Annotated in this window: 46 protein-coding genes and 1 pseudogene (2 of these 47 only partly in view); 22 read left to right on the top strand and 25 right to left on the bottom strand. The window is 69.3% G+C overall.

Annotation, left to right across the window (positions count from 1 at the left end; translation table 11 throughout):
• The 7 genes from ACSQ2F_RS21280 to recA all read right to left on the bottom strand — a co-directional run.
• Positions 1–710 carry the 5' portion of a Stp1/IreP family PP2C-type Ser/Thr phosphatase gene (locus tag ACSQ2F_RS21280; RefSeq protein ID WP_436026907.1) on the bottom strand. Its footprint begins 73 nt before the window's first position, so 710 of the gene's 783 nt are visible here — the first part of the coding sequence; its start codon is at positions 708–710; the stop codon falls past the left edge of the window.
• Between the two features lie 63 nt (positions 711–773).
• Entirely contained in the window at positions 774–2,045 is a 1,272-nt protein-coding gene (locus ACSQ2F_RS21275) for a serine/threonine-protein kinase (protein WP_436026234.1), read from the bottom strand.
• Between the two features lie 69 nt (positions 2,046–2,114).
• Positions 2,115–2,849 carry a TerC family protein gene (locus ACSQ2F_RS21270; protein ID WP_436026233.1) on the bottom strand — a complete coding sequence of 245 codons (735 nt, stop codon included), beginning with the start codon at positions 2,847–2,849 and terminating at the stop codon, positions 2,115–2,117.
• Positions 2,850–3,041: 192 nt separating this feature from the next.
• Positions 3,042–3,935 carry a succinate--CoA ligase subunit alpha gene (gene sucD, locus ACSQ2F_RS21265; RefSeq protein WP_436026232.1) on the bottom strand — a complete coding sequence of 298 codons (894 nt, stop codon included), beginning with the start codon at positions 3,933–3,935 and terminating at the stop codon, positions 3,042–3,044.
• 25 nt (positions 3,936–3,960) lie between these two features.
• Entirely contained in the window at positions 3,961–5,121 is a 1,161-nt protein-coding gene (gene sucC, locus ACSQ2F_RS21260) for an ADP-forming succinate--CoA ligase subunit beta (RefSeq protein ID WP_436026231.1), read from the bottom strand.
• Between the two features lie 317 nt (positions 5,122–5,438).
• On the bottom strand, positions 5,439–6,008 hold the full coding sequence (locus tag ACSQ2F_RS21255) for a regulatory protein RecX (RefSeq protein ID WP_436026230.1): 570 nt from the start codon (positions 6,006–6,008) through the stop codon (positions 5,439–5,441).
• A 144-nt stretch (positions 6,009–6,152) separates the two neighbouring features.
• Positions 6,153–7,262 carry a recombinase RecA gene (gene recA / locus ACSQ2F_RS21250; RefSeq protein WP_436026229.1) on the bottom strand — a complete coding sequence of 370 codons (1,110 nt, stop codon included), beginning with the start codon at positions 7,260–7,262 and terminating at the stop codon, positions 6,153–6,155.
• Positions 7,263–7,540: 278 nt separating this feature from the next.
• On the opposite strand from recA, the gene ACSQ2F_RS21245 reads away from it, so the two are divergent.
• From ACSQ2F_RS21245 to ACSQ2F_RS21230, 4 genes are all read left to right on the top strand, one after another.
• Complete coding sequence (locus tag ACSQ2F_RS21245) at positions 7,541–8,212, top strand: response regulator (RefSeq protein WP_436026228.1); 672 nt, start codon at positions 7,541–7,543, stop codon at positions 8,210–8,212.
• Between the two features lie 109 nt (positions 8,213–8,321).
• Positions 8,322–9,821 carry a sensor histidine kinase gene (locus tag ACSQ2F_RS21240; RefSeq protein WP_436026906.1) on the top strand — a complete coding sequence of 500 codons (1,500 nt, stop codon included), beginning with the start codon at positions 8,322–8,324 and terminating at the stop codon, positions 9,819–9,821.
• 88 nt (positions 9,822–9,909) lie between these two features.
• Positions 9,910–10,992, top strand: coding sequence for a patatin-like phospholipase family protein (locus ACSQ2F_RS21235; RefSeq protein WP_436026227.1), 1,083 nt, complete (start codon positions 9,910–9,912; stop codon positions 10,990–10,992).
• Positions 10,989–11,306 carry an NIPSNAP family protein gene (locus tag ACSQ2F_RS21230; protein ID WP_436026226.1) on the top strand — a complete coding sequence of 106 codons (318 nt, stop codon included), beginning with the start codon at positions 10,989–10,991 and terminating at the stop codon, positions 11,304–11,306. The genes ACSQ2F_RS21235 and ACSQ2F_RS21230 overlap by 4 nt, the downstream gene beginning before the upstream one ends.
• Positions 11,307–11,395: 89 nt before the next feature.
• On the opposite strand, the gene rodA is transcribed toward ACSQ2F_RS21230, so the two are convergent.
• The 5 genes from rodA to ACSQ2F_RS21205 form a co-directional block, all read right to left on the bottom strand.
• The gene (gene rodA / locus ACSQ2F_RS21225; protein WP_436026225.1) at positions 11,396–12,553 is read right to left on the bottom strand and encodes a rod shape-determining protein RodA; all 1,158 of its coding nucleotides are present in this window, start codon (positions 12,551–12,553) and stop codon (positions 11,396–11,398) included.
• Positions 12,550–14,745 (bottom strand): penicillin-binding protein 2, encoded by a 2,196-nt coding sequence (gene mrdA, locus ACSQ2F_RS21220; protein WP_436026224.1) that lies wholly within the window; start codon positions 14,743–14,745, stop codon positions 12,550–12,552. The genes rodA and mrdA overlap by 4 nt, the downstream gene beginning before the upstream one ends.
• Before the next feature lie 310 nt (positions 14,746–15,055).
• Entirely contained in the window at positions 15,056–15,574 is a 519-nt protein-coding gene (mreD, locus tag ACSQ2F_RS21215; RefSeq protein ID WP_436026223.1) for a rod shape-determining protein MreD, read from the bottom strand.
• On the bottom strand, positions 15,571–16,491 hold the full coding sequence (gene mreC / locus ACSQ2F_RS21210) for a rod shape-determining protein MreC (protein WP_436026222.1): 921 nt from the start codon (positions 16,489–16,491) through the stop codon (positions 15,571–15,573). Before mreC ends, mreD begins: the two co-directional genes overlap by 4 nt.
• Before the next feature lie 82 nt (positions 16,492–16,573).
• Complete coding sequence (locus ACSQ2F_RS21205) at positions 16,574–17,617, bottom strand: rod shape-determining protein (RefSeq protein WP_056663273.1); 1,044 nt, start codon at positions 17,615–17,617, stop codon at positions 16,574–16,576.
• 305 nt (positions 17,618–17,922) lie between these two features.
• Here ACSQ2F_RS21205 and gatC point away from each other — a divergent pair, with 305 nt between their 5' ends.
• Genes gatC through gatB form a run of 3 tightly spaced genes read left to right on the top strand, consistent with a single transcriptional unit; the run spans position 17,923 to position 21,165 of the window.
• A complete protein-coding gene (gene gatC / locus ACSQ2F_RS21200) occupies positions 17,923–18,222 on the top strand; it encodes an Asp-tRNA(Asn)/Glu-tRNA(Gln) amidotransferase subunit GatC (RefSeq protein WP_436026221.1) in 300 nt (99 codons plus the stop codon).
• The gene (gatA, locus tag ACSQ2F_RS21195) at positions 18,219–19,706 is read left to right on the top strand and encodes an Asp-tRNA(Asn)/Glu-tRNA(Gln) amidotransferase subunit GatA (protein ID WP_436026220.1); all 1,488 of its coding nucleotides are present in this window, start codon (positions 18,219–18,221) and stop codon (positions 19,704–19,706) included. Before gatC ends, gatA begins: the two co-directional genes overlap by 4 nt.
• A gap of 7 nt (positions 19,707–19,713) precedes the next feature.
• Positions 19,714–21,165, top strand: coding sequence for an Asp-tRNA(Asn)/Glu-tRNA(Gln) amidotransferase subunit GatB (gene gatB / locus ACSQ2F_RS21190; protein ID WP_436026219.1), 1,452 nt, complete (start codon positions 19,714–19,716; stop codon positions 21,163–21,165).
• A gap of 98 nt (positions 21,166–21,263) precedes the next feature.
• Here gatB and ACSQ2F_RS21185 read toward each other — a convergent pair whose 3' ends face one another.
• Complete coding sequence (locus ACSQ2F_RS21185; protein WP_436026218.1) at positions 21,264–21,962, bottom strand: DUF4124 domain-containing protein; 699 nt, start codon at positions 21,960–21,962, stop codon at positions 21,264–21,266.
• Entirely contained in the window at positions 21,962–22,639 is a 678-nt protein-coding gene (pyrE, locus tag ACSQ2F_RS21180; RefSeq protein WP_436026217.1) for an orotate phosphoribosyltransferase, read from the bottom strand. The genes ACSQ2F_RS21185 and pyrE overlap by 1 nt, the downstream gene beginning before the upstream one ends.
• A gap of 11 nt (positions 22,640–22,650) precedes the next feature.
• Between pyrE and ACSQ2F_RS21175 the strand changes: the two genes are divergently transcribed.
• The 5 genes from ACSQ2F_RS21175 to gdhA all read left to right on the top strand — a co-directional run bounded on the left by ACSQ2F_RS21175 (position 22,651) and on the right by gdhA (position 30,610).
• The gene (locus ACSQ2F_RS21175; protein WP_436026216.1) at positions 22,651–23,436 is read left to right on the top strand and encodes an exodeoxyribonuclease III; all 786 of its coding nucleotides are present in this window, start codon (positions 22,651–22,653) and stop codon (positions 23,434–23,436) included.
• A 102-nt stretch (positions 23,437–23,538) separates the two neighbouring features.
• The gene (locus ACSQ2F_RS21170; RefSeq protein WP_436026215.1) at positions 23,539–27,765 is read left to right on the top strand and encodes a PAS domain S-box protein; all 4,227 of its coding nucleotides are present in this window, start codon (positions 23,539–23,541) and stop codon (positions 27,763–27,765) included.
• Between the two features lie 146 nt (positions 27,766–27,911).
• Positions 27,912–28,490, top strand: coding sequence for a DUF937 domain-containing protein (locus ACSQ2F_RS21165; RefSeq protein ID WP_436026214.1), 579 nt, complete (start codon positions 27,912–27,914; stop codon positions 28,488–28,490).
• A gap of 155 nt (positions 28,491–28,645) precedes the next feature.
• A complete protein-coding gene (locus tag ACSQ2F_RS21160; protein ID WP_436026213.1) occupies positions 28,646–29,080 on the top strand; it encodes a DUF3597 domain-containing protein in 435 nt (144 codons plus the stop codon).
• A 186-nt stretch (positions 29,081–29,266) separates the two neighbouring features.
• A complete protein-coding gene (gene gdhA, locus ACSQ2F_RS21155) occupies positions 29,267–30,610 on the top strand; it encodes an NADP-specific glutamate dehydrogenase (RefSeq protein ID WP_436026212.1) in 1,344 nt (447 codons plus the stop codon).
• A gap of 18 nt (positions 30,611–30,628) precedes the next feature.
• Here gdhA and ACSQ2F_RS21150 read toward each other — a convergent pair whose 3' ends face one another.
• Positions 30,629–32,419, bottom strand: coding sequence for an ABC transporter ATP-binding protein/permease (locus ACSQ2F_RS21150; RefSeq protein WP_436026211.1), 1,791 nt, complete (start codon positions 32,417–32,419; stop codon positions 30,629–30,631).
• A 250-nt stretch (positions 32,420–32,669) separates the two neighbouring features.
• Between ACSQ2F_RS21150 and ACSQ2F_RS21145 the strand changes: the two genes are divergently transcribed.
• On the top strand, positions 32,670–33,314 hold the full coding sequence (locus ACSQ2F_RS21145) for a hypothetical protein (protein WP_436026210.1): 645 nt from the start codon (positions 32,670–32,672) through the stop codon (positions 33,312–33,314).
• Between the two features lie 91 nt (positions 33,315–33,405).
• Positions 33,406–34,371 carry a ribosome biogenesis GTPase YlqF gene (gene ylqF, locus ACSQ2F_RS21140; RefSeq protein ID WP_436026209.1) on the top strand — a complete coding sequence of 322 codons (966 nt, stop codon included), beginning with the start codon at positions 33,406–33,408 and terminating at the stop codon, positions 34,369–34,371.
• A 65-nt stretch (positions 34,372–34,436) separates the two neighbouring features.
• On the opposite strand, the gene ACSQ2F_RS21135 is transcribed toward ylqF, so the two are convergent.
• The 7 genes from ACSQ2F_RS21135 to hmpA all read right to left on the bottom strand — a co-directional run bounded on the left by ACSQ2F_RS21135 (position 34,437) and on the right by hmpA (position 45,371).
• Positions 34,437–36,875, bottom strand: coding sequence for a BTAD domain-containing putative transcriptional regulator (locus ACSQ2F_RS21135; protein ID WP_436026208.1), 2,439 nt, complete (start codon positions 36,873–36,875; stop codon positions 34,437–34,439).
• 2 nt (positions 36,876–36,877) lie between these two features.
• Complete coding sequence (locus ACSQ2F_RS21130; protein ID WP_436026207.1) at positions 36,878–38,782, bottom strand: DUF1631 family protein; 1,905 nt, start codon at positions 38,780–38,782, stop codon at positions 36,878–36,880.
• A gap of 16 nt (positions 38,783–38,798) precedes the next feature.
• On the bottom strand, positions 38,799–39,080 hold the full coding sequence (locus ACSQ2F_RS21125; RefSeq protein ID WP_436026206.1) for a hypothetical protein: 282 nt from the start codon (positions 39,078–39,080) through the stop codon (positions 38,799–38,801).
• A 128-nt stretch (positions 39,081–39,208) separates the two neighbouring features.
• Positions 39,209–41,506 (bottom strand): ATP-binding protein, encoded by a 2,298-nt coding sequence (locus tag ACSQ2F_RS21120; protein WP_436026205.1) that lies wholly within the window; start codon positions 41,504–41,506, stop codon positions 39,209–39,211.
• Entirely contained in the window at positions 41,503–42,030 is a 528-nt protein-coding gene (locus ACSQ2F_RS21115) for a YfiR family protein (protein ID WP_436026204.1), read from the bottom strand. The genes ACSQ2F_RS21120 and ACSQ2F_RS21115 overlap by 4 nt, the downstream gene beginning before the upstream one ends.
• A gap of 11 nt (positions 42,031–42,041) precedes the next feature.
• The gene (locus tag ACSQ2F_RS21110) at positions 42,042–44,024 is read right to left on the bottom strand and encodes a TonB-dependent receptor plug domain-containing protein (RefSeq protein WP_436026203.1); all 1,983 of its coding nucleotides are present in this window, start codon (positions 44,022–44,024) and stop codon (positions 42,042–42,044) included.
• Between the two features lie 165 nt (positions 44,025–44,189).
• A complete protein-coding gene (gene hmpA / locus ACSQ2F_RS21105; protein WP_436026202.1) occupies positions 44,190–45,371 on the bottom strand; it encodes an NO-inducible flavohemoprotein in 1,182 nt (393 codons plus the stop codon).
• Between the two features lie 99 nt (positions 45,372–45,470).
• Here hmpA and norR point away from each other — a divergent pair, with 99 nt between their 5' ends.
• On the top strand, positions 45,471–47,051 hold the full coding sequence (gene norR / locus ACSQ2F_RS21100; RefSeq protein WP_436026201.1) for a nitric oxide reductase transcriptional regulator NorR: 1,581 nt from the start codon (positions 45,471–45,473) through the stop codon (positions 47,049–47,051).
• Between the two features lie 109 nt (positions 47,052–47,160).
• Complete coding sequence (locus tag ACSQ2F_RS21095; RefSeq protein ID WP_436026200.1) at positions 47,161–47,598, top strand: excinuclease ATPase subunit; 438 nt, start codon at positions 47,161–47,163, stop codon at positions 47,596–47,598.
• Here ACSQ2F_RS21095 and ACSQ2F_RS21090 read toward each other — a convergent pair.
• Both ACSQ2F_RS21090 and ACSQ2F_RS21085 read right to left on the bottom strand, forming a co-directional pair.
• Entirely contained in the window at positions 47,577–47,975 is a 399-nt protein-coding gene (locus ACSQ2F_RS21090) for a hypothetical protein (RefSeq protein WP_436026199.1), read from the bottom strand. The genes ACSQ2F_RS21095 and ACSQ2F_RS21090 overlap by 22 nt on opposite strands.
• 108 nt (positions 47,976–48,083) lie before the next feature.
• Entirely contained in the window at positions 48,084–49,856 is a 1,773-nt protein-coding gene (locus ACSQ2F_RS21085; RefSeq protein WP_436026198.1) for a methyl-accepting chemotaxis protein, read from the bottom strand.
• A 545-nt stretch (positions 49,857–50,401) separates the two neighbouring features.
• Between ACSQ2F_RS21085 and ACSQ2F_RS21080 the strand changes: the two genes are divergently transcribed.
• Entirely contained in the window at positions 50,402–51,172 is a 771-nt protein-coding gene (locus tag ACSQ2F_RS21080) for an HAD-IIB family hydrolase (RefSeq protein WP_436026197.1), read from the top strand.
• A gap of 126 nt (positions 51,173–51,298) precedes the next feature.
• Here the strand turns inward: ACSQ2F_RS21080 and rtcR are convergent, their stop codons facing one another.
• The gene (rtcR, locus tag ACSQ2F_RS21075) at positions 51,299–52,909 is read right to left on the bottom strand and encodes an RNA repair transcriptional activator RtcR (RefSeq protein WP_436026196.1); all 1,611 of its coding nucleotides are present in this window, start codon (positions 52,907–52,909) and stop codon (positions 51,299–51,301) included.
• Between the two features lie 207 nt (positions 52,910–53,116).
• Between rtcR and ACSQ2F_RS21070 the strand changes: the two genes are divergently transcribed.
• From ACSQ2F_RS21070 to ACSQ2F_RS21050, 5 genes and pseudogenes are all read left to right on the top strand, one after another.
• Positions 53,117–54,340 (top strand): RtcB family protein, encoded by a 1,224-nt coding sequence (locus ACSQ2F_RS21070; RefSeq protein WP_436026195.1) that lies wholly within the window; start codon positions 53,117–53,119, stop codon positions 54,338–54,340.
• Between the two features lie 74 nt (positions 54,341–54,414).
• Positions 54,415–55,455, top strand: a complete 1,041-nt coding sequence (rtcA, locus tag ACSQ2F_RS21065) for an RNA 3'-terminal phosphate cyclase (protein WP_436026194.1) — start codon at positions 54,415–54,417, stop codon at positions 55,453–55,455.
• Between the two features lie 172 nt (positions 55,456–55,627).
• On the top strand, positions 55,628–55,837 hold the full coding sequence (locus ACSQ2F_RS21060) for a DUF3079 domain-containing protein (protein ID WP_436026193.1): 210 nt from the start codon (positions 55,628–55,630) through the stop codon (positions 55,835–55,837).
• A 162-nt stretch (positions 55,838–55,999) separates the two neighbouring features.
• Positions 56,000–56,389 carry a VOC family protein gene (locus ACSQ2F_RS21055; protein WP_436026192.1) on the top strand — a complete coding sequence of 130 codons (390 nt, stop codon included), beginning with the start codon at positions 56,000–56,002 and terminating at the stop codon, positions 56,387–56,389.
• A gap of 15 nt (positions 56,390–56,404) precedes the next feature.
• Positions 56,405–57,671 (top strand): annotated as a pseudogene (locus ACSQ2F_RS21050) (hemagglutinin repeat-containing protein) (its annotated part continues 1,547 nt past the right edge of the window); the annotation flags it as partial.

Here is a 57,671-nt window from a genome sequence, read left to right as displayed (position 1 = left end):
TTATCCTTTCCGCCTGCGTCGTTGGCGGCGTCGATGAGCGCGACGCCAGCGGCTTCAGGGGATTCGTGGGCTTGCAGCACCTGGGCGATGCTGTCGTCATCCAGCATGTCGGACAGGCCGTCCGAGCACAGCAGGTACATGTCGCCCGGCATCACATCGTGCAGGTGGGTTTCCAGCAGCACGGTGTCTTCCACGCCCACGGCGCGGGTGACCAGGTTCTTGTTCGCCGAGAACGCCGCCTGCTCCGGCGTGATGAGGCCGGCGTCGATCTGCTCCTGCAGCAGCGAATGGTCATGGGTGATCTGCGCCAGCCGCCCCGCCCGGAACCGGTAGCCCCGGGAGTCGCCGACGTGCCCCATCAGCAGGCGGCCTTCGCGAAAGGCGCCGACCACCAGCGTGGTGCCCATGCCGGCGTACTGCGGGTTGGAGTTGGCGGCGTTGAAGATGGCGCGGTTGGCGTTGTCGACGCAAATGTCCATGGCCCGGCGCACATCGGCATCCGACGCCGTGTCGGCCGCTTCTTCCAGCCAGCGGCCCAGTTCGGTCTTGATGAACGAGGTGACCATGCCGCTGGCGACTTCGCCGGCGTTGTAGCCACCCATGCCGTCGGCCAGCACGACGAGCCCGGAAGGCTCATGGATGGCGACGGAATCCTCGTTGTTGTTGCGAGCGCGGCCGGTGTCGGTGGCACTGAAGAATTCGAGCGTCATCGAGTTGGCGGGCGCAGGGAGGTTCATCGGACCTGAGGTACGAAAGGAGAGGGAATTGTGCCCTCAATCGGTACGGTTTATTTTCTGGGTCGCGTCGAACCCGCTGGAATTGGGGGGTAAACCGTCACCGGGGACGGTGTCGGGGCCGATTTCGCGGTCGTCGAGGGGCACATCGTCCAGCGCCGCCAGCAGGTCGGACGCCATCTGCCGGCCGTCCGCATAGCGCGCCTCCGGGCGCTTCTCCAGCGCCAGGGCCGCCACGCGGGCGAGGGACCCCGGGATCTCGGGCCGCCAGTTGCGCACATCGGGCGGCGTCTCGTTGGCGATCTCGTACATGAGCATCGCCATCGTCTCGGCCCGGTGCGGGAGGTGGCCGGAGAGGAGCTGGTAGAGCATCACGCCAAGCGAGTACAGGTCGCTGCGGCCGTCCACGCGGCGGCCGGCCATCTGCTCGGGCGACATGAAGGACGGCGTGCCGAGCACGAGGCCGGTACGGGTGCGGCTGGAGTCGGCGATGCGGGCGATGCCGAAGTCGGTCACCTTCACCAGGTCGGACGCCAGGTCCACCATCACGTTGGCCGGCTTGATGTCCCGGTGCACCACGCCCTGGCTGTGCGCATAGGCCAGCGCCTCCGCCACGCGGGCGACGATGCGCACCACGACGGCGATCGGCAGCAGCTTCTGGGTGTGGCGCTGGAGGTCCTCTCCCTTCAGGTACTCCATGGCGATGTAGGCCAGGTCCTGGTCCTCGCCCGCGTCGAAGATGGTGACGATGTCGGGGTGCTGCAGGCGGCCGGCCGTTTCGGCTTCGCGGAAGAAGCGCTGGCGCGCCTCGGTGAGTTCGTCGCCATGGAACTCCTTGCTGAGGGCCATGGTCTTGATCGCCACCTGGCGGCCGATCTTGGGATCGGTGCCGAGGTAGACCGCGCCCATCGCCCCGCGGCCGATCTCGCGCTCGACCTTGTAGCGGCCGAGCGTCTTGCGCTCCAGCACCGGAGGCGCCGGCACGGTGGCCGGGCCGCCTGAAGGCGGGAGCCCGGCCGGACGCGTGGACCGGGCCACGGACGGTGGCTTCGGCCGCATGGCCAGCACGCCGAACAGCCAGCCTGCGTGGCCGACCCCGAGGGCTGCGGCGCCGATGGCCCAGGCTGCGGCACCCGGTGCCAGGCCCAGGCTGGCCACGAACAGCAACAGCAGGGTCGCTACCGCCGAGCAGAAGAGCCCCGTGATGGGCGTCACCCGCGGCAACACCCACCGCAGGTAGGCGAGCGCCAGCGCCACGAGGCCGCATGACAGCGCAATGGCGAGCCCGTGACCCACCCAGAAGGAACTCATGCGTCAACGACTCCCCGTTCGACCCCAGAGGGCCGGAATGCCAAACGGGGAGCGGCCGTCACCCGCAACTCAGGCCGGCTCTCCGGACCCGGATTTCTGCCGGGCCACCAGGATCTTGCCCAAGACGAGCACCAGCAGGGCTCCGGCGATACCCGCGCCGTACTTGATGTAGTCGGTGACGACGACCTTCGGAATGGACGGCATGGTTGCCGGATCGACCAGGGCCGGGTCCGTGACGATCATGCTGCCGGCGATCCAGCCGAGGAGCATCGCGCCCAGCGTGATGATGACCGGGAAGCGGTCCATCAGCTTGATGACCAGCTGGCTGCCCCAGACGATGATCGGGATGCTGACGATCAGGCCGAAGATGACGAGCGGCATCGTGTGGTCGCCGCCTGCGGTTTCGGCCGCGCCCGCGATGGCGATGACGTTGTCGACGCTCATGACCAGGTCGGCCACGATGACGGTCTTCACGGCGCCCCAGAGCTTGTCGCTGCCTTCGATCTTGGCGTGCTCGTCCTCATGCTCGGGCACGAGCAGCTTGACGCCGATCCACACCAGCAGCAGTGCGCCGACGATCTTGAGGAACGGAATGGCCAGCAGCTGCAGCGCGAAGAAGATCAGGATGACGCGCAGGATGATGGCGCCGGCCGTCCCCCACAGGATGCCCTTGGTGCGTTGCGCCGGCGGCAGCTTGCGACAGGCCAGCGCGATGACGACGGCGTTGTCGCCGCCGAGCAGGATGTCGATCATGATGATCTGGCCCACCGCGAACCAGAATTCGGGGGTCATGAACTGCTCCATGCAGGTTCCTTCGTAGGTTGGTGCCCGGTGCGACCGGGAAAGCAGGAAGTTTAGGGGCCGTGAACGCCCCGCTGCTGCGGGGTACTACGCACGCGGCCCCGGTGCAGGCGGGTCCGGCGACACCAGAGCGAACAAGGCCGCCCGTGGGCGGCCTTGCGTCGGTCAGGCATGCGCCCGTCCGCTAAGGGCGGATCAGAGCAGGCCCTTGAGCAGCTTGCCCATCTCCGACGGGTTGCGGGTGATGGTGAAACCGCACTCCTCCATCACGGCCAGCTTGGCATCGGCCGTGTCGGCGCCGCCCGAGATCAGCGCGCCGGCGTGGCCCATGCGCTTGCCCGGAGGGGCGGTGACACCCGCGATGAAACCGACGATCGGCTTCTTCATGTTGGCCTTGGCCCAACGTGCAGCTTCAGCTTCATCGGGGCCGCCGATCTCGCCGATCATGATGACGGCGTCGGTGTCCGGGTCGTCGTTGAACAGCTGCATCACATCGATGTGCTTCAGGCCGTTGATCGGGTCGCCGCCGATGCCGACCGCGCTCGATTGACCGAGACCGATCTCGGTCAGCTGGGCGACGGCTTCGTACGTCAGCGTGCCCGAGCGGCTCACGACGCCGATGCGGCCCTTGCGGTGGATGTGGCCGGGCATGATGCCGATCTTGATTTCGTCGGGCGTGATCAGGCCGGGGCAGTTCGGGCCCAGCAGCAGGGTCTTCTTGCCGCCTGCGGCTTCCTTGGCCTTCATGCGGTTGCGCACTTCGAGCATGTCGCGGACCGGGATGCCTTCGGTGATGCAGATGGCCAGGTCGAGGTCGGCCTCGACGGCTTCCCAGATGGCAGCGGCGGCACCGGCCGGCGGCACGTAGATGACGCTGACGGTGGCGCCCGTGTTCTTGGCGGCGTCCTTGACGGTCGCGAAGATGGGGATGCCTTCGAAGTCCTCACCGGCCTTCTTCGGGTTCACGCCGGCGACGAAGGCGGCCTTGCCGTTCGCGTAGTCACGGCACATGCGGGTGTGGAACTGGCCCGTCTTGCCCGTGATGCCTTGCGTGATGACCTTGGTGTCTTTGTTGATCAGGATGCTCATGATGTTTCCTTGGTGCTCTGTCGGCTTACTTCAGGGCAGCCATGACTTTTTGCGCGGCTTCGGCCATCGAGTCGGCGCTGATGATGGGCAGACCCGACTCGGCGAGCATCTTCTTGCCGAGGTCTTCGTTCGTGCCCTTCATGCGCACGACGAGCGGCACGTTCAGGTTCACGGCCTTGCAGGCGGCGATCACGCCCTCGGCAATGGTGTCGCAGCGCATGATGCCGCCGAAGATGTTGACCAGGATGGCCTTGACCTTCGGGTTGCCCAGCATGATCTTGAAGGCTTCGGTGACCTTTTCGGCCGTGGCGCCACCGCCCACGTCGAGGAAGTTGGCCGGCTCGCCGCCGAAGAGCTTGATGGTGTCCATCGTGGCCATGGCCAGGCCCGCGCCGTTCACCAGGCAGCCGATGTTGCCGTCGAGCTGGATGTAGGCGAGGTCGAACTTGCTGGCTTCGATTTCGGCCGGATCTTCTTCGTCGAGGTCGCGGTAGGCGACGATCTCGGGGTGGCGGAAGAGCGCGTTGCTGTCGAAGTTGAACTTCGCGTCGAGCGCCTTGATGTTGCCGTTGCCTTCCAGGATGAGCGGGTTGATCTCGGCCAGCGACGAGTCGGTGTCCATGTAGACCTGGTACAGCTTCTTGAAGACGTCGATGGCCTGGGCCTGCGAGGCCTCGGGCACGCCGATGCCGCGGGCGAGCTCCAGCCCTTGTGCGTCTGTCAGGCCGGTCGACGGCTCGACGAAGACCTTGATGATCTTCTCGGGCGTGTTGTGGGCCACTTCCTCGATGTCCATGCCGCCTTCGCTGCTGGCCATCATGGCGACCTTCTGCGTGGCGCGGTCGGTGACCGCGGCAACGTAGTATTCCTTCTTGATGTCGGCGCCTTCTTCGATCAGGAGGCGGCGCACCTTCTGGCCTTCAGGGCCGGTCTGGTGCGTCTTGAGCTGCATGCCGAGGATCTCGCTCGACAGCTGCTTGACCTCGTCGATCGAGCGCGCGAGCTTCACGCCGCCGCCCTTGCCGCGGCCACCCGCGTGGATCTGGGCCTTCACCACCCACACCGGGCCGCCCAGCTTCTGGGCGGCGTCCAGGGCTTCCTGCACGCTGAACGCGGGATAGCCCCGCGGCACGGGCACGCCGGCTTGGCGCAGGATTTCCTTGCCTTGGTATTCATGGATTTTCATCGCTGACTCTCTTGCTCGGGTTCGGGAAAACGGGTGGGGATGATCGCGAGGCCCCGGGCGCCTTCAGGCAGGACTCTCTGCACGCCGGTCCAGCGGCCGCGTGCGCTCTCCCGCGAGGGGTTGGCAGCGACGTGTTGCACGCATGGGACGGCATCGAAAGACAGGACCATCGGGATGGCTTCGAAGGTGAGGCCTGCCATCTGGCGAAAGCAAGCGGAACCACGGGGAAAAGCCGGAGGAATATAGCATCTTGCACTGCACCAAAAGGACGCACGGACTACGTAGAACCCACGTCGCAACGAGGTCTATCGTCGTTCTCAGGTGTCGTCGTCCCCTTGGACGACCTGCCGGATGACCGAGGGAGAGAACCCGCGCCCGGCAAGAAACCGCATCTGACGGGCCCGGCCGGCAGCATCAGGGGCCGGCTCGCCGAATTTGCGACGCCACACCTCGCGGGCCCGATCAAGCTCCGACGCCTTCAGCGCGTCCCCCTCTTGCCGCGACAGGCTCAAGCCATGCTGGGCCAACTCCTGGCGGATGCGCAGGTTGCCATAGCGGGAAGCGCGCGCGTGCACCCGGCTTTCGATGAAGCGGGTCGTGTCGAGGTAGTGCCGGGATTCGAGCCAGTCCAGGGCCGCCTCGACCGCCGCTTCGGGAGGCACCCGCGCCACCGGGCCGTTGTCGGGCGGCGGCGACCCGACGCCTCGAGCCACCGGGGCGGGCTCGGCAGCCGCTTCTGAGTCTGTGTCGTGCCCTGCCGGGGAGGGCGACTCGGGGCTGGCGGCAATGTCCGCAAGCTTCGCCCGGGCTTCATCTTCCCGCGCGTGCCGCAACAGCTTGCGGCGCAGCTCAGTGCGACTGTGCTCGCGCTGGGCCAGCAGCTGCACGCCGCGCGCCTTGAGGGAGGGGCGAGCCTTCATGAACCGCGGTCCGATGCGGCGCCCGCCACGCCGTAGGCTCGGCGCGTGCGCGACCGGCTTCCGGCCGCTGCGGCATTGGCGTTGGCAGCGGCCGCAGCACGGCGCCGGACCTTACTCCTCGGCATCCTTTGCCGGCGCCTTGGCCTTCTTGGCGGGCTTGGCCGCATCGGCCCCGGCGGCCGCAGCTTCGGCCACGGGCAGAAGCGGAATGCCCAGGGCGTCGCGGACCTTGTTCTCGATCTCGACCGCCAATTCCGGGTTCTCTTTCAGGAACTCGCGGGCGTTGTCCTTGCCCTGGCCGATCTTCTCGCCGTTGTAGGCATACCAGGAGCCGGACTTCTCGAGCACCTTGGCTTCGACGCCCATGTCGATCACTTCGCCTTCGCGGCTGATGCCCTGGCCGTAGAGGATGTCGAACTCGGCGGTCTTGAAGGGCGGTGACACCTTGTTCTTGACCACCTTCACCTTGGTCTCGTTGCCGATGACCTCCTCACCCTTCTTGATGGAGCCGATGCGGCGGATGTCCAGGCGCACCGAGGCGTAGAACTTGAGCGCATTGCCGCCGGTGGTGGTTTCGGGCGAGCCGAACATCACGCCGATCTTCATCCGGATCTGGTTGATGAAGATGACCATGGTGTTGGTCTTCTTGATGGTGCCGGTGAGCTTGCGCAGGGCCTGGCTCATCAGGCGGGCTTGCAGGCCGGGCAGGGCATCACCCATTTCGCCTTCGATTTCGGCCTTGGGGGTGAGGGCCGCCACCGAGTCGACCACGACCAGGTCGACGGAGGCCGAGCGCACCAGCGCGTCGACGATCTCGAGCGCCTGCTCGCCGGTGTCGGGCTGGCTGATGAGGAGCTCTTGCAGGTTCACGCCGAGCTTCTGGGCGTACTGCACGTCGAGGGCGTGCTCGGCATCGATGAAGGCGCAGGTGCCGCCCAGCTTCTGCATTTCGGCGATGACCTGCAGGGTGAGCGTGGTCTTGCCGCTGGACTCGGGGCCGTAGATCTCGACCACCCGGCCGCGGGGCAGGCCGCCGACACCCAGCGCGGCATCGAGGCCGAGCGAGCCGGTGGACACGACCTCGATGTCGTCAATGACCTCACCCTCGCCGAGGCGCATGATGGTGCCCTTGCCGAACTGCTTCTCGATCTGGGCGAGCGCAGCCTGCAGGGCCTTGGCCTTTTCGGTGTTGAGGGTGGCGGGCTTGACGGGGGCATCCATGAGCAGTCTCCAGAAGATTGACACGGATTATCTACAAGACTGGTTATTTGTACAGTCTTTTCAACAGGGGGTAAAGGGGATCACCCCAGGGGTAGCCCCGAAGGCAGGTGGGCGTCGACGTGCGAAACTGCCCCGACGACCTCGGGACAGGATGCCGCTGCCCGCATCCGGCCCGTCCCGCCGGGAGGGCTGGCCTGCCGCACATGCCACCGAAGACGGCGACACCGAGTGCAGCGACACCGACTACAGCGACACCGATCGATTGGGGACCCCACGCCATGCGCATTCTGATTGCCGAGGACGACCAGGTGCTGGCCGATGGCCTGCTGCGCTCCTTGCGCAACGGCGGCTATGCGGTCGACCACGTCGCCAGCGGCAGCGAGGCGGATGCCGCCCTCGCCTCCCACGAGTTCGACCTCGTCATCCTCGACCTCGGCCTGCCGCGCCTGCACGGCCTCGAAGTGCTGCGCAAGCTGCGCGCCCGCGGCGCCAGCGTGCCGGTACTGATCCTGACGGCCGGCGACAGCGTCGAGCAACGGGTGAAGGGACTGGACCTGGGTGCCGACGACTACATGGCCAAGCCGTTCTCGCTGCAGGAACTGGAAGCCCGTGTGCGCGCCCTCACCCGCCGAGGCCTCGGTACCGCGTCCAACGTGCTCAAGCACGGCCCCCTCAGTTTCGACACCACCGGCCGCGTCGCCTACTTCAACGACCAGATGATCGACCTCTCGGCGCGCGAGCTCAGCCTGCTCGAGGTGCTGCTGCAGCGCGCCGGCCGGCTGGTCAGCAAGGACCAGCTCGTCGAGCGCCTGTGCGAGTGGGGCGAGGAAGTGAGCAACAACGCGATCGAGGTCTACATCCACCGGCTGCGCAAGAAGATCGAGCACGGCCCGGTGCGCATCGCCACCGTGCGGGGGCTGGGCTACTGCCTGGAAAAGATTGCGGCTTGACCTCTTTCGCCTGCGGCGGCTGAAGCCGCGCAGTGCGGTCGCCCCCGTGGCCGGGCAGCCCGGATTCCCGAGAGAGCAGCGGTCGCTGTTCGGCGAGATCCTCGACTGGATGCTGGCGCCACTGTTGCTGCTGTGGCCGATGAGCGTGGTGCTGACCTGGCTCGTGGCGCAAGGCATCGCCAACAAGCCCTTCGACCGCGAACTGGGCGACAAGGCGCGGCTGCTGTCCCAGCACCTCACCGTGCAGACCTGGGCCGACGGCGAGCCGCACCTGGTGTTCTCGCTGCCGGCCGACGCGACCGAGCTGCTGCATGCGGACGAGTCCGATACGCTCTTCTACCAGGTGGTCGGGCCGCATGGGGAGTTCCTCGGCGGCGACCGCATGCTGCCGGCCCCTCCGGAGTCGCAGGAGTCGCCGGCGCCGGGGGTGCTGTACTTCCGCGACGAGGAGATGAACGGCGAGCCGGTGCGGGTCGCGTTCGTGCGGGTGCGGGTGCCGCAGCCCGGCACCGGCACGGCCACCGCCCCGCTCGTGCAGGTGGCCGAAACCCTGGGCAAGCGTTCGCGCCTGGCCACCGAAATCATCAAGGGCGTGATGCTGCCGCAGTTCGTCATCCTGCCGGTGGCCGTGCTGCTGGTGTGGCTGGCGCTCGCGCGCGGCATCGCGCCGCTCAACGAACTGCAGCAGCGGATCCGCCGGCGGGAAAGCCACGACCTCAGCCCGATCGACGAACGCGAGGCACCCGAGGAGGTGTCGCCCCTCGTGCGGGCCATCAACGACCTGCTGGCCCGGCTGGACCGCAGCATCAGCGCGCAGAAGCACTTCCTCGCCGATGCCGCCCACCAGCTGAAGACACCGCTTGCCGGCCTGCGCACGCAGGCCGAGCTGGCTCAGCGGGAGATCGATGCCGGCCAGGTCGATCCGCAGGCCTTGAAGAAGTCGCTGCAGCAGATCGCACGCTCGAGCCAGCGCGCCGCCCACATGGTGAACCAACTGCTCGCCATGGCGCGTGCCGAGAACGCGGAGCAGGCGACGCAACACCCGGCCGTGAACATGGCTCGCTTGGCCACCGAGGCCGTGCGCGACCTCGTGCCGCGCGCCCTGGACAAGCGCATTGACCTCGGCTACGAGGGGCCCGAGACCGACCGCGCCGGTCCACGCCGCAGCCGCGGCCCGCTGGTGCGCGGCCAACCCGTGCTGCTGCGCGAGTTGATCCGAAACCTGGTCGACAACGCCCTCAACTACACACCCGCAGGAGGCACCGTCACCGTGCGGGTGGTCGACGATCCCTTCGGCCAGGTCGTGGTGCTGCAGGTCGAGGATTCCGGACCCGGCATCCCGGTGGCGGAGCGTGAGAAGGTGTTCCAGCCCTTCTACCGGGCCCTCGGAACGAACGTCGACGGCTCCGGCCTCGGTCTTGCCATCGTGGCCGAGATCGCCGCTCAGCATCAGGCCACCATCGCGCTCGAGGACGCTAACCTGCGCTCCCGCAGCCCGGCCTCCGACGGCACGGCCCCTTTCGGGCCCGGGGCGCGCTTCACCGTGCGCTTCCCGGCCGCGCCGCCGGCGGCCTCGCCCCCGGAGCCGCCCGGGCCGCTCACGGCCTGATGACCGCGGGTCGGCCCATGCAGGCGCCGACCGTGCCGCGACCCGATGCCGCCACAGGCCCTAGACTGGTCGGGCCGACTCGATTCCCATGGCCACCGCAACCCCACCCTCCCCTGCTGCCGACCCCGGCCGCGAACGCACCCTGGATCTCGCCTTGCAAGGCGGCGGCTCGCACGGCGCCTACACCTGGGGCGTGCTGGACCGGTTGCTGGAAGACGAGGGCCTGCACCTGCAGGGCATCTCGGGCACCAGCGCCGGCGCCCTCAACGCCGGGGTGCTCGCCACCGGCTATCACCGGGGCGGCCGGCCCGGCGCGCGGGAGGCCTTGCGAGACTTCTGGATGGACATCAGCCACTCGGGTTCGGCGTTCTCCCCGTTCTCGGCCAGCCAGATCCACTCCATGACCGACGCCCTGAGCCTCGACCTGCTCCCCGGCTACCAGTGGGCCAGCGCCTTCTTCCGTTCGTTCAGCCCGTACGAGTTCAATCCGCTCAACCTGCACCCGCTGCGTGATGTGCTGCGCCGCCACGTCGATGAAGCCGCCATGCGGGACTGCGCCCTGCACCTCTTCATCACGGCGACGAGCGTCAGCACCGGCCAGCCCCACGTGTTCACCGGCGACGACCTGAGCGTGGACGCGCTGCTCGCGTCGGCCTGCCTGCCGTTCCTGTTCCAGGCGATCCGCATCGGCGACGACGCCTACTGGGATGGCGGCTACACCGGCAACCCCGCCCTCTTCCCGCTGATCTACCAGACGGAGCCGCTCGACATCCTGCTCGTGCGCATCAACCCGCTCGTGCGCGAAGGCGTGCCGCGCCGGAGCGAGGACATCATGGACCGCATCAGCGAGATCTCGTTCAACGCGACCCTGGTGGCCGAGATGCGGGCCATCGCGTTCGTCTCCCGGCTGGTCCGCGAAGGCCGGCTCTCGCCCGGCCGCTACAAGGACCTGCGCCTGCACATGGTGTCCGACGACGATGGTCTGCGCGCGTTCGGCGCGAACTCGAAGCTCAACACCGAACGCAAGTTCATCGAACAGCTGTTCGCGCTGGGCCGCGCCTCGGCCGACCAGTGGCTCACCGACCACCGCGACGACATCGGCGTACGCGGCACGCTCGACATCGAATCCGAATTTCTCAAACCGCTCAAGCCGCCGACCACACGCTCATGATCACCTGCTACCTCCGCTACGTCATCGACCCCGACAAGCTTGCCGAGTTCGAGCACTACGGCCGGCTCTGGATTCCGCTCGTCGAGCGGTTCGGCGGCACGCACCACGGCTACTTCCTGCCCTCGGAGGGCGCGAACAACATCGCGCTGGCCCTGTTCTCGTTTCCCTCGCTGGCGGCCTACGAGGTGTACCGCCAGCAGTCCTTCCAGGACGCCGAATGCCAGGCGGCGTTCCGGTATGCGAAGGAGACCCGCTGCATCGTGAGCTACGAACGCAGCTTCTTCAGGCCGGTCTTGACCGCAGGCGACGCCTGATTTAGCGGCAAGAGAGAGCGAGCGTGCCCGCAACTTCACCGCCGTGGCCCGCGCCGTCGATGAAGCGTCTGCTTGCCTTTCGGCGCCCCTCAGCTCGCCATGAACCGGCGTGACTTCGAGATGGACATGAGCATGCCCAGGCTCAGGCCGAGCGTGACCATGGCCGTGCCGCCGTAGCTGATGAAGGGCAGTGGCACGCCGACCACCGGCAGGATGCCGCTCACCATGCCCATGTTCACGAAGCAGTAGACGAAGAAGCTCAGCGTGATGGCGCCGGCCAGCAGTCGCGAGAAGAGCGTCGGCGCGTCCGCGGCGATCATCAGGCCGCGGAAGATGAGGAACAGGAAGCCGAGCATGAGCGCGATGCAGCCGAGGAGGCCGAACTCCTCGGAGAAGGCGGCGAAGATGAAGTCGGTGGTGCGCTCGGGGATGAACTCGAGGTGGGTCTGCGTGCCCATCATGAAGCCCTTGCCCTGGATGCCGCCCGAGCCGATGGCGATCATGCCCTGGATGATGTGGAAGCCCTTGCCGAGCGGGTCCAGGCTCGGGTCGAGCAGGGTGCAGACCCGGTCTTTCTGGTAGTCGCGCAGATACGGCAGCCACGAGACGCCGGGTTGGCACAGGTCGTCACCCATGATGACGAGCGCGATGATGCCCGCGGCCCCAATCGCCACCACCGGCAGGATGAGCCGCCACGACAGGCCGGCGAAGAAGATGACGAACAACCCGGCCGACAGCACGAGGATGGACGTGCCCAGGTCCGGCTGCTTGGCGATGAGCAGCACCGGCACGAGCAGGATGCCAACCGCGGCAATGAAATCCAGTGGGCGCAGCTGCCCTTCCCGGCGCTGGAACCACCAGGCGAGCATCAGCGGCGTGGCGATCTTGAGCATCTCGCTGGGCTGGATCACGACCCCGACGTTCAACCAGCGTGTCGCCCCCTTCTTCGTGATGCCGAAGAGCGCCACCGCCACCAGCAGCGCCACGCCGACCAGGTACAGCGGCACGGCGAGCGCCATCAGTCGCTGCGGCGGGACCTGCGCCACCACGAACAGGATGCCGAGCGCGATCAGCATGTTGCGGCCGTGGTCGACAAAGCGGGTGCCGTGGTCGAAGCCGGCGGAGTACATGGTGGTCAGCCCTGCGGCGGCCAGCAGCACGATGGCCAGGAAGAGCGGCCCGTCGAAGCCGGTGAACACCGGTTTGAGACGGGACCACACCGAGGGCTTGTCGTAGATGGCCATCATGGCGCGGCACTTCCCGAGGCAGAAGGGGTGACCGCGGCCGCTGGGCGACTTGCCGCTGCGGGGGCGGGGGCAGGCGCCGATGCGGCGCGCCGCGGCACGGCGGCCGCGCGCACAGCCGCTGTCGATGCCGCGGAAGCGGCCAGCGGCGCCGAGGCTGCGGCGGAAGCACTGGCGGCGGCGGCCGGGGCGCCGGTGACGAGGGCTTCGGCGGCCACCACCGGCCCGGTCACGGCCACCGAGGGCGCGTTGCCCGGCAACGGCACGCTGGCGGCCTCGCGCGGCGCGCCGATGGGCGCGGCGGACTTGCCCTCGCGCGTCAGCGCAATGTCCTCCACGCTGGGATAGCGGCCCAGCAAGGCGTAGTCGATGACACGCCGGGCGATCGGCGCCGCCGCCGCTGCGCCAAAGCCGGCGTTCTCCACGATGACCGCCAGGGCGATGCTGGGCTCGTCCAGGGGCGCGAATGCGACGTAGAGCGAGTGGTCGCGGCGGTGCTCCTCCAGCTTGGAGGCGTTGTACTTCTCGTTCTGGCGCACACCGACGGCCTGGGCCGTACCGGTCTTGCCGCCGCTCTGGTAGCCGGCGCCCATGAAGACGCGGGTCGAGGTGCCTTCCTGGGTCACCCCGTGCATGGCCTTCATCACCAGCTGGACGTGCTCCGGCTTGAGCGACAGGGGGTCGAGTGCGTCGCGGCTGATGTCACGGCGTTCACGGGTGACGACGTCCTCGATCTGACGGACGAGCCGCGGCTTGTAGCGCTGCCCGCCGGAGACCAGGGTCGACATGGCGCTCGAGACCTGCAGCATGGTGAAGTTGTTGTAGCCCTGGCCGATGCCGAGCGAGATCGTCTCGCCCGCGTACCACTTCTGCATTTCGGGCTTCTTGTAGGCCCGGCGCTTCCAGGCGGTGGACGGCAACAGGCCGGTCACCTCGCCTTCGAGGTCGATGCCCGTCTTGCGGCCGAACCCGAAGGGCTCGAGCTGTTCGTGGATGAGGTCCACGCCCATGTCGTTGGCGAGGGCGTAGTAGTACACGTTGCTCGACTTGATGATGGAGCGCGCCATGTCGACCTGCCCCAGCCCGCCGTCGCCGTGGCTGCGGAAGGTGTGGTTCCCGAACTGGAACGTGCCACCGTCGTAGGTGACCTGGTTGGGCGTGCGCTTGCCGCTGGCCAGCGCCGCCATGGCCATGAAGGGCTTGAAGGTCGAGCCCGGCGGGTAGGTGCCGCGCAGCGCCCGGTTGAGCAGGGGCTTGTCGATGGACTCGTTGAGCTCGCGCCAGGAGTCGGCATCGATGCCGTCGACGAAGAGGTTGGGGTCGAAGGTCGGCTTGCTGACGAAGGCCAGCACCTCGCCGGAGCGGGGGTCCATCGCGACCAGCGCGCCGCGTCGGTCGCCGAAGAGTTCCTCCACCAGCGCCTGCAGCCGGATGTCGATCGACAGCACCACCTTGTTGCCCGGTGTGGCCGGGTGGCTGTTCAGCCGGCGCACCGCCCGGCCCCCCGCGCTGGTCTCGATCTCGTCGTAGCCGGTGATGCCGTGCAGCTCCGACTCGTAGCTCTGTTCGATGCCCAGCTTGCCGATGTACTCGGTGCCGCGGTAGTTCTCGAGTTGCTCTTCGGGCCAATCCTCCATCGCCACCTTCTCGGCCTGGTTGATGCGGCCGATGTAGCCGATCAGATGGGAGCCGACCTGGCCGAGCGGGTAGTTGCGGAACAGGCGTGCCTTGATGTCCACGCCCGGGAACCGGAACCGCTGGGCGGTGAAGCGGGCGACCTCCTCGTCGGTGAGCCGCGTGCGCAGCGGCAAGGACTCGAAGCTCTTGCTTTCCTCAAGCAGCCGCTTGAACCGCTTGCGGTCGCGTGGCGTCACGTCGACGAGCGGCGTCAGCGCATCGATGGTGGCGTCGAGGTCATCCACTTTCGAGGGGGTGATCTCGAGGGTGTAGGCCGAATAGTTGTTGGCCAGCACCACGCCGTTGCGGTCGACGATCAGGCCGCGGTTCGGCACCGCCGGGACCACGGCGATGCGGTTGTTCTCCGCCCGCGTGGACAACTCGTCGTGGCGCACCACCTGCAGCACGACCAGCCGGGCGACGAGGATGCCGAAGGCCAGGAGGACGAAGGCGGCTGCCGCCAGCAGGCGGGTGCGGAAGCGGCCGAGCTCCTGTTTGAGGTCCTTTAGCTCGGTCACTTTTGGCCCCCACGTCGCTCTCGCTCCTGCCCCCCGAGGGGGCGCCTCGCATTGGCCCGGGAGACCCGGGCTGCGCGAGTGGCTTGAGGGGCGCTTCGCTTCGCTGGCGGGCTCGGTGCCACCGCCTGCACGTCAAGGACAGCGCTGGTGTCGGCCGTCGGAACCCAGGTTGCGCGAGTGAGCCGCGGAGTGCTTTGCTTCGTGGGCGCTTCCTGACGCGCACTTCGAGCGCGGCTCGGTCGGGACGCCACGCGCGCCTTGGCGCGGGCGCGGGCGGGCGGCGCGGGGGACAGCAGGGGCATCGCGGGGCTCACAGGGGGCGGTTCTTGTCGGTGTCGGGCGGGCGGCGTTGGGGCGCGAGGAGCAACAAGGACACCACGGGCCACAGCAGGCTTTCGAACACCGGGGCGAGCAGCAGTTCCCAGCCGGGGAACATGCCGCCTACCAACATTCTCACGGCCAGTGAGACTGCGTGCGCCGCGAGGAACAAGGGCAGGATGTGCAGGGCCTGGGTGAGCAGGTCGAACCACAGCAGGCGGCGGTGGATCATGATGGCGAAGAAGCTGAGCAGCGTGTAAGCCAGGGCGTGCTGCCCGAGCACCGCGCCGGCGTGCACGTCGATCATGAGGCCGAAGATGAAGGCCACGCCCAGGCCGACACGGCGCGGCTGGTGCACGCTCCAGAACACCAGCACCAGCGCCAGCACGTCGGGCTGCGCAGGCAGGCGGCCCAGTGGCACGAGGTTGATGGCGAACGCCACCAGCAAGGAGAACCACATGAAGAGCGGGTTGACCGGCAGTAGCAGCTGGTCGGCGCCACGGGGCATCATTTGCGGCCCCCTTTCCGGGCTGACGCGGGGGCCGACGGCGGCTCGGCCGCGGGCTTGGGCGGCATCTGGGTGCCCACGGGTTCCAGCACCAGCACATGGCGCACGCTGTCGGGCTGCGCCAGCGGCGCGAGCGCGATGCGGGCAAAGCCCGAATCGGTCCGCCGGTCCACGCTGACCACCTTGGCGACGGGAACACCGGCCGGGTAGATGCCGTCGACGCCGGAGGTGGCGAGTTCATCGCCCACCTGAACGTCGGCGTTGTTGGCCATGAAGCGGAGTTCGAGGCCGGCCCCGCCCGGGTTGCCGAAGGCGGCGCTGCGGGCCTGGGTGCGGTTGTTGAGCACGGGAATGGCGGCTTCCTTGTCGGTGAGGAGGGTCACCTCGGCGCTGTAGGGGTAGACGCGGGTGACCTGTCCCAGCACCCCGGCCTCGTTGATCACCGGCGAGGCGACGGCCACCCCGTGGCGGGTGCCACGGTCGATGATCACCTTGCGCGAGTACGGGTCGGGTGCGTCGTACAGGATCTCCGCCGCCTGCGAACGCACCTTGAGCGCCGGACGCAGGTCGAGCAGCGAGCGCAGACGCAGGTTTTCCTGCATCAGCTGCTCCACGCGGGTCGACCGCGCCGCCTGGGCGGACAGCAGCTGGCGCGCCTTCGCCTCGGCCTCCTGCGCGCTTTCGAGGCCCTGCAGGTACTGGGCACCCGACTGCCAGGCGTCCACCGGCGCGCGCAGCACGCGCTCCACCGGATGCAAGACGGTGGCCATCACCGCGCGCAACGGCTGCGTCAGCTTGAAGCGCGTGTCGGCGACCATGAGGAACAGCGCCAGCGCGGAGAAGAACATGAGGCGCGTGAGCGCCGACGGCCCTTGCCGGAAGAAGGGCGGCGGCGTCCGGTCGAGCATCCCTAGAGCCATGGGTGAACCCGTGTCGGCAGTTGGTTGGAGGCCGCGGGCGCGGGTGCCTTCGCAGGCACCGGCGAGCCCGGCGACCCGACGCTCATTCGGACGTGAAGATCGAGCCCAGGCGCTCCATGCGCTCCAGGGCCATGCCGCAACCGCGCACCACGCAGGTCAGCGGGTCCTCGGCCACGAGCACGGGGAGGCCGGTTTCCTCGGCCAGCAGGCGGTCGAGGTCGCGCAGCAGCGCGCCGCCGCCGGTGAGCATCATGCCGCGCTCGGCGATGTCGGCGCCCAGCTCGGGCGGGGTCTGTTCCAGCGCGTTCTTCACGGCCGAGACCATCTGGTTCAGCGGGTCGGTCAGCGCTTCCAGGATTTCGTTGCTGCTGATGGTGAAGCTGCGCGGCACGCCCTCGGACAGGTTGCGGCCCTTGACTTCCATCTCCTTGACCTCGGAGCCCGGGAAGGCGCTACCGATGTTCTTCTTGATGGCCTCGGCGGTGGGCTCGCCGATCAGCATGCCGTAGTTGCGGCGGATGTAGTTGATGATGGACTCGTCGAACTTGTCGCCGCCCACCCGGATGCTGCCCTTGTAGACCATGCCGCCCAACGAGATGACGCCCACCTCGGTGGTGCCGCCGCCGATGTCGACCACCATCGAGCCGCTCGCCTCGGAGACCGGCAGGCCGGCGCCGATGGCCGCGGCCATGGGTTCCTCGATCAGGTAGACCTCGGACGCGCCCGCGCCGAGCGCCGATTCACGGATGGCGCGGCGTTCGACCTGGGTCGAGCCGCAGGGCACGCAGATGATGATGCGCGGGCTCGGGCGCAGCATCTTCGAGTCATGGACCATCTTGATGAACTGCTTGAGCATCTGCTCGGTGACGGTGAAGTCGGCGATCACGCCGTCCTTCATCGGACGGATGGCCTCGATGTTGCCCGGGACCTTGCCCAGCATGGCCTTGGCCTCGGCGCCGACCGCCTGGATGGTTTTCTTGCCGTTGGGCCCGCCCTCGTGGCGGATGGCCACCACGGAGGGTTCGTCAAGGACGATGCCCTTGCCCCGCACGTAGATGAGCGTGTTGGCGGTGCCGAGGTCGATGGCCAGGTCGGTGGAGAAGTAGCGGCGCAGGGATGCGAACATGGGTATTGGGTGTTGGGTCGCTGGTGCCGGTGCGGCGGGGGATCGGCGCGAGCCCTGAGCCCGTTGACCGCGATGCACGAAAAGCTGGCGACGTGGTTCCGTTGAGTGGCAAAAGCCCGCGCCGGCGAATCGGTCGCCCGCGTGAGCGCAAAAGCGGTTTCAAGACCGGCCGGATACGGCGGCGCCTCGGACGGGTGACACCCGAAGCAGTCGCTGGCCAGGCGAGGCCTTGTGGATAACCGGGGATAATACTGCATCACCCCTGGTTTTCGCCCCCGCGGAGACCCCTTCCAGAGCGCAAATTCATGGCATTGACCCCCGACGACGTCGGCCGCATCGCCAACCTGGCCCGCCTCGAACTCGAGCCCGCCGAGCAGGCCGCGATGCTGCAGCAACTCAACGGCTTCTTCTCCATCGTCGAGCGCATGAGCGCCATCGACACCCGCGGCGTCGAGCCGCTCTACACCCCGCTGTCCGCCGTGCAGGACGTGGCCTTGCGCCTGCGCGAGGATGCGGTGTCCGAGAGCGACCAGCGGGCGCTCAACCAGCGCAGCGCCCCGGCCGTCGAGGACGGCCTGTTCCTGGTTCCGAAGGTCATCGAATGAAGGATCTGCACACCCTGGGCGTGGCCGAACTCGGCCGCGCGCTCGATGCCGGACAGGTCTCGAGCACCGAAGTGACGAAACATCTGCTCGCACGCGTTGCGAGCCACGAACACCTGGGCGCCTTCCTCTGCACCGACACCGACCTGGCGCTCGAGCAGGCGGCCGCGGCCGATGCACGCATCGCCGCCGGCGAACGCAGCCCGCTGCTGGGGGTGCCCCTCGCCCACAAGGACATCTTCGTCACCGAAGGCCTGCCCACCACCGCCGGCTCCCGGATGCTGGCCGGCTACCGCAGTCCCTTCGACGCCACCGTCGTGCGCCAGCTTGGCGACGCCGGCATGGTGACGCTCGGCAAGCTCAACTGCGACGAGTTCGCCATGGGGTCGGGCAACGAGAACTCGGCCTTCGCCCCGGTGAAGAACCCCTGGGACACGAGCCGTGTGCCAGGCGGCTCCTCGGGCGGTTCGGCGGCCGCGGTGGCCGCCCGCCTGGTGCCGGCCGCGACGGGCACCGACACCGGCGGCTCCATCCGCCAGCCGGCCAGCTTCACGGGCATCACCGGCATCAAGCCGACCTACGGACGGGTGTCACGCTACGGCATGATCGCCTTCGCCTCGAGCCTCGACCAGGCCGGCCCCATGGCCCGCAGCGCCGAGGACTGCGCCCTGCTGCTCGACGCCATGAGCGGCTTCGACCCCCGCGATTCGACCAGCGCCGAACAAGCTCGCCCGGCCTTCGCCAAGGCACTGGCCGCGCCCCGGGACGGCGCGACCGCGGGCCAGCCCCTCAAGGGGCTGCGCATCGGTCTGCCGGCGGAGTTCTTCCCCGCGGCGCTCGCGGCCGATGTGAACGGCGCCGTGCGTGCGGCCCTGGCCGAGCTCGAGAAACTGGGCGCCACGCTCGTCGACGTGAGCCTGCCCCGCACCGAGCTGTCGATCCCGGTGTACTACATCATCGCGCCGGCGGAGGCCTCGTCGAACCTGAGCCGCTTCGACGGCGTGCGCTACGGCCACCGGGCGCGGCAGTACACCGACCTGATCGACATGTACAAGAAGACCCGCGCCGAGGGCTTCGGTGACGAGGTGAAGCGCCGGATCATGATCGGCACGTACGTGCTGAGCCACGGCTACTACGACGCCTACTACCTGCAGGCACAGAAGCTCCGCCGCATGATCGCCGACGACTTCCAGGCCTGCTTCCAGCAGTGCGACCTGATCGCAGGGCCCGTGGCGCCGACGGTCGCCTGGAAGCTGGGCGAGAAGAGCGCCGACCCGGTGGCCACCTACCTGGCCGACATCTTCACCCTTCCGGCCAGCCTCGCCGGCCTGCCCGGCATGAGCCTGCCGGCAGGGCAAGGCGAATCCGGCATGCCCGTGGGGCTGCAGCTGATCGGCAACTACTTCCAGGAAGGGGCACTGCTGCATGCGGCCCATGCCTTCCAGCAGGCCACCGACTGGCACGCCCGCACCCCGACCGGCTACTGAACGCACCATGTCCAGCACCCCATCGAAACTCATCCGCGGCTACGAGGTCGTGATCGGCATCGAGACACATGCCCAGCTGTCGACGTGCAGCAAGATCTTCAGCGGCTCCAGCACGCAGTTCGGTGCCGCGCCCAACACCCAGGCTTCCGCCGTCGACCTGGCTCTGCCCGGCACGTTGCCCGTGATGAACCGCGGTGCCGTCGAGCGGGCCATCCGCTTCGGCCTCGCCGTCGGCGCCAAGATCGCGCCGCTGTCGATCTTCGCCCGCAAGAACTACTTCTACCCCGACCTGCCCAAGGGCTACCAGATCAGCCAGTACGAGATCCCGGTCGTCCAGGGCGGCTCGGTCGAGTTCTTCGTGGGCGACGTGAAGCACAAGGTCAACCTGACCCGCGCCCACCTCGAGGAAGACGCCGGCAAGTCGCTGCATGAGGACTACGCAGGCCAGACCGGCATCGACCTGAACCGCGCCGGCACGCCGCTCCTCGAGATCGTCACCGAGCCGGACATGCGTTCCAGCGCCGAGGCGGTGGAATACGCGCGCACGCTGCATGAGCTCGTGACCTGGATCGACATCTGCGATGGCAACATGCAGGAAGGCTCCTTCCGCTGCGACGCCAACGTGTCGGTGCGCCGCCCAGGCGCCGATTTCGGCACCCGCCGCGAAATCAAGAACCTGAACAGCTTCAAGTTCATGCAGCAGGCGATCGACTACGAGATCAACTGGCAGATCGACCTCCTGGAAGACGGTGGCGAAGTGAAGCAGGCGACCGTGCTCTTCAACCCGGACACCGGCGAGACGCGCGCCATGCGCACGAAGGAAGACGCGGCCGACTACCGCTACTTCCCCGACCCGGATCTGCCGCCGCTCGTGATCGCCGAGTCGTGGGTGCAGCAGGTGCGCGACGCCATGCCCGAGCTGCCGCGCAAGATGGCCGAGCGCTTCCAGGCCGACTACGCGCTGCCGGCCTACGACGCGACCATCATGACGCAGACGCAGACGATGGCCTCGTACTTCGAGACCGCCGCGCGTGCCTGCGGGCAGCCCAAGCTGGTGGCCAACTGGCTGATGGGCGAGGTGTCGCGGCGGCTGAACGCCGAAGGGCGCGGCCTTCAGGACAGCCCGGTGGCCGCAGCGGTGCTGGCCGCGCTCATCGCCCGCATCGCCGACGGCACCATTGCCAACAACGGCGCCAAGCAGGTGTTCGAGACGCTCTGGACCGAGGGCGGCGAGGTGGACGCGATCATCGAGGCCAAGGGCCTCAAGCAGATGAGCGACACCGGCGAGCTCGAACGCATCCTCGACGAGGTGCTGGCCGCCAATGCCAAGTCGGTCGAGGAATTCCGCGCCGGCAAGGAAAAGGCGTTCAACGCCCTGATCGGCCAGGCGATGAAGGCCACCAAGGGCAAGGCCAACCCGGCCACCGTGAACGAACTGCTGAAGAAGAAGCTGGGCTGAGTTCGGCCGCGGGGTCACCCGCGGCCTTTGCGTGAGGCGATGTCAGGCCCCGCGTCGGAAGGCCCGCCCTCCTGCGCGGCAACGGGCCGCGCCGTCGATCAGCGCGAGGCGTCCTTGCGAACGGCGGGCGTGGCCGTCGGCAGGGTGCCGAGCGAGCCGGGCGGTGCGCCAGCCCACAGGCGCTTCAGCCGCGCCAGTTCCTCTTCATAGATGCGGTCGATCCGAAGCAGCTCGTCCTTCTGGTTCTGCACCAGGGAGCGCTGCGCGGTGGTGGCCGCCTCGTTGGCATCGAGCTGCTGCCGCAGCTTGAGGGGCACCTGCCGGCCGGCATAGAACTCGACCTCGTCGAGCAGCGGCTTGCGCTCGCGCTCGAGCTCCTTCAGGCGGTTCTCGGAAAAGCGCACACCCTTGTCGACGTCGTCCAGCGCGGCTTCACGGGCGCGGCGATGGGTCGCTTCGTCGGGGAAGCGGGAAAGCAGGTTGCGGTCGCGCCGGATGGCGTCCTGGCGGGCGGCACGCTCGATGGCAGCGCGGCGCTCACGGGCTTCGGCCTCGGCCTGCTCTTCGGCCGTCATGGTCGGCGGCACGACGCGCCGCACCGAACCGTCGGAGTTGAGCAGCCGCTGCTCCCGCGTCGAGCACTCGGGGATCGGGCGGTCGGAGGTGAGCCGACGGCCGCTGGCGTCCACGCAGCTGTAGATCGGCGTCGCCATGCTTGCGCCCGCCGTGCAGGCCAGCAGCAAGGCTGCGGACCACCGGGTAAAGCGCGGGAAGAACAAGCGTGGCGAAGGCACCATCAAACCCCGTATTTGTCTCTGTAGGCGGCAACCCGCGGCCCGTGGGCCGCAAGCGCCGGATCATTCTGCGTTTCCAGATACTGCAGCAAGTCGTTCAGCGTCGCAATGGCGCAGACCTGCAGCCCGAGCTGGCGTTGCACGAATTGCACAGCCGACCAGGCGGCGTCCTGGCCGCCATCGGTGGCCTTCTCCTGGCGGTCCAGGGCGATGGTCACGGCCGTGGGCTGCGCGCCCGCCGCCTGGATCATCGAGATGGATTCACGCACCGAAGTTCCCGCCGAGATCACATCATCAATGATCAGAACGCGCCCGGACAGCTTTGCGCCGACCAGGGTGCCCCCTTCTCCGTGATCTTTTGCCTCCTTGCGGTTGTAGGCGTACGGAACGTTGCGCCCATGGCGGGCCAGCTCGACCGCCACGGCGGCGGCCAGGGTGATGCCCTTGTAGGCCGGACCGAACAGCATGTCGAACTCGAGGCCCGAGGCGATCAGGCGGCGCGCATAGAATTCCGCCAGCCGGCCGAGCTTCGCGCCGTCATCGAACAGGCCCGCGTTGAAGAAGTACGGCGACAGCCGTCCGGCCTTGGTCTTGAATTCCCCGAATCGCAGCACGCCGGCCTCCACCGAGAATTTCACGAATTCCTGGGCCAGGGGGTCGGCTTCGCGCGTGGGGCTCATGGGAGTCTTTCTTGTTCCGTCTGGTGTCACTGAATCTGAACGGCATCCGGTCGGCTGCGACCAAGGGGCTCGTCCCCTGGGCCGAAGCCCTGGGCGCCGATTGTATGGGGGTGCAGGAAATCAAGGCCCAGCAGGCCGACGTGGCCGGCCGCTTCGAGCGCCTCCATGATCTGCACGGCCATTTCCACTTCGCCGAGAAAAAGGGCTACTCCGGCGTCGGCCTGTACAGCCGCAAGACACCGACCGAGGTCATCGCCGGCTTCGGGTCACCCGAATTTGATGCCGAAGGCCGCTACATCGAGCTGCGCTTCGACACGCCGGAGCGCCGGCTCAGCATCATCAGCTGCTACTTCCCGAGCGGCTCGAGCGGCGAAGAGCGCCAGCTCGCCAAGTTCCGCTTCCTGGCCCTGATGACGCCGCACCTGCAGCGCCTGAAGGCCGAGCGGGAGTTCATCCTCGTGGGCGACGTCAACATCGCCCACCAGCAGATCGACTTGAAGAACTGGCGCAGCAACCAGAAGAACAGCGGCTTCCTGCCCGAGGAGCGGGCCTGGATGACCCACACCCTGGAAGAGGTGGGCCTGGTGGATGTGTTCCGCAGGCTCAACGACCGTGCCGAGCAATACACCTGGTGGAGCAACCGCGGCCAGGCGTGGGCGAAGAACGTGGGATGGCGGCTGGACTACCACCTGGCGACGCCCGGCATCGCGAAGCTGGCGGTCAAGGAGGCGATCTACCTCGACCAGCGCTTCTCCGACCATGCGCCGGTGATCATCGACTACGACTTCGACCTCTGAACGGACGCGCGTCCTGGCAGGCCGGGGGCGAAAGCCGGCCCGCAGCAGGTGACATCCGCAAAGTCCCGTGCTTTGGCCGACGGTGCCGATTACCATGCCCGGATGACCCCCGCGACGATGTCGAAGGTTTCGGCCGCCAAGGCGCGTTCGGTTGCGGTCGTCCTGATCGTGGGTCTCGGCCTCAGCGCCGGGCTTGCGTGGCAGCAGCAGCGATCGATCACTGCGCAACGTCAGACGGAGTTCGAGCACCTGGCGGCCGGCGCCGCCGAACAGTTGGCGTCCAGCGTGAATGGCTACGAACGCGCATTGCGCGGGCTGCGTGGGGCCATCGTCGCACTGGGGCCCGAGCGGCTCGATCGCGCCGCTTTCCTCGCCTACAGCCAGACGCGAAACCTGGATCGCGAATTTCCCGGCACCCGGGGCGTGGGGTTCATCCGGCGCGTGTCGCCGGGCGAAGTGTCCGACTTCACGCAGCGCATCCGCGCCCAAGGTTGGGCCGGCTTCGAAATCCATCAACTCACGCCCCATGACCTCGAGCGCTGGGTGATCGTCGACGTCGCGCCAACCGAGCGCAACGTCGGCGCCATGGGACTCGACATCGCCTCGGAGCCGCGACGACGCGCCGCCGCCGCGCTTGCCATCCGCACCGGCACGGCCGCGATCACGCAACCCGTGACGCTGGTGCAGGCGTCCACCGCACCGCAGCAGGGGTTCCTCATGCTGCTGCCCGTGTGGTTGGCCGGGGCCACGGTGGGAGACGCGCCCTGGGGTTGGACCTATGCCCCGATCGTCGCACCCGAGCTCATCGCGGCGAGCGGCTTGTCCACCAAGCTCTTCTACCTGGCCGTCGAGGACGTTCCCGAGTCCGATGCCCCGGCTGAACGGTTCTTCGACAGCGGCCTGCAAGCCGGTGAGCCTCAAGTGCGTACATCGGTCGAGCGCACCGTGCTCGGCCGCCGCTGGCGCCTTCACATGAGCGCGACGCCAGCCTTCATGGCGCGGCCAGTCGGCACGGAGCCGCGCGCGGTATTCCTCGCCGGTGCGGCGGCCAGCACCTTGGCGGCCTTCGCCGTCGCGCTGCTGGCCGGCGTCGCCGCGCAGCGGCGTCAGACGGCCATTGAGCGCTCGCGGCGTGCCACCATCGTCGAACGGTCGGGCGATGCCATCGTCGGCCAGTCGCTCGACGGCATCATCACCGACTGGAATCGGGGGGCCGAACGGCTGTTCGGCTACCCGGCCGAAGAGACCCTGGGCCGGCCGCTGGCCGCGCTGCTGCTTCCTCCGGGCCGGGAGGCCGAGGACAGCCAGCTGCTCAGCCGGGTGGGCGCAGGCGAAACGATCGAGGCGCTGGACACCCAGCGTCGCCACCGCGACGGCAGGCTGCTGGACGTTTCCATTGCCTTGGGGCCGATCACCGATGAGACCGGTCACGTCGTCGGCGTGGCCAAGATCATTCGGGACGCGAGCGAACGTGTGGAACGGCTGCGCGCAGCCGAAAGGGACCGCGCCGCGGCTGCCGAGCGCGCCGAACTGGCCGAGGCCACGCTCAGCACCGCCCAACGCGACTACCTCACCCTGTCGACCGCCATCACCGCGCAGTCGCTGTACTCGACGACGGACCCCGAGGGCACGATCCTCGACGCCAACGAGTACTTCTGCCGCGTCAGCGGCTATGCGCGGGACGAACTGGTCGGCCGCAACCACCGGATTGTCAGCTCGGGTGTGCACCCGCGGGCGTTCTGGAGCGAACTGTGGGAGACCATCACGGCCGGCCGTTTCTGGCAAGGCGAAGTGTGCAATCGGGCAAAGGACGGCAGCCCGTACTGGCTGCACAGCGTCATCGTGCCGGTCCGTGCCAGCGATGGCACGACGGTTCGCTACCTCTCCGTCGGTACCGACATCACGGCGCGCAAGCAGGCCGAGCGCGCCTTGCAGGAAGAGCAGGAACGCCTGGCGAACGTGCTGCGTGGCACCGACGCAGGAACGTGGGATTGGAACATCGAGACGGGCGCCGTCGCCTTCGACGCGCGCTGGGCCAGCATCGTCGGCCACCGCGCAGAGGAACTGCGCCCACACATCGAGACGCGCATCGAACTCAGCCATCCGGACGAGTTGGCGGCATCGCGGGAGCAGCTGCGCCTGCACTTGTCCGGCACGATGGACATCTACTCCTTCGAAGGCCGCCTTCGACACCGCGACGGTCACTGGGTCTGGGTGATGGACCGAGGCCGGGTCGTGCAGCGGAACGCGGCCGGCCGTGCCGTTCGCATCATGGGCACGCTGCTCGACATCAGCCACGGCAAGGCCGCCGAGGCCGCCTTGCGCGACCGCGAACGGGAGCTGGCCCGCAGCCAGGACTTCCTGCTCCGCATGGCCGACACGATGCCCGGTCCGGTGAGCTTCTGGGGCCCGGACCTGCGTTGCCGCTTCGCCAACGAGGCCTACCGCGGATGGTTCGAGGTCGGTCCCGAGCAGATGCCGGGGATCACCATGCAGGAACTGCTCGGGGCGGAGCGGTTCAGGATCTATGAAGAGCCCATGCGAGCGGCCCTGCGAGGCGAGCGGCGTGACGTGGAGCAGGAGTTCCCACGCGCCGACGGCGTGGTAAGCCGCATCCTGGCGAGCTACGTGCCCCAGGTGGTCGATGGCGTCGTGCATGGATTCCTCGTGGTGGTCACCGACATCACGGCGCTGTCCCGGGCCGAACAGCAGCTCGAGCAACTGAACCAGGAACTCGCGCTCCGCGCCGACCAGGCCGAGGCGGCGACCCGCGCCAAGAGCGCGTTCCTGGCGAACATGAGCCACGAGATCCGGACTCCGATGAATGCGATCATGGGGCTGACTCACCTCATGACCCGCGATGCGACCGATCCGGCGTTGCGCGAACGCCTGCGCAAGGTGGACGACGCGGCGCGCCACCTGCTCCAGGTCATCAACGACATCCTTGACCTCTCCAAGATCGAAGCGGGCCGCCTGACGTTGGAGCAGGTCGAATTCTCGCGCGACGATCTGATGCGACGGGCGCTCGACATGGTGGCCGACGACGCGGCGCGCAAGGGCCTGGAGCTCTTGCTGGACACCGACGATCTGCCTGAGCGGATGCGCGGCGATCCCAAGCACCTCACCCAGGCCTTGATCAACCTGCTGGCCAACGCCGTGAAATTCACCGAGCAGGGGTGGATCCGTCTGCGGGGGGAGCTTGCCGCGGTCGATGGCGATCGCGTGCTCGTTCGGTTCGAGGTGCGCGACACCGGCATCGGTATCGCGCCGGAGACCCATCCGCGCCTGTTCCAGGTCTTCGAGCAGGCCGATGCGTCGACGGGGCGCCGCTTTGGCGGCACCGGCCTCGGGCTCGCGCTGACGCGCCACCTGGCGCGGCTGATGCACGGTGAGGTGGGCGTGGACAGCGAACTCGGCCAGGGCAGCACGTTCTGGTTCACCTGCTGGCTCGGCCTTGGCGACGCCCGGCCGGTGCACAGACAGCCGCTCGCACCGACTGCCCACGGGCTGCGCGTCCTGCTGGTCGATGACCTGCTTGAATCGCGCGAGATCATTGCCCACTTGCTCGAACGCGCCGGCATGGAAGTCGACCCGGCGTCCGATGGAGCGCAGGCGATCGAGCGATTCACCGCAGAGCGCATCGCCGGGCGACCGCACGATCTGGTCGTGGTCGACTGGCGCATGCCGGCCGTGGACGGCATCGAGACCGTTCGCGAGCTCCGACGCCGCGGCGGCCAGGTGCCGCCATGCATCCTCGTGACTGCCTACGACGCGGACACGCTGCGCGTCGCGGCCGAAGAGGTTCAGATCGCTGCGGTGCTCTCGAAGCCCATCACGGCATCGGCCATGAACGACGCGATCTCGCAGGCGTTTCTCAGCGTGCCCGTGGCCCGTCCCGCGCCGGCGTCCCCCTCGGCCGCCCTGCTCCAGTTGCGACGCCGGTCATCGCGGGCGCGGGTGCTGCTGGCCGAGGACAACGAGGTGAACCAGGAGGTGGCATGCGCCCTGCTCGCCGATGCGGGGCTTGACGTGCAGGTGGCCGTCGACGGCGAACAGGCGGTTGCCCAGGCCGTCCGTGGCGGGTTTGACCTGGTCCTGATGGACATGCAGATGCCGGGCGTCGACGGACTCGAAGCGACCCGCCGCATCCGGGCGCAGTTGGGCACGACGCTGCCGATCGTCGCGATGACCGCCAATGCGTTTGGTGAAGATCGCGCCGAGTGTCTGGCCGCCGGCATGAACGACCACATCGCAAAGCCCGTCGAAACCGCAAGGCTCTACGAAACCTTGCTGCGCTGGCTGCCGGCACACGAAGCCATCGGGACGTGAAGCCGCGCGATGTGCGGCACCGCGCCCCACTTGGTACCGGGGGCGCCGCACGCTGATGCCCATCATCCGCAGCGCGCAGGCGATCGGTGGACCGCGGGGGACGATGACCTTACATTGGGACGGTTCTCAACCCACCGGAGCAGCACATGCAACTCACCGACATCCTTGCCCAGACGGGCGGCCTGCAGTCGATGGCCCGCGAACTGGGCATCAGCGAGCAACAGGCGGCGAGTGGTGCGGGCGCGCTGCTGCCGGCCATCCTCGGCGGATTCAAGAAGCAGGCGCCAGCCCAGGGCGGACTCGGCGACCTGCTCGGCCAGCTCGGGGGCGGCGGGCTGCTGGACAAGGTGCTCGCGCCCGAACCCACCGACGTCGCCCCCGGCAACGAGGTGCTCGGGCAGGTGTTCGGCTCGAAGGACGTGAGCCGCACGGTCGCGCAGAATGCCGCCACCCAGACGGGGCTCAGCCCGGATCTGCTCAAGAAGATGCTGCCCCTGCTCGCCATGCTCGTGACGGGCTACCTGGCCCGCCAGGGGAGCGGCGGGTCCGCCGGAACGCCGCCGGAAGGAGGTGGGCTCGGCGGCCTGCTGGGCGGGCTGCTTGGCGGGCAGGCCTCCGGAGGCCGTGCAGCCGGGAGCGGCGGCCTGGGTTCGATGCTCGACTTCAACGGCGATGGCAACCCCCTCGACGACATCCTCAACATGGCGGGCAAGGCGCTGCGATGAGGCGGTGCATCCGGCCGGGCAGCGGCACTCCCCGCCGTTTCACCGGCCGCATGCAACCTTGCCCGGACTGAGGAATCGCAACCCGAGGCTGTCGCCCGCGTGCATGATGCCGCAGGGTGCCGCCATCCCGGCGGCCGATCCACAGGGAGCGTGTCATGGGATTCTTCTCGAACATCCTGCAGAAACTGGGCATCCGCGACGGCGCAGACAAGCCCGCCGACCAAGCCTCCGGCGCGGCCCCGATCCCTTCACCGAGCGCCACGGCCGGCAGTGCACCGGCGGCCACGCCGGCGCCCGCTGCCGCTCCCGTGGCGCCGGCAGCCATGCCCATGGTGGATGTCGTCGGCCAACTCGAGAAACGGGCGGCGGCCAACACGCAGCGCCTGAACTGGCGGACCTCCATCGTCGACTTGCTCAAGCTGCTGGACATCGACAGCAGCCTGGCGGCCCGCAAGGAGCTGGCGACCGAACTTGGTTGTCCAGCCGACCTCATGGGCGACTCGGCCCGCATGAACATGTGGCTTCACAAGACGGTGCTGGCCCGCATCGCAGCCAACGGTGGCAATGTCCCTGCCGAGTTGCTGGACTGAGCCGACAAGGAGGGGCCTTGCCTGGACCGCGCGCGCAGTCGGGCGCGCGGCAGGCTCCGGCCCTTGCTGAGTGGACCAACGTGGCCCGAAGGGCGGGCAGACCTCGCGTCCGGCTGATCGCACGCAAGCACCGTTCAGGTGCATCGGCAGGCAGAATGGCGGCTCACGCAGCTTTCCTTGCAGTCGATGAAATACGCCTCGCCCCACGATTTCCTGGACCAGGTCGCGCGCAGCAACCCCGGCCAGCCCGAGTTCCTCCAGGCCGTCACCGAGGTGATCGACAGCCTGTGGCCCCACATCACCCGCTTCCCGAAGTACGCGGAGCAGGGCCTGCTCGACCGCCTGGTGGAGCCCGAGCGGGTCATCATGTTCCGCGTCTCCTGGATCAACGATCACGGCGACGTGAAGGTCAACCGCGGCTACCGGATCCAGCACAGCCTGGCGATCGGGCCGTACAAGGGTGGCATTCGCTTCCATCCCTCGGTGAACCTGTCCATCCTCAAGTTCCTCGCCTTCGAACAGACCTTCAAGAACGCCCTCACCACCCTGCCCATGGGCGGCGGCAAGGGCGGGTCCGACTTCGACCCCAAGGGCAAGAGCCCCGGTGAGGTGATGCGCTTCTGCCAGGCCTTCGTGATGGAGCTGTTCCGCCACGTCGGTGCGGACACCGACGTCCCGGCTGGCGACATCGGCGTCGGGAGCCGCGAGGTCGGCTTCATGGCCGGCATGATGAAGAAGCTGAGCAACCGCGCCGACTGCGTCTTCACTGGCAAGGGTCTGTCCTTCGGCGGCTCGCTGATCCGCCCTGAGGCGACCGGCTACGGCACCGTCTATTTCGCCGAGGAGATGCTCAAGCAGAAAGGCCAGAGCATCGAGGGCATGCGCGTGGCCGTGTCCGGCTCGGGCAACGTGGCGCAATACGCCGTCGAGAAGGCCATGGCCATGGGCGCCCGCGTCGTGACCGTCTCCGACTCCGGCGGCACGGTGGTCGACGAAGCCGGCTTCACGCCGGCCAAGCTCGCCGAACTCATGGAGGTGAAGAACCACCTCTACGGTCGCGCCAGCGACTATGCGTCCCGGGTCGGCGCCACGTTCCATGCGGGACTGCGGCCCTGGCAGGTCCCGGTGGACGTGGCCCTGCCCTGCGCCACGCAGAACGAACTCGACGCGGACGACGCGCGCACCCTGGTCGCCAACGGCGTCAAGTGCGTGGCCGAGGGCGCCAACATGCCGTCCACGCTCGAGGCGGTGAAGGTGTTCGAGTCCGCTCGCGTGCTGTACGCGCCGGGCAAGGCCAGCAACGCCGGCGGCGTGGCCACCTCCGGGCTCGAGATGAGCCAGAACGCCATGCGGCTGTCGTGGTCGCGCGACGAGGTGGACAGCCGCTTGCACCAGATCATGCGCTCCATCCACGAGGCCTGCCTGCGCCACGGCCGGCGCGAGGACGGCAGCGTGAGCTATGTCGACGGCGCCAACGTCGCCGGGTTCGTGAAGGTGGCCGACGCCATGCTGGCGCAAGGCGTGGTCTGAGGACCCGCGGCTGCCCGCTCAGTGGGCGGGCAGCCCGTCAAACCGGTAGTCGCAGGCGGCGTGCAGTCGCCAGCCACCGTCGCCATCACCCGTGAATTCCAGCACCTGGTCGTGAAAGCGCAGCACGCCGGCGCGATGGGCAATGCTCACGAGCGTCGTGCCGCTGGCGCGCAGGCGCTCGTACAACGCCGCCTCGTTGAGGTTGTCGAGTGCGCTGGTCGCCTCGTCGAGGATCGCCACACCGGGTCGCTGCACCAGCACGCGGGCGAAGGCGAGCCGCTGCTGCTCGCCGACCGACAGCAGTTTCTCCCAGTCGTTCACCACCTCGAGGCCACCGATGCGACGGGCCAGGTCGCCCAGGTGCACGGCGTCGAGCACCTCGTGCAGCTCGGCGTCGGTCATCGTGCTGCGGGTCGCGGGGTAGATGAGCTGGCTGCGCAGGGTGCCCGCCTGCATGTAGGGGCGCTGCGGCAGGAACAGCACGTCCTCCAGCGGAGGATGGCTCACGATGCCGGTGCCGGTGTGCCAGAGGCCCGCGATGGCACGCAGCAGCGAACTCTTGCCGCAGCCGCTCGGGCCCACGATCAGCAGGCCTGAACCGGGCGTCAGGGCGAGGCTGAGGTCACGGATCAGCAAGCGGTCGAACTGCGGCGTGTAGAGCGTGAGCGACTGCATCGCCAGTTGCGGCCCGGTGCGCACCTCGATGCGCGGCGGCAGCGGCACGTCGGTGCGCGGAGCCTCCGGTTCGAGCACGTGGCGCGACAGCGTGTGCAGGCGGTCGATGCCGGCGACGAAGCGGCTCAGGCTCTCGAAGTTGTCGACGATGAGGGCCACGGCACCCAGCACGGCGGCGAACGCGCCGCCCGCCTGCACCGCGCGCCCGACCTCGATCTCGCCGGACAGCACGCCGCCGGCCAGGATGACGCTCGGCACCACCAGCGTGAGCTGGCTGAACGCGCGCTGGAAGATGTTCAGGTAGAGCTGCTTGCGGATGAGGGCCGCGTAGTTGGTGTAGACCGCATCGAACTCCTGATCGATGCGGGCGCGCTCCTGCCCCTCGCCGCGGTAGAAGGCAATCGACTCGGCGTTCTCGCGCAGGCGGATGAGCCCGAAGCGGAAGTCGGCCTCGCGCCGCACCTGCCAGAAGTTGAGCCGGATGAGCGGTGCTCCGAACAGCCAGAGCGCCACGACCGTGCCGACGAAGGCGTAGCCGGCGAGGAAGAACACCAGCGTGCGCGAGATCGCCCACAGCACGGAGCTGAACGCCACGAGCTGGATCAGCGCCCCGAGGAAGATCAGCAGGAAGTGCGTGGAGCGGCCGGTGAAGGTGTTGATGTCCTCGCTGATGCGCTGGTCGGGGTTGTCCACATCGCTGCGCGCCAGATCGTAGTACTTGCGCCCGTCCAGGTAGCCATCGAGGAAGCGGCCGGTGAGCCAGCGCCGCCAGTGGTTCGAGAACACGTCCCGCATGTAGTAGTAGAAGGCGAAGACCGGCACCGCGAAGAGCAGCACCAGCAGCACCGCCCGCACGGCACCCGCGAAGCGGTCGGCGTCCTTGCCCGCCAGCGCCGACATCAGCTCGCCGGTGTGGTTGTTGAGCAGCACGGCCAGCCGCGTCTCCGCCAGCATGAGCACGACGAGCGCGGCCAGCAGCGCCCAGGCCGGGCCCCGCTTGTTGCCCGTCCAGTACGGCTTGGCGACGTGGAAGAACTGCCGCCAGGCGGCCAAGGTGAGGCCTGGCTGCCGTGGGCGCTTGTGGGGCCCGTCAACCTGAGGCGGCGAGACCCGGGCCGGAAAGAGGAAGGACATCGTGCGGGAGGAAAGCGCGGCAGCGGCGTGGTGATTCTCGCCCGCTTCGGGTCCGGGCGGCGACCGTTCGGCCACCGATCGGGCCGCCGCGGGCTCCGGCAGACGGGGATCCGTGCCCACCAGTTCACACTTGGGATGGCCGCGAGGCCCGACCCGCTGCAGGATGCTCACCAACGGCCGACACCCTGGGTTCGACGGTGGTGCGCAGGCACCGCCGCGCAGATCCCGACTTCGACATGGAGACTTCCCGATGACGATCCGCTTCGCCCTTGCCGCCGCCACCGCCCTGCTGATGAGCACGCCCCTCGCCCAGGCGGGCGAGGTGTACGCGGGCGTCGGCATTCCCGGCGTGATGGTGGGCTACGCCCATGCCCTCAGCCCCACCATCACCGTGCGGGGCGACTTCGCGACCCTCGGAAGCCACGACGACCGCCGCAGCGAAGGCGGCATCGACTACGACACCCAGGCGGCCTTCAGCCGCACCGGCCTGTTCGCCGACTGGTTCGTGGCCGGCGGCTTCCGCCTGACGGGTGGCGTCACCTTCAACCGCCTCAAGGCCGACCTGCATGCCCGCGGCGATGGCCGGACGTTCCAGATCGGCGACGTGTCGGTGGTTGCGACGCCCGACGACCGGCTCGACGTGAAGATCGAGTACCCGAAGGTCACGCCCTACCTCGGCTTCGGCTACGGCCACCAGGCCAGCAGCGGCTGGGGCTTCATCTTCGACATCGGCGCCTCGTTCGGCAAGGCCAAGGTCAGCGAGACGCACTCGGGGCCGACCTTCAGCACCGTGGCGCAGGCCGAGATCGACAAGGAAATGGCCGAGGTGCGCGACGGCGTGGCGAAGTTCCGTGCCATTCCGCAGCTCAGCGTCGGCGTGAACTACCGCTTCTGACCGGGCACGGGACGCGATAATCGCTGGATGCGCCTCCGTCCAGCGATCCGTTCCGCCTTCCGCCCCACCCTCGTCCGCGGGGCCCGCTGAGATGTCGATCCAGTGGTTTCCCGGGCACATGCATGCGACGAAGAAGGCCATCGTCGAACGGGTGAAGGGCGGCGTCGATGTGGTCATCGAACTCCTCGACGCCCGCCTGCCGGGGTCGAGCGCCAACCCCTTGCTGGCGGACCTCACACGCGGCAAGCCCGCACTCAAGGTGCTCAACAAGCAGGACCTGGCCGACCCCGATCGGACCACCGCCTGGCTCGATCACTACAACGCACAACCGGCCACCCGGGCCATCGGCCTCGATGCCAGCATCGCGGCGCCGGCCCAGCGACTCACCGAGGCCTGCCGCGCCCTTGCACCGCTGCGCGGCGGCATGGCCAAGCCCCTGCGGGTGCTGATCTGCGGCATTCCCAACGTGGGCAAGTCCACCCTGATCAACACGCTCGTCGGCAAGCGCGCAGCCAAGACGGGTGACGAGCCCGGCATCACGAAGGTCGAGCAGCGCATCGCGCTGGCCAGCGACTTCTACCTGTTCGACACGCCGGGCATGCTCTGGCCCCGCATCGCCGTGCCCGAGAGCGGCTACAACCTTGCCGCCAGCGGCGCCGTGGGACGCAACGCGCTCGACGAGGAGCTGGTGGCGCTGGAACTGCTGCGCAACCTGCGCGCCAACTACCCCGGCCGTGTCGAGGATCGCTTCCAGCTCACCGTCCCGCACGCCGAGCCGGACGAGGCCTGGCTCGAGGCCATCGGCCGCCGGCGCGGCGCCGTGCTTGGCGGGGGCCGCGTCAACCTGCAGAAGGCCGCCGAAATCCTGATCCACGAGTTTCGCCAGGGCGGACTCGGGCGCATCACGCTCGAGACGCCCGAGCAGTTCACGGGATGGGTCGCAGCGGCCGCGGAGCGCGACGCCGAGCGGGCGCGCAGCAAGCAGGCGCGCAAGGGCGGCCGGCGATCACCGGCCGATGCCGAAGCCTTCGAGGCGGACGACGACGGCGACGCCTGAACGCCTGACCCGGGCGGTCGGGTCGGCGAACCGCGCAATCCTGATTCCCGCCTCGGCTGGCCGATTCAACGGCCGGGCAGCAAACCCAGCGCCCGCAGCGCCTCGGCCGCACGCCGCGCATCGGCAGGCGTCTGCACCGATGCGGCCTCGGCACGCCATTCGTTGATGCTCATACCGCCGAGATCGCCGCACGCCAGGGTGACCAGGGCATCGTCGGCCGCATCTCCTGCCCCGTGCCCGGCAAGCAGGGCCCAGCGGGCCACGTCGCGCCGCGCCCTCGGGTCGGCCGCCAGCAAGGGCATCGCGCTTTGAAGCGCGGCACGCGCGGCCCCGTGCTGGCCCATGGCCAGCAAGGCACGGCCGCCGAGGGCCGTTGACACGCCGCGCTCGATCAGGCCGGCCGGGGCACGCGACGCCGCCTCCAGCAGGCCCGTGATGCGCTCCATCCGCCCGGCCTCGAGGCACAGCGCCGTGAGCTGCAGCAAGGCGATCACCTGCGCCGGTGCAGGCGGCTCGGATCGCTCGCCCTCGGGGAGCGTCTGGTCGAGCTGGTCGATGGCCCCGAGCAGGTCGCCCGCCTGCAGCCGCACGGCCGCTGCCACGCAGGCCTGGGCGGTTGCCCGAGCGTAGTCGCCCGCCTCGCGCCAGTGATGGGCGATGCGCTCGGCGGCGTGACCCTGTCGCTCCAGGGCCTTGGCCACCTCGCCGTGCATGAACTGCCGAACGGCATCCGGCACCGACTCGCGAACGGCCGCCTCCATCAGCGGAAAGGCGAAGCCGCGGGCGTCGAACACGCCGGCCAACAGCAGCTCGTTCCACTTCTCGGCCACCTTCCAGGAGGACAGGCCGGCGATGTCGGCCGCCAGGGCCACACTGAAGCTGGCACCGGCAACGCTCGCCAGTTGCGCCACGCCTTCGGCGGTGGAACTGCAGGCGCGCAGGCGTTCGAGCAGCAAGGTGCGGATCGGCTGCGGAAGGGCGTCGTCCATCACCTCGGCGCCTTCGCCCGCATTGACGAGTTCGGCCAGCACCCCGGGGGTTCCGCCGCTGATGGCGACGAGCCGGTCGGCGGTAGCCAGGCGCTCGGCCTCGCTGCCCGGGGCGGGCGGCATGAGCTGCAGCACCGCCTCGCGCTTGAGGCCGGTGGGGTGCACCAGCTTGAGCCGCCCGGCCATGGTGAGCTTCTCGCACAGCGCCCGCACGCGGCGGCGGGCCCGCACCGGCCGGTACGCCAGCACGAACCCGAACGAGGGCATCAGCTCGTCGCTGGTGACCAGCACCTGCGCCATCACGTCGACGCTGGTGTCGTCGAACAGGTGGATGTCGTCGATGACCAGCGCCCCGTGTCCCGCCTGCTGCATGGCGACGACGAAGGTGACTGCGTCGCGCGCCAGGCGGGGCAGGCTGGCCGCCGGAACCCCCGAGGGTTCGAGTGCCTGCAGCCGCCGAAGCCGCTCGACTGCGTCGGTGACGCCCATGGCAGCACCGCTCCGCAGGGCCAGCTTCGCGATGTGCTGGGTGAGCCGCAGCAGGCCCGCCAGGGGCGCCTGGCCGTCGGCCGCATCGGCGGACCAGCACAGGTCGCCGCGTTCGCGGGCGAGGTGGGCCAGCATGGTGCTCTTGCCGCTGCCGCCGGGTCCCTCGACGATCACCACCCGCCGGGCGGCCAGGGCGGCGGCGATGTCGGCGAGCTCGGCCTCGCGCTGCAACAAGGGACGCAGTGGCAGCGCTTGCGCCGCTGCGCCGTCATCGTCACGTCGACGCAGGATCTCGCGGTGCAGGGCCGTCGTCTGGCGGTCCGGGCGCGTGCCCAGGTGCTCGTCGAGCTCCTGCCGGCAGCGTTCGAAGACCGTGAGCGCCCCGGCCCGGTCGCCCGCATCGACCCGCACGCGCATCAGCGCACGGTAACCCGTTTCGCTGAGCGGATTGAGCGCGATGAGCGCCTCGGCCACCCCGGTGGCACGCCCCAGGTCCTCGGCCGCGGACCGCTTGTCGAGCCAGCCCACGAGGATGCGGGTGATGCGCTGCTCCACCTGCCGGCGCGCGGCGGCCAGCCAGTTGCCTGCATCCGGCAGGCCGGGAAGCTCCACGCCATGCAGCAGCCGCAGGTTGGAGGCACCCCGTTGCAGGCAGCGCTCGACGAGCGTGTCGTCCTCGGCGGCGACATCCACGCGCACGTGCGGCAACAAGGCCAGCCGGTCTCCCGTCGCGAAGAGGCGCGCGCCGGCCGCTTGCTGCAGGCGATGCAGCAGGACGCGAAGGTTCGTGCGGGCGTTGCCCTGCGAATCGGGCCAGAAGAGTTCCGCCGCATGGTTGCGTGATACCGGCCCGTCGAGCGCCGCCATCGCGACGAGGACGGCCGCGCGGGAATCCAGCATCGGCGACAGGCCAGCGGAAGTGGTCCACGTCGGCACCCCCAGCACGTTGACGTGCAGCAACGCGACTTCGTCGGCGCTGCCACCGGACGCCGATGCGCCGGGCGCTGCATGAAGCTCAGGCGACACGCTCACAGCGGCCCCGCCAGGCCTTCGCGAACGAGGCGCAGCAGGGCGCGTCGGGTCAGCGGGTGCGAGCCACCGCCCATCTCATCCTCGAACATGTAGAGGTTGCCGGCGGCGCTGATCGAGACCAGGCGCGCATCGAACCAGGTGCCGAGCAGGAAGAGCTCGATGACCGAGCCGATGCGCAAGGTGTTGATCCAGTGCTCGGCGTCACCCGCCGGTACGGCGGAGGTGAGGCCGGATGTGGAGGGGCCGCCCTGCGGCCAACCGGTGGCGTCGTCCCGCGCACCCCAGAACACCCGCCTGGGCGCTGTCCCCGGGCGGTCGAGCGCCACGGCCGGCGCGGCGACGAAGTCGCTGTCCACCCACTCCTGGCGGGCACGCGCCTCCGGCCGCAGCAGCGCCGAGGCGAGCTCGTGCTTCTCGACGCTCGGCACGGAGATGACCGCCATGCCGCGGTCCAGCACCTCGAGCAGCGCTTCGATGTCCTCGATCAGTTCCGCCGACCGCTCGCCCGTTTCGCGGGTGCGCATCTGCGCGATGACCCGCTGGGCCGCCCGCCAGTACTCGGCGTACTCGCCCGACTCGAGACCTTCGGAGAGCTCCGTGCGCGCCAGCACCTCGGCCCAGTCGGCGAGCATGAACTGGCGCAGCCGGAACGGCATCTCGGTCGCCCCGATCGCCGCGCTGATCCGCTCGCGATGGCGGTTGATCGCCACGCCCAGCACCTTGCGCCGGCGATCCTCCAGGCGGGCGAAGTGCTGCATGGCGTCCTTCTCGTGCTCGACGAGCTGGTTCGGCCGCGCCTGCACGAAGCTCTCCATGGCATCGAGGTGGCGATCGACGGCAGACAGCGACTTCACGTCGATCATCATCAGGGCCTGGATGGTGTTGTCGCCGAACAGGATGAAGTCGTCGTGGGCCACGCGGTCGCGCAGGCAGTGGCCAAGGGCGTAGCCCTCGAGCTTGCGCGGCACGGCCCACAGGCGGTGACCCGGCGCATAGAGGGTCTCGGGCGAGCCGAGCGCGAAGCGCATCAAGGCCATCAGCAGGCCACTGAGCACGCGGCGCAATTCCGGCGTGAGGCGAAAGTCCGACAGGATGGCATCGATGTTCGTGATGACGCCATGGAAGACGCGGTCGCGCGCCTCCAGCACGGGCGGCGCCGCCGAGGCCGACTCGGCCACGCTGGCGCTCGCATCGAGCAAGGCGAGGCGCCCGTCCACCGCCACGCCATCGAGCGAGACGTCCACCGGCATGGGCACGGCCCCCGAGGCCTCGCCCCGCACGATGACGAAGCCTGCGGCGGCATCGGCCCGGCCGCACCACCCCACCACGCTGGCGTAGGTGGCCCGTGCGAAGTCGGTGATGGCGCCCGGCGCCACCCGCAGGCAGGCGGCGCGCTCCTCGGCATTGAGGGCCATCACCTCCGACAGGCGCCACACGGTGCGTGCAAACGCCTCGGGATGCAGCGGGCTGCTGCGGTCGCCGCCCAGCGCACGGCCCAGGCGCGGTGACAGGGCCTGCTCCGCCTCGCGGATCTCCCACTCGGCGTCGGCCAGCACGCGCGCCGCGATGCGCGAGACCTCGATGCTCTCGTTGACGACGTCGTCATCCACCAGCGACATCTCGTCGGGCAAGGTGGCCGAGCGCAATGTCGCGGCCGTGCCCGAGCTGCGCTCGGCCATGGTGGCTTCGAGCAGTTCGACGAAGCGGCGCGGCAGGAACGGGTGCATGCGGTCGAGCGCCCGCTGCGCGTGATAGAGGCGGCTCGCGAAGCGCATGCTGTCGGCGGCGGTCTGCGCCGCATCGAGCGCGGCACTGGTGGCCTGGCGCCAGCGGTCAGCCGCCGCCTCCAGATCGGGGCGGCAGGCGTCGAACCAGGCCCTCAGTGTCGTTCCGTCTTCCATTCGTGCACCCGCCCGCCTAGGCGAGCGGGTCGGCCAGTGTATCGGCGAAGGCCGGGTGCAGATCCTCGGGCCGGATGCCGGCCGGCCCGCGCGGACGGGTCGAGCGCGACATCGCGTCCATCAACGCATCGAGCAGGCGGATGCAGTCGTCGAGCCCGCCGACCGATCGGCACAAGGTGCGCACCTCGCGGGCGTAGTCGGCGTGGCGGGCGAGCAGCTCCACGTCGACATGCTCGCGCAGCGGCTCCAGTCGGGCACGGACGTGGGCAGCGGAAGCGAGGCGAGCGGCGAGGGTCATGTCGACGGGCGGTTGAGCGGGTCGACGCATGGTGCCGCAAGGGCGTTTCCCAGCCGTTTCAGGCGTGCCGGCCCCGTCAAGTCGCGCCGTGCGGGCGGCGCCGCGCCCTGGCCCGTGCATGCCGGTCCTCAGGCCGGCGGCCGCTGCGCCCCGCGCGTCCAGCGCAGCGCCGCACCCACCAGGTCGGAGGCCAGGATGGGTTTGGTGAGGAAATCGTTCATGCCGGCGGCCATGCAGGCGGCACGGTCCTCGGCGAAGGCGTTGGCGGTCAAGGCGAGGATGGGCACCTGGCTGCCGTGCGGACCACCCTCCCCGGCGCGCAGGCGTCGGGTGACCTCCAGGCCGTCCATGTCAGGCATCTGCCAATCCATCAGCACGAGGTCGAACCGCTCGGCGGCAAAGTGATCGAGCGCGTCCGCGCCATCGTTCGCCAGTTGCACGTCGAAGCCGGCGTTGGTGAGCATCGAGCCGACGATGGCCTGGTTCACCGGATCGTCCTCGACGACCAGGACCCGGCTCACGCCCGCCACCGGCGCCGGCCGCGGCGCCACGGCGGGCGGCTGGGTCGAACGCGCGTTCAAGCGTGCAGCGAGCGAGGCCCGCACCAGCGGCTTGGTAAGGCTGCTGTGCCAGTGGCGCACATGCCGTCCGCCTTCGAGGCCGGTCATCGCGATCACGCGGCCCACCCCGAGGCGGGCTTCAGCCGCGGCCACCAGGTCCGCGGCACCCGGGACGTCGGCCGCGACCAGCAGCCAGCCCTCCTCCTGCTCGATGAATGCATGCACCTCGGCGGCGCCGAGGCAGCGTCGTGTCGGGTAGCCCAGCCGTTCGAGCAGGGCCTGGAGGGCGTCGGCGCTCGCCTCGTGCGGCTCGATGAAGGCCACGGTGGCCCGGTGGCTGGGCGCCGGCGCGGCAGGGTCGTTCACCACCGGCAGCTTCAGCGTCACGGTGAAGCACGAGCCCACGCCCGGGGCGCTCGTGACCGCAATCTCGCCACCCATCAGCTCGACGATCTGCCGGCTGATGGCCAGGCCCAGGCCCGTGCCACCGAAGCGGCGAGTGGTGGATTCGTCGGCCTGGCGGAAGGGCTCGAAGATCGCATCGACACCCGTCTGCTCCATCCCGATGCCGGTGTCGGAGACCTGGATCATGAGGTCATCCTCCCCGCGGCCGGGCTTGACGCGCACCACCACCTCGCCCTGCAGGGTGAACTTGACGGCGTTGCCGATGAGGTTCAGCAGCACCTGCCGCAGCCGCAGGGCGTCGCCACGGCGCTGTGCCGGCACGCCCGGCGACACCACCACCGCGAGCTGCAGTCCCTTGGCCCGCGCCGGCACGGCGGACGTGGCCATGGCCGCCTCGAGGCAGTCGATCAGGTCGAAGGGTTGGTGGTCGAGCGCCATCTCGCCCGACTCGATGCGCGCCAGGTCGAGGATGCTGTCGATGAGGCCCAGCAGGTTGGAGCCGCTGGTGCGGATGATGTCCACCAGCTCGCTGCGGCGGTCGTCCAGGGTGCCTTCGGCCTGCAGCAACTGGGCCGCGCCGATGACACCGTTCAGCGGGCTGCGCAGCTCGTGGCTCATGTTCGACAGGAAACGGGTCTTGGCGATGGAGGCGGCCTCGGCGCGCTGCATGGACAGGGTGCGTGCCTGCACCTGCTGCTCGAGCGCGCGGTTCATCTCGGCCAGCGCCTCGCCGCGCCGCTGCACCTCGCTGATCATGGTGTTGAAGGCGCTCACGGCCTGGCCCACCTCGTCACGTCCGACCGCCTGCAGCCGCTGGTCGTAGGTGCGTCCCGAGGCAATGGCCGATGCGGTCTCGGCCAGTTCGAGGATGGGGCGGCTGATCCGCTCCGACAGACGGCGCGACACGCCCAGCGACAAGGCCAGGCCCAGCAGCGCGGCGGACACGGCCGCCACCGCCTGCCATGCCAGCAACCGGCGCTCTTCGCCGAGGCCGACATGGACCGTGACCAGACCGATGCGGTCCGCCCCGCCGGTGGCGGTGATCGTTTCGCTGTAGGTGACATGGCCGCTCAGCAGGCCACCGCGAAGCGGCCCGGGCGGAGGCGCGGCCGCCACATCGCCCCAGATGACCTGCGGCACGCCATGTCGGTCGTGCACCCAGGCACCCTTCACCTGGGGGCGCGTGCGCAGCACGGAGAGCGCGTCGTTGAGACCCGCCACGTCCTCGAAGGCGAGCGGCGCACTGAGCGAGTAGGCCAGCGACTGGGCGATCTCGGTGGCGTCCTGGCGAGCGTCCTGGTCGAGCGACCACCACGTGAAGGCGAACATCGTCACGCTGACGAAGGCCGCGGTCAGCGCGGCGCACACACCGAGCAGCGCCGCCAGCTTGAAGCGCAGCGGCCGGTGCTGGAACGCATAGGCGTCGCGCGCCGCGCCGGTCTCGTGAAAGCCGCTGTTCATTCGCGCACCCGCCTGGCCAGGCGCAGCACCTGGCTCGACAACGTGAGCCGCGCAGCCCGCAGCGCGGCCAGGTTGACGTCGAACCGGATGGCATCGTTCACTGCCACGAGTTCCACCATGCCACCTGAAGCGAGGAAGCCGTCGGCGTCGCCCACGGTCAGGGTGGATTGCCGCACGGTCTGCTCGAACCAGGCCGGCACCGGGCGGCCCGACGCATGAACGAACAGCACCTGGCAGGCTGCGCCGTCGGGTCCGGCAGCGTCGCTCACGAGCAGCCGCCGGCCATTGAGGGATTGGGCCTGCTGTGCGCGGAAGGCCTCCAGCACTTCAGGTGCCTTGTGCAGCACGCACAGCCGCACCGGGTCGCTGGTCGAAGGCTCTATCGGCCATTGGGTGAAGCGGGCGAGGCTGAGTGTCAGCCGCACCTTCACCGCCAGATCGCCCTGGGTGGTGGCCGGCAGAACGGGTTGCGCCCGCAGCCCTGCACAGGTCAGCACGGCGAAGAGGCCCACGATCGCGCGCATCGCGTTCAAACTCAAAAGCGAACCGACATGCCGAGCACGGCCGATCGCCCTTCGCGCGGCAAGCTGTCGGACACGTGTTCGGGCCCGGCCGGGTCCTGGCGGGCCACGTCCGCGATGTTGTAGACGCTCAGGAACAGTGCCCACGGCTTGTCGGCCGGGTCGTGCTGAACGGTGACGTTGGTGACCAGCTCGGATGCGAGGCGCGCGCCCGACAACGTCCGGCGTCCGCTCATGCCGAGCAGTTCCACGCCGAGCCGCGTGGCTGAGCTTGCCACCGGTGTGCTGGCATGCAGCTTGAAGAGCGCCGCCGGCGCGTTGCTTACCACCCGTCCATCCGACAGTCGCACCTGCTGTTGCGTCCAGCTGCTGCGGACGCGTTGTCCGTGTCCGCCGATGTACTCGGCCTCGAGTTCGAGGCCCGTCGCGCGCGCGCTGCCGGTGTTGCGGTAAACCAGCAGGCCGGTGGGTTCATCCACCACCTGTTCGATCAACCCGCGGATGCGCGTCTGGAACAGCGATGCAGCGAGCCGCAGCTGCTGCGAGGCGCGCCAATCGGCCGCCAGCTCGTTGGCATGCAGGCGCTCGCGCGTCAGGCTCGGGTCCAGCGTGCTGCCCGGAATGCCAGGCTGCAGCTCGTACGCGTTGGGATCGCGAAAGGCCGCGCCCGACAGCATCTTGAGGGTAAGACCGTCCAGCGGCGTCCACAGCAGCGAGCCGCGCGGGGTGAGGCGACCGTTGCGCCGCGTCGACTTGTCGAAGCGGGCGCCGAGGCCCAGCGTCACGTCCGGGCGCAGCGCGATCTCGTCGTTGATGAAGAGGCCCAGCCGATCGCTGGTCGCGTTCGTGTCGAGCACCACCCCATCGGCGGGCTCGACCGCGACGACGTCGGTCCGCTGCCGGAAGTTGCGCTGGTATTCGACGCCGTAGACGAAGCGGTGCGTCTCCCACGCCCCGCGCGTCCAGCGCGCTTCGGCGCCCAGCCAGCGGCCCTGGTCGCGGTAGCGCTGGAGCTCGCCATCCGGTTCGTAGCGGCCAAGGTCGGTGTATTCGTAGGCCCCGACGCCCACGTGCAGGTAGGCCGAGCGCTCGGCGCCGCTGTCGCGCTGCCAGGTCAGGTCGGTCGAGGCGAAGCGGTCGCGGAACTCGGCGGCCGGGTCGGCGAAGACCATGCCGTAGGGCGCGTTGGGCACCTGCTTGGAACGGTCGGACGCCAGTGCGGAGAGCACCCATTCGCCGGACGTCAGGCGGGCGTAGGCCTTGCGATCGTCTTCGGCGTCGAGGCCATCGACCCGCCCGGCGGGATGATCGGGACTGACGTGGGCGGGGTAGTGGTAGGCCTGGCCCGGACGCCGCTCGCCACTGACGCCGACGAGCAGGGTGCCGTTGCCGAAGTCGCGGCCCACGGTGGCGCTCAGCTTGCGGTCCCGCGCCGAGCCGCCCTTGAGCGACAGCTCGTTGCCGCGAAGGTTGGCCGCGCTGCGCGTGATGACATTGACCACGCCATACACGGCGTTCGAGCCGTACAGGGCCGAACCGGGACCGGCAATGAACTCGACGCGCTCGATCAGGCCGATGTCGAGCGGGAACTCGCGCCCGACGAGGGCCGAGTCGTAGAAGTTCTCGTTGGCGCGCACGCCGTCGATGAGCAGCAGCACGCGCGAGCTGTAGTCGCCCGGCCGGCTGAAGCCGCGCACGCCGAGGTAGTCGTAGGCCTGGTCGCGGCGCACATGGACGCCGCGCACGGCATTCAGCACCTCGGCCAGCGTGCGCCAGCCGAAGGTCCGGATGTCGCCGGCGGTCAGCACCGTCACCGAGGCCGGCGCCTGGGCGGCCTTCTGGCTGTACTTCGACGCGGCGTACACGGGCGCGGCAAGCAGGTCCTCCAGCTCGTCGATGCCCGGCTCGGCCGCACGCGCGACGCGCGGCTGCGTGAGTCCGCACACGAGCGCGAGGACGGCCAGGGAGACACAGCGGAATGGAACGCGAGCGGTCATTCGGATACCCCCTGTCGTCCGGGGAGCCGGACGGCAGGTCGATCGGGTGGAGAGGCAGGGATTCACGACGCGTGGTCGTGCACTGCTCTCTCTATCGGCGCCCCCGGGGAAAACGTGAAGTCGCGGCCGTGACTTCGTTCACCGAAAGCGCGGCCCGCTGGCCGGTCAGGCCAACGCGGAGGCCGGACCGAAGAACTCCCATCGACATTGCTTTTCCGGCACGCCCGCTTGCACGAGCAGCTGGCGCATCGCCCGCATGAAGCCCTTGGGGCCGACGAACAGCGCGTCCACGTCGCGCGATTCGGGCAGCCAGGCGGCGAGCTGCTCGCCCGTCAGCATGCCCACCGCATCCGGGGCCGGGGCCGGCGCGGCGTGCTCGTCATAGCAGTAGCGCCGCGTGAGTTGCGGGTGGCGCGCCGCCAGGCCGTCGAGCCAGTCGCGGAAGGCGTGCACCCCGGCGTGCCGGGCGCAATGGATGAAGTGCACCGGCCGCCCGGTGGGCAGCGCCGCCTCGAGCATGGCGACCATCGGCGTAATGCCCACGCCCCCGCTGATCAGCACCAGCGGGCGCTCGCCCTCGGGCAGGGTGAATCCGCCGGCCGGCGGGAACAGGGCCAGTGCGTCGCCCACGTCGACCCGGTCGTGCAGGAAGCCCGACACCCGCCCGCCGGCCTCGCGCTTCACGCTGATGCGGTAGCTGCGGCCGTTCGGTGCGGCCGACAGGGAATAGTTGCGACGCACTTCCTCGCCATCGATGACGAGCTTGAGGCCGATGTACTGGCCGGGCTTGAAGTCCATCACCGCGCCGCCGTCGGCAGGCGTCAGCACGAAGGAGGTGATCTCCTCGCTTTCGCGGCGCTTGGCGCTGACGCGGAACTCGCGGGCGCCCGCCCAGCCGCCCGGTGCGGCGGCGTTCGCCCCGTAGACGGCTCGTTCGGCGCCGATCAACAGGTCGGCCAGTTGGCCGTAGGCGGCGGCCCAGGCCTCGATGACGGCGTCGGTAGCGATCTCGCTGCCCAGCACCTCACGGATGGCACGCAGCAGGCACTGGCCCACCAACGGGTAGTGCTCCGGCTGCACTTGCAGGCCGACGTGCTTGGTGACGATCTGCCCGGCCAGCGGGCCGAGCGCCTCCAGCCGGTCGATGTGCCGCGCATAGGCGAGCACGCCGTTGGCGAGCGCGCGCGACTGTTCGCCACTCGCCTGGTGGGCCTGGTTGAACATCGGTCGGAGTTCCGGGTGCTCCGACAGGAGCAAACGGTAGAAGTGCGAGGTCAGCGCCTCGCCGCCGGTCTCCAGCAGGGGCACGGTGGCCTTCACGATGTCGCGTTGGGCGGGGGTGAGCATCAGGGCGTCTCCTTCGAGTTGGGGAGCACTCGCTTTGCACTGTGCATGCCAGGGCTTCGCCCATGGAGAATCAACGACTTGACGCAGATCAATGTCAGAATGACTACTTTGTCACGCAGTCAATATGACTTCCAAGAGGTGAATCCGACTTCTCCACCCCTGCTCGATGCGCTGGTCCCGCTGGTCGCCGACCTGGCCCGCGACCTGCCCGAGCGCGAGCGCTATCGCCGGCTGTTGCAAACGTTGCGGGTGCTCCTGCCCTGCGACGCCGTCGCCCTGCTCAAGCTCGATGGCGATAGCCTGGTGCCGCTCGCGGTGGACGGGCTGAGCCCCGACACGCTCGGTCGCCGCTTCCGCGCGGATTCACATCCACGGCTGAAGGCCATCCTGCAGGCGGCCGGCCCGCTGCGTTTCCCGCCCGACTCGCCACTGCCTGATCCCTACGACGGTCTGGTGGAGGCCGTCGGCAGCGGCGGCCTCGAGGTGCACGATTGCATGGGCTGCGCGCTGCAGGTGGGCGAGCGTCCGTGGGGGGTGCTCACCGTGGATGCCCTCGACCCGACCCGTTTCGGGCCGGCCGACGTGCCGACGCTGCAGGCCTTCGCCGGCCTCGCCGAAGCCACCGTCCGTGTGGCGGAACACATCGACCGGCTCGCGTTGCGAGCCGAGGGATTCCGCGCCGCCACGGCCACCGGCCCGCGCCCGCTGCTCGGCCACAGCACAGCCTTCCGGGTGCTGCAGCGCGAGATCACGCTGCTCGCGGCGAGCGAACTCACGGTGCTCCTCGGCGGGGAGACCGGTGTCGGCAAGGACCTGGTGGCCCGGGCCATCCATGCCACCTCGGCGCGCGCCGGCCGCCCGCTCATCAGCCTGAACTGCGCCGCGCTGCCGGACAACCTGGTCGAGAGCGAACTCTTCGGCCACGTTCGAGGCGCGTTCACCGGCGCCGTGGCGGACCGCCGCGGCAAGTTCGAGCTGGCCGACGGCGGGACGCTCTTCCTCGACGAGGTGGGCGAACTGCCACTGGCGGCGCAGGCCAAGCTGCTGCGGGTCCTGCAGAGCGGGCAACTGCAGCGGCTCGGCGCGGACCGCGAACCTCGTGTGGACGTGCGGCTCATCGCGGCCACCAACCGCGACCTGGCCGAGGAAGTCCGCGCCGGTCGCTTCCGCGCCGACCTGTACCACCGCCTGAGCGTCTACCCGCTGCGAGTGCCGCCACTGCGCGAGCGCGGTCGGGACGTGCTGGTCATCAGCGGCAGTTTCCTGGAGGAGAACCGCGCCCGGCTCGGCCTCGGTGGCCTGCGACTGGCGCCCGACGCCCAGGCCGTGCTGCTGAGCCATGACTGGCCCGGCAACGTCCGGGAACTCGAGCACACCATCGCGCGGACGGCCTTGCGTGCGCTCGGCCGGCAGCCGCAGCGGCCGCGCATCCTCACCCTGACGGCCGCCGATTTCGACCTCGGCGGTGCGGCGCGCCCGCTGGTCGCGGCCGTCGAGCCGGCCGAGACGCCAGCCACCACGGACACCCTGCGCGCGGCCACCGACAGCTTCCAGCGTCGGCACATCGAGCAGAGCCTGGCACGCCACCGCGGCAACCGTGCTGCGGCTGCTCGCGACCTCGGCATGGACCGCGCTAACCTCGCCCGCCTTGCCCGGCGCCTGGGGGTTGCGTTGTCTTGACGCGAAACGCAGGGAAAGTTCACACGAGGCGCCTCGTGGGCAGCGCTAGACTCCCGGCGCTGGCGGGCCTTCCCGTCGCGTCCTGACTTTCATCCCTGGAGATCGATCCGTGAAAAAAGCCCTCGCCCTGGCCCTGCTCGCCTGCGCCGTCGTCGTCCCCGCGCACGCTCGGGATACCGAACTCAAGCTGCCCTTCGAGGACGTGTTGCAGATGCCCGAAGCCAAGGAAAAGCTCGACGGCTCGGTGCGGTTCTTCCTGGCCGGGCAGAAGACGCCCAAGGTGCTCGAGAAGAAGGGCGGCGACAAGACCAGCAAGAAGACCAACGGGTTCGGCAAGGACGACGACGTCGCCTGCCGCTGGGCCGCGCTGTCGGCGCTGATCGCGTTGCAGGACCGCGCGAAGGCGCAAGGCGCGAACGCCGTGGTCGACATCGTCAGCTACTACAAGAACGATGCCTTCAGCAGCGCGACCGAGTACGAGTGCCATGCCGGCAACATCGTGGTCGGCGTGACGCTCAAGGGCACCTACGCCAAGATCGCCAACTGATCCGCACGGCGGGCGCGCAGGCGCCCGTCCGGTCTGCTTGCGCGCGACCGTGATGAACGCGCCCGGCCGCGCCGGCACCGATGCGCGCACCTGCCCGATCCCGCGCTGGCAGCAGGTGAGGCGCAGGCGACGTTCACAGTCGATGCGGCGAAGACACCGCTGACGTCATCCCGCTGCTCGTCGAACAACAGACCTGCCGCCGCGCCGAGGTCGTCGGCAGCCGCTTGCGGCGCCGTCCCGCGTCCGGACGTTTCAATGGCGGGCGGCATCTCGCTGTCGCCACCCTGGACCGTGTCGATCCAGACAGCCCGCGAGCGGCAGGCCACCAGCCGCAGCAGGCCCGCCAAGGTCGCGATGGTGAAGCGCTTGCCTGGCAAGCGCCCTCCAGTCCCTCGCTCTCCAGGGCATGGACAGGCATGTTCTCGAGCATTGCAAATGCGTAGGGCGTCCACAACTGCGGCGACGCGCAATGCAGGCCCTATTCGTCAGAAGCTCTCCCACTCCGTGGAGGCTGCGCCAGCGGACAACGCCAGCACGGCCGGTCGACTGGCGGTGCGCGCTGCCGTGACCGCGCGGAGCACAGGTGCCGCTGCGGGGGCGCGGGCGGCCGGTTTCCGGAGCGTGGGCTCGGCCGCACGGGGCGCTGCACGGTGGGCCGAGGCGGGCGTCTCGACCGCCAGGCCGCGCGACCCCGCCACCGCACGCGGCAGCTTGAACGCCAGCACCACCGAGGCGAGGGTCGTCGCCTGGCCGCGCAGGCTCTCGGTCGCCGCGGCGCTCTCTTCCACGAGCGCGGCATTCTGCTGCGTCACGTCGTCGAGTTGGGTGATGGCGTTGTGCACCTGGCTTGCGGCTTCGCGTTGCTCCACGGTGGCGGACGTGATCTCGCCGACCATGTCGGCCACACCTTGCACGCGGGTGACGATGTCGGTCATGGCGGCGCCGGCGGTCTCGACCAGCTTGGCGCCGGACTCGACCTGCTCGACGCTGTGGCTGATCAAGGTCTTGATTTCCTTGGCAGCCTCGGCACTGCGCTGGGCCAGGGTGCGCACCTCGCTGGCGACGACGGCAAAGCCGCGACCCTGCTCGCCGGCACGCGCGGCCTCCACCGCCGCGTTGAGGGCGAGGATGTTCGTCTGGAACGCGATGCCATCGATCACGCCGATGATCTCGCCGATGCGGCGTGAGCTGCCGGTGATGGCGCCCATCGTGTCGACCACGCGACCGACCACCTCTCCGCCCTGGCGGGCCGCCGCACTTGCTGCCGCTGCCAGCTCGGACGCCTGACGCGAGGACTCGGCATTGTTGGCCACCCCCGTGTTCATCTGCTGCATGGAGGCCGCCGTCTGCTGCAGGTTGGACGCCTGCTCCTCGGTGCGCTGCGACAGGTCGGCCGTGCCGCTGGCGATCTCGGCCGAGGCGGTGGCGATCGAGTCCGAGGCGCTGCGCACCTGGCCGAGCACGCCGGCCAGCCGCGCCTGCATCTCGGCCAGCGAGGCCAGCACGCTGCCCGCTGCAGCGCCTCGCTCCAGGCCCTCTTCGGACAGGTCTCCGGCGGCCACGCGGCTGGCAATGGCACCCAGCCGCGCCGGCTCGGCGCCCAGCGCCTGAACGAGTCCACGGGTGATGTAGATGCCGAGGCCGATGGCCAGTCCCACGGCGATCAGGGCCGCGGCGGCGAGCAGGCGGCTGCTGGTGTCATAGGCGTGCTGGCCCTCCACCACGCGGGCACGGGCCGCATCATCCAGGTGAGCGATGTAGGCGGCCGTCCGGTCGAGCAGACTCGAGAGCAGCGGGTTGCATTCCGCATTCATCTTGGCCACGGCCGCGTCGCGCTCGCCCGCCTCGGCGAGGCGCACGATCTCCAGGGCCACCGGCCCATACCGGGCCTCGACCGACCGCACCGCCTCCAGCAAGCCGCGTTCATCGGCGCCTACCGCGTCCGCGGGACCGCCGGCAAGTGCAGCGAGCGCGGCATTCACCGCGCCGTGCGCACGGCGCACCGCCTCGCTGGCCGCCTTGCGGTCGGAGTCGCTGGTCATCAGCACCAGGTTGCGCGCAGCCACTGCGCGGGCGTTGGCGCCGTCGAGCATGTCCTTGGCCAGCTGCGCGCGCTTGGCATCGCGCTCCAGGTAGTTGGCAAACCGGGACTGGCTGGCCGACAGGGAAGCGCCCGCAATGGCGGACACCATGAGAACGAGCGCCGCCAGGATACCGAAGGCGAGAAGCAGGCGGGCGCGAACGGTGAGCTTGGACATGCGGGTCTCTTCAAGGGGAGGCTTGGACGCCGTCACAAGCGGACGGCGGTGAACACACGTGGCGGACCGTTATCAGATCCAGCCGACTTGCAAATGATATGACTGATTGGTCTCTTTTTGGCGTGCCCGAATTAACGGGAATACCGTATCGTTTAGTCGCGTAATTACCCGATCAAGCGTGAAATTCGCACGCGTTCCCCACACGGCCGAGGGGCGGCGCCGTGCAAAGGGCCATGCCCTGCAACCCCTGACCGGCAATTCATTCGCGACGGGCCGAGGAGCGAACGAAGCTCCGGGACCCTCGACCCGGTCATCCTCGGACCCGCTGCCACAGCCGCCGCCCGAGTACCGCCGACCCAGGTATTCGCCGCGCCGGAGGCGACGGTGATCGGGGTGTGTTGCGGGTACGCTCATGTCCATGGCACGGTTGCTGGCGGCTTTCCCCTGTTCCAGCGTCAGTCCGTGCAGTCGTTCATGAACCGCGGGCATCAACTGAGGATCCACGGTCCTTGGCCCAGCCGTTGCCCTCCACTTCCCTGCATCCCATGCCCCTGACTTCTCTCCCCCGCGCCGTGCTCACCGACGTCGACGACACGCTGACCTGGGAAGGCCGCCTGCCGGTGCGCGCGTTGGAAGCGCTGTACCGACTGCACGACGCAGGTGTCGCGGTGATTCCCATCACGGGCGCCTGCGCCGGCTGGTGTGACCAGATGGCGCGCACGTGGCCGGTGGCCGCGGTGATCGGCGAGAACGGTGCGTTCGTCATCGAGCGCCATGGCCGCCAAATGCGCTACCACGACACGCAAGACGAAGCCACCCGCCTCACCCACCGCAGTCGCCTGGCCAAGGTGGCCGACGCCGTGATGCGGCAGACGCCGGGATTGGCGCCGGCCCGCGACAACGTCTACCGCCGCTACGACCTGGCACTCGACCATGCCCAGGACGTGCCACGCCTGGCCGAGACCGAGGTGGCGCGCGCCTTGGCCGCGGCCCGAGGCCTGGGTGTGCAGGCCACGGCAAGCTCCATTCACATCAACCTGTGGCTGGGCGACTTCAGCAAGCGCCTCGCGGCGGAGCGCTGGCTGGCGGAGTCCCTGCGCCTGCAGGGCGAGGCGGCCCGCGCGCAGGTCGTGTTCGTCGGCGACTCGCTGAACGACGCGCAGATGTTCGAAGCCTATCCGCGCAGCGTGGGCGTGGCCAACATCCAGCGTCACCTGGCCAGCCTGCCGCGGCCACCGGCCCACATCACGCGAGCCCCGGGTGGCCTGGGCTTTGCCGAATGGGTGGATGAACTGCTCGGCGCCGGGCCTGGCTGATCGCCGCCTTGCCGATCGCACGTCACCCGGCCCCAAGGCCTGGCAAGCGACCGGGTAGACACCGCTCGCAGGCTTCGGACCGCCGAGGTCTGCACGCGGGTGGAATCGGTTCGCTCGGTTCCGCGCTCAGCGTCCTGCCACGTCGCTCCAGGCGAGGCCGAAGCGCTGCAGGTACTTGCGCAGCCGGTCTGCATCGTTGACGACGCTGCGCTGCAGGCGCGAGTGGTCGAACAGGCGGCGGCCCGCCTCCGACAGGCTGCTGCACGTGCGGCACACCCGGACCACGGCCTCGAGCTGCAAGCGGTCGAACAGGTCGAGCGAGCCGCGCACCTCCTCCGTCAGCAGCGCGTCCAACTGCACCTCGCCGGGACCGGCGGGCGGGGACGCGCCGTCGCGGTGCCACAGCCAACGCAGGCGCGCCAGTTCCGCATCCACCAACGCCGTGCTGATGCGGCCCGCGTCGGCGAGGGTCGCCAACCGCATGATGCTGGCCGACAGGTCACGAAAGTTGCCGTGCCACGCCGCCTCTCCCGACGTGGCGAAGCGCAGGTACGCGGCCTTGGCTTCCGCGTTGAAGCGCACGGCGCGTCCGAGTTCCGCGGCCATCTGCGCCAACAGGTGCTCCACGTTGGGTTCGATGTCCTCGGGCCGCTCGACCAGTCCGGGCAAGGTGTAATTCCAGAGGTTGATGCGGGCATACAGGTCTTCGCGGAAGCGTCCCTCGGCCACGTCACGGCGCAGGTCCCGGTTCGTGCCGGCCACGAGCTGGAAGTCGCTGGTCACCTCACGGTCGCTGCCGAGGGGGAAGAAGCGCTTCTCCTCCACCGCCTTGAGCAGCATGGCTTGTTCATCCCGGCCCAGTTCCCCGATCTCGTCGAGGAACAGCACACCCTCGTGGGCGCTGCGCAGCAGACCGGCGCGGTCGGCGGCCGCACCGGTGAAGGCGCCCTTGCGGTGGCCGAAGAGCGTGGAGACCGCGCCGTCGCCCTGCAAGGTGGCGCAGTTCACCTCGACGAACGGCCCGCTGACCTGGTGGCGCGCCTTCTTCAGCTCGTACATGCGCCGCGCAAGGTGCGACTTGCCGGCGCCCGTCGGTCCGGTGAGCAGGACGGGCGCCTTCGATCGCACGGCCACCCGCTCGATCTCCTCGATGAGGGCGTTGAACGCGCGGTTGCGCGTGGGGATGCCGCTCTTGAGGAAGTCGAGGGCCTGCTGTTGCGCCTGGCCGAAGCGCTGGGCCAGCACGTCGTAACGGGACAGGTCCAGATCGATCAGGGTGTAGCTGCCGGGGTTGCCCGCGGCCTGCTTCCTGGGTGGGGCGGTCTGCAGCAGCACCCCCGGGATGAAGCGGGCCTCCACCATCAGGAACATGCAGATCTGGGCGACGTGCGTGCCGGTGGTGATGTGGGCCCAGTAACGCTCCCGCTCCGGTTTGAACGCATAGCTCCGCGACCAGTCGTACAGCGCGGCGTACATCTCGCCGAAGTCCCACGGGTCGGCCACGTCGATGCGCACCAGGCGCACCTCGGTTTCGGGCGAGACCTTGGCGATGTCAGCGCGCAGTTGCTCCGCGAGGGTCTCGTGACGTTCGCCATGGAGCAGCTCGAGGCGGTCGATGACGACCTCCTCATGCTGCGTCAGGGAGACGGTCGGGCGCCATTTCTCCCAGCGGCCGGCAGCGATGCCGGCATCAAGCTGGGTTCCGAGAAAGCCAATGACGACGGTCTTCTTGGCCATTTAGCCAGATGGATAGTGGACTCGCCAGAATTCTAGCCCTAGCGTCGGTGCGCCAGCCGCAGCCGATCGGATCGGGCCGTCACCGTGGCCGAATCTCCTTGCGAATCAACGACTTGAGCAGAACCGCCGCAGACCCGGGCAAGGTGGCACGGCCGTTGCGAACACGTCCTGCCCGGCGCAGTGCCGGACCAATGATGGAGAGAACGAATGAACAACAACTACAACACTCAGGAAGTGCCCGGCGGCGTGCCGGTGAAGATGTGGACGCGGGGCGTTCCGGTCGAAGACGAGGCCCGTGAGCAGCTGGCCAATGCGGCACGCCTGCCGATCGTCTTCAAGCACATCGCCGCCATGCCGGACGTGCACCTGGGCATCGGAGCCACCGTGGGATCGGTGATCCCGACCGTCAAGGCCATCATTCCCGCGGCCGTGGGCGTGGACATCGGCTGCGGCATGATGGCGTGCAAGACCACGCTGCGCGCCGAAGACCTGCCCGACAACCTCGGCAAGCTGCGCAGCACCATCGAACGCACCGTGCCGCACGGCATCTCGCCGCGCCGCGGTGGCCGCGACAAGGGCAGCTGGGACACCCCGCCCGATGCGGTGGACGAGGCCTGGGCCACGCTGGCCGACGAGTTCGAGGCGCTGTGCGAACTGCACCCGCGGCTGCGCAACACCAACAACCGCAAACACCTCGGCACGCTCGGCACCGGCAACCACTTCATCGAGGTGTGCCTCGATGAAGCCGACTTCGTGTGGTTCATGCTGCACTCCGGCTCGCGCGGCGTGGGCAACGCCATCGGCACTCATTTCATCGAGCTGGCCAAGAAGGACGCCGAGCAGCACCAGCGCAACCTGCCCGACCGAGACCTCGCCTACTTCGAGGAAGGCGCGCGCTACTTCGGCGACTACGTGCGCGGCGTGGGCTGGGCGCAGAAGTTCGCGCGCCTGAACCGCGAGGTGATGATGAAGAACCTCGTCGAGGCGGTGCGCAAGTGCATTCCGAAGCCCTTCGACGCGCATGTGGAGGCGGTGAACTGCCACCACAACTACGTGCAGCAGGAGCGGCACTTCGGCCAGGACGTCTTCATCACCCGCAAGGGCGCGGTGAGCGCTCGCAAGGGTGAGCTCGGCATCATCCCCGGCAGCATGGGCGCGCGCAGCTACATCGTGCGCGGGCTCGGCAACCCGGAGAGCTTCGAGAGCTGCAGCCACGGCGCCGGCCGCGTGATGAGCCGGACCAAGGCGAAGAAGCTGTTCACCGTCGCCGACCAGGTGAAGGCCACCGTTGGCGTCGAGTGCCGCAAGGACGCCGATGTCATCGACGAGATTCCGATGGCCTACAAGGACATCGATGCCGTGATGGACGCACAGAAGGACCTCGTCGAGGTGGTGCACACCTTGAAGCAGGTGGTGTGCGTGAAGGGCTGAGAGGCCGACCCCGCCGGACCACCGGCCGCGCCATCGGGGAGGTGGCGCGTGAATCACGACAACAAGGAAAAGACATGATCGACATCGACGGATCCGCCGGGGAAGGCGGCGGCCAGATCCTGCGCACCGCGCTCTCGCTGTCCATGTGCACCGGCCAGCCGGTGCGCATCGACGGCATCCGCGCACGGCGCCCGAAGCCCGGCCTGATGCGCCAGCACCTGGCCTGCGTCACCGCGGCCCAGGCCGTGTGCGGCGCGACGGTCGAAGGTGCCGACCTGGGGTCGGCCCGCGTGGTCTTCCGGCCGGGGCCCATCGCGGCCGGCGCGTACACCTTCGCGATCGGCTCCGCGGGCAGCTGCCTGCTCGTGCTGCAGACCGTGTTGCCCGCGCTGCTGCAGGCCCCGGGTGAAAGCCAGCTGACCTTGACGGGCGGCACGCACAACCCGATGGCGCCTTCGTTCCACTTCATCGACCGCTGCTTCGCGCCGCTGCTGCGGCGCACCGGCGCCGGCCTCTCGCTACGGCTCGTCCGGCACGGCTTCTATCCTGCCGGTGGCGGCGAGGTGCAGGCCCGCATCACGCCCGCCGAAGGCGGCCTGCAGCCCTTCGATCTGCTGACGCGCGGCGAGCGCGCAGGCGCCGAGGCCGAGTGCCTGGTGCCCGGCTTGTCGCCGCGCATCGCCGAACGGGAGTTGGCGCTGGTCGCCCGCGCCCTGGGCTGGACCGAGGCGCAGCTGCAGACGCCGGCCATCAGCCGCGGCGAGGGGCCCGGCAATGCACTCGTTGCCACCCTTCGCCACGAGCACGTCAACGAGGTGGTGACGGCGATCGGTGCCAAGGGGCGCTCCGCCGAGCAGGTGGCGCAGGAAGCCATCGACGCCCTGCGCGCCTACGGCGCCAGCACCGCCGCCGCCGGCCCCCACCTGGCCGACCAGCTCGCCCTGCCGCTGGCCCTGGCGGTCCACCACACCCGCCGGCCGGCGAGCTACACCTGCACCGAGGTCACCGAGCACACCCGGACCAACCTCGAGACGATCCGGCAGTTCCTGCCCCTGCAGGCCAGCGTCGATCTGACGGGGGGTCACTGGACCGTGCGCCTCGCGCCCGGCGCTTGAATCACGCCGCGCACGGCCTCGGGCCCACGGCGCATCGCGTCACGCAAGGCAGCGGAGCAGCCCCGCTTCTTGATCCAGCCCAAGGTGACGCGGCGCCCGACGACTAGGATGGGCGGTGTCGCATGCCAGGCGCCCACGAGGCGGCCGCCATGTCGACGGCGAAAGGCCCACCATGGTCAAGAAGTTCCCGATCCTCCCCGCCCACCCCGAGCGCATCTGCTGGGGTTGCGACAAGTACTGCCCCGCCGACGCCCTGATGTGCGGCAACGGCAGCCTGGCCACCCCCCATCCCTCCGAGCTGTTCGGAGAGGACTGGATGTCATGGGGCCTGGATGCGCCGACGGCTGGCGAACGCGAGCCGCCCGAATCCGGGCCGGCATGACCGGCTGGCTGGCTGGCTGGCTGGCGATCTGAAGGACTACCGCATACGCAGAAGGCCCGGTCGGCAATTCCGACCGCCCCACCCGCTTGAATGCGCGCGGGCGCGCCCCGTCGTTCATGATCCGCGCCTTCCTGCAACGACGCTCCCCGGAGCCATCGAACCATGCGCATCGCCAATTCCGCCATCTCGCTGATGGTCCATGACGTCGCGGCCTCCAGCCGCTTCCTGGTCTCGCACTTCGGCTTTCGGGAAGCCATGGCCGCCGACGGCTTCGTGTCGTTGGTGCACGACGATGTCGCCACCGGTGTCGTCTTCCTGCAGCACGGGGCCGAGTGGCTGCCGTCCGGTCGGAAGGATCCCGTCGCCAGCGGACTGATCCTCTCCTTCGTCGTGGCCGACCTGACCGCCGAGGAAGCCCGCCTGCGCCGCGAAGGCGTGACCATCACCATTCCGGTCTGGGAGCAGCCCTGGGGCGAACGGCTCTTCCGGGTGACGGACCCGAACGGCGTGGCGATCGAGGTGGTGCAGGGGGCGGCGCAGAGGCTGGATTGAGCCGGAACGCCCGGTAGAGCCGAGCGCAACACGTGGCTCATGGCGGACGGCGCCATCCGCCTCGGTGCGGCCGGGAACACGGCCGTGCAGAAAAGCAGGGATGGCTCGAGCGGTGCTAGCCTGGGAATCGGCTTCGGACTGTTCAGCGACCAGAACGGCTTCACCATCGACCTCGCCGCAAGCCGCAGCCGCGGTCGCGCCGATGGCACCGACAGCAGCTGGACGAACAGCCACGTCACGAGCGGAAAGACCTTGACCCTGTCCTCCGGTGGCGATACCACCTTGCAGGGCGCCGTCGTCGACGCGCACCGTGTGGAGGGCGAGGTAGCGGGCAACCTGCGCATCGAGAGCTTGCAGGACCGCAGCACCTACGACAGCAAGCAGGAGAGCGCCGGCCTGAATGTGAGCCTGTGCGTGCCGCCCATCTGCTACGGCACCTTCGTCTCCGCTGCCGGCTTCCACTTCGGCAGCACGAAGATCCAAGCCAACCAGCGCTACGTGGCCGAGCAGAGCGGCTTCTTCGCGGGCGACGGCGGCTACGACATCCGCGTGGGCGGGAGCACCGATCTGGTGGGCGGTGTCATCGCCGCCAGCCCGACGGCGCTCGAGCAGGGCCTGACCCGGTTCGAAAGCCTGGGCGGGCTGACGCAGCGGGATGTCGTCAACGTCGCCGAGTTCAATGCCGACGCCTTCGCCATGAGCGCGCAGGTCAGCAGCGAGACCTCCCGGCGAAACCCTGCCAACGGCGCGGCAACCTCTGCGGCACCAAGCAGCGGCGCGCCTGAGCAAGGCGGCAGGCCCACCGCCGGTGTCGGCTTCGGCGCGGACGGCGAGCACCTGGAGAGCGTGACCCGCAGCGGCGTTGGCGTGTCCACCGCCACCGACACCGCCGGCATCCTGCGTCCCACCTTCAACGCCGAGCGCACCCGCCGCGAGATGGCCGCGCAGGTGCAGATCACCCAGACCTTCAGCCAGAAGGCTCCCCAGGCCGTGGCCCGCCTGTCGGACCATTTGGTGCGATCAGCCGCCGAACAGTCCCTGCAAGCCCGCCAGTACCTCGCCCTGTGGCGCGAACGCGAAGCCGGCACCCTCACCGACCCGGCGCTGCGCAACGAACTCGTTCGGCTGGAGCAAGGGGCGAACATGTCGCCCGAGCGCGCCATCGCGACCCTGGAAGACCCGGCGTTGCGCGAGCGGCAGGAACTGTTTGCCGAGGGTGGCGCGGGCCGCATTGCGTTGCACACGTTGACCGGTGCGCTCGGCGGCGGCCTTGGCGGTGCAC

It is taken from the genome of Rhizobacter sp. LjRoot28 (assembly GCF_964253025.1).
Classification (GTDB): domain Bacteria; phylum Pseudomonadota; class Gammaproteobacteria; order Burkholderiales; family Burkholderiaceae_C; genus Rhizobacter.
Note: the sequence above shows the minus strand (reverse complement) of the source record. Positions and strands in the feature narration are given on the sequence as shown.

Bases quoted from the DNA above. Each gene is read 5' to 3' on its own strand.
- gatA (WP_436026220.1), top strand. From the start codon at position 18,219: ATGAAGGATCTGCACACCCTGGGCGTGGCCGAACTCGGCCGCGCGCTC.
- ACSQ2F_RS21160 (WP_436026213.1), top strand. From the start codon at position 28,646: ATGGGATTCTTCTCGAACATCCTGCAGAAACTGGGCATCCGCGACGGC.
- ACSQ2F_RS21230 (WP_436026226.1), top strand. From the start codon at position 10,989: ATGATCACCTGCTACCTCCGCTACGTCATCGACCCCGACAAGCTTGCC.
- ACSQ2F_RS21270 (WP_436026233.1), bottom strand. From the start codon at position 2,849: ATGGAGCAGTTCATGACCCCCGAATTCTGGTTCGCGGTGGGCCAGATC.
- ACSQ2F_RS21060 (WP_436026193.1), top strand. From the start codon at position 55,628: ATGGTCAAGAAGTTCCCGATCCTCCCCGCCCACCCCGAGCGCATCTGC.
- sucD (WP_436026232.1), bottom strand. From the start codon at position 3,935: ATGAGCATCCTGATCAACAAAGACACCAAGGTCATCACGCAAGGCATC.
- ACSQ2F_RS21275 (WP_436026234.1), bottom strand. From the start codon at position 2,045: ATGAGTTCCTTCTGGGTGGGTCACGGGCTCGCCATTGCGCTGTCATGC.
- ACSQ2F_RS21110 (WP_436026203.1), bottom strand. From the start codon at position 44,024: ATGACCGCTCGCGTTCCATTCCGCTGTGTCTCCCTGGCCGTCCTCGCG.
- ACSQ2F_RS21235 (WP_436026227.1), top strand. From the start codon at position 9,910: ATGGCCACCGCAACCCCACCCTCCCCTGCTGCCGACCCCGGCCGCGAA.
- ACSQ2F_RS21070 (WP_436026195.1), top strand. From the start codon at position 53,117: ATGAACAACAACTACAACACTCAGGAAGTGCCCGGCGGCGTGCCGGTG.
- ACSQ2F_RS21115 (WP_436026204.1), bottom strand. From the start codon at position 42,030: ATGCGCGCGATCGTGGGCCTCTTCGCCGTGCTGACCTGTGCAGGGCTG.
- ACSQ2F_RS21205 (WP_056663273.1), bottom strand. From the start codon at position 17,617: ATGTTCGCATCCCTGCGCCGCTACTTCTCCACCGACCTGGCCATCGAC.
- ACSQ2F_RS21240 (WP_436026906.1), top strand. From the start codon at position 8,322: ATGCTGGCGCCACTGTTGCTGCTGTGGCCGATGAGCGTGGTGCTGACC.
- rodA (WP_436026225.1), bottom strand. From the start codon at position 12,553: ATGATGGCCATCTACGACAAGCCCTCGGTGTGGTCCCGTCTCAAACCG.
- ACSQ2F_RS21185 (WP_436026218.1), bottom strand. From the start codon at position 21,962: ATGGTGCCTTCGCCACGCTTGTTCTTCCCGCGCTTTACCCGGTGGTCC.
- ACSQ2F_RS21150 (WP_436026211.1), bottom strand. From the start codon at position 32,419: ATGTCCTTCCTCTTTCCGGCCCGGGTCTCGCCGCCTCAGGTTGACGGG.
- ACSQ2F_RS21080 (WP_436026197.1), top strand. From the start codon at position 50,402: ATGCCCCTGACTTCTCTCCCCCGCGCCGTGCTCACCGACGTCGACGAC.
- norR (WP_436026201.1), top strand. From the start codon at position 45,471: ATGACTACTTTGTCACGCAGTCAATATGACTTCCAAGAGGTGAATCCG.
- mreC (WP_436026222.1), bottom strand. From the start codon at position 16,491: ATGGCTCTAGGGATGCTCGACCGGACGCCGCCGCCCTTCTTCCGGCAA.
- ACSQ2F_RS21125 (WP_436026206.1), bottom strand. From the start codon at position 39,080: ATGACCCTCGCCGCTCGCCTCGCTTCCGCTGCCCACGTCCGTGCCCGA.
- recA (WP_436026229.1), bottom strand. From the start codon at position 7,262: ATGGATGCCCCCGTCAAGCCCGCCACCCTCAACACCGAAAAGGCCAAG.
- sucC (WP_436026231.1), bottom strand. From the start codon at position 5,121: ATGAAAATCCATGAATACCAAGGCAAGGAAATCCTGCGCCAAGCCGGC.
- ACSQ2F_RS21055 (WP_436026192.1), top strand. From the start codon at position 56,000: ATGCGCATCGCCAATTCCGCCATCTCGCTGATGGTCCATGACGTCGCG.
- ACSQ2F_RS21085 (WP_436026198.1), bottom strand. From the start codon at position 49,856: ATGTCCAAGCTCACCGTTCGCGCCCGCCTGCTTCTCGCCTTCGGTATC.
- ACSQ2F_RS21145 (WP_436026210.1), top strand. From the start codon at position 32,670: ATGACGATCCGCTTCGCCCTTGCCGCCGCCACCGCCCTGCTGATGAGC.
- gdhA (WP_436026212.1), top strand. From the start codon at position 29,267: ATGAAATACGCCTCGCCCCACGATTTCCTGGACCAGGTCGCGCGCAGC.
- rtcR (WP_436026196.1), bottom strand. From the start codon at position 52,909: ATGGCCAAGAAGACCGTCGTCATTGGCTTTCTCGGAACCCAGCTTGAT.
- mreD (WP_436026223.1), bottom strand. From the start codon at position 15,574: ATGATGCCCCGTGGCGCCGACCAGCTGCTACTGCCGGTCAACCCGCTC.
- rtcA (WP_436026194.1), top strand. From the start codon at position 54,415: ATGATCGACATCGACGGATCCGCCGGGGAAGGCGGCGGCCAGATCCTG.
- pyrE (WP_436026217.1), bottom strand. From the start codon at position 22,639: ATGAGCCCCACGCGCGAAGCCGACCCCCTGGCCCAGGAATTCGTGAAA.
- ACSQ2F_RS21245 (WP_436026228.1), top strand. From the start codon at position 7,541: ATGCGCATTCTGATTGCCGAGGACGACCAGGTGCTGGCCGATGGCCTG.
- ACSQ2F_RS21170 (WP_436026215.1), top strand. From the start codon at position 23,539: ATGACCCCCGCGACGATGTCGAAGGTTTCGGCCGCCAAGGCGCGTTCG.
- ACSQ2F_RS21120 (WP_436026205.1), bottom strand. From the start codon at position 41,506: ATGAACAGCGGCTTTCACGAGACCGGCGCGGCGCGCGACGCCTATGCG.
- ylqF (WP_436026209.1), top strand. From the start codon at position 33,406: ATGTCGATCCAGTGGTTTCCCGGGCACATGCATGCGACGAAGAAGGCC.
- gatB (WP_436026219.1), top strand. From the start codon at position 19,714: ATGTCCAGCACCCCATCGAAACTCATCCGCGGCTACGAGGTCGTGATC.
- ACSQ2F_RS21165 (WP_436026214.1), top strand. From the start codon at position 27,912: ATGCAACTCACCGACATCCTTGCCCAGACGGGCGGCCTGCAGTCGATG.
- hmpA (WP_436026202.1), bottom strand. From the start codon at position 45,371: ATGCTCACCCCCGCCCAACGCGACATCGTGAAGGCCACCGTGCCCCTG.
- gatC (WP_436026221.1), top strand. From the start codon at position 17,923: ATGGCATTGACCCCCGACGACGTCGGCCGCATCGCCAACCTGGCCCGC.
- ACSQ2F_RS21130 (WP_436026207.1), bottom strand. From the start codon at position 38,782: ATGGAAGACGGAACGACACTGAGGGCCTGGTTCGACGCCTGCCGCCCC.